This is a genomic window from Sutcliffiella deserti (genome assembly GCF_020037475.1).
GTDB classification, from domain to species: domain Bacteria; phylum Bacillota; class Bacilli; order Bacillales; family Bacillaceae_I; genus Sutcliffiella_A; species Sutcliffiella_A deserti.
Genome location: NZ_JAIQDB010000009.1, coordinates 57,672 through 115,342 on the forward strand (window position 1 = coordinate 57,672; position 57,671 = coordinate 115,342).

A 57,671-nucleotide genomic window follows, 5' to 3' on the forward strand; every position below is an offset into this window, starting at 1 on the left:
AATGCCATCATAATATCGGAGCCTAGGTCGTTTTGAATTTGCATGGCTTTTTCCGGTGATAAAAAAAGCTTGTCCCCATTTATATGGTTACGAAAATGGACGCCTTCCTCTTCTATTTTCCGGAATTCACTTAAACTGAAAACTTGAAATCCACCGGAATCTGTTAAAATGGCTCGATCCCAGTTCATAAATTTATGAAGTCCGCCAGCTTCTTTCACAATTTCATTTCCCGGGCGTAACCAGAGATGGTAGGTGTTACTTAGTAGTATGCCTGCACCCATTTCTTTAATTTCTTCCGGTGACATCGTTTTAACCGTAGCCATCGTCCCAACCGGCATAAATACCGGTGTCTCAAAGGAACCGTGTGGCGTATGGACTTTACCTAGTCGTGCACCTGTTTGCTTACAAGTTTTAATTAGTTCATATCTGATTGCTGTCATTGGATTCTCCTTAGTACTCTTATAAAATCAGCATCGCATCTCCAAAGCTGAAGAAACGATACCTTTCCTTTACTGCTTCCTCGTATGCCTTCATTACATGCTCGCGTCCTGCAAGTGCACTAATTAGCATGATTAAAGTCGATTTTGGTAAATGGAAGTTTGTGATCATGCCATCAATTGCTTTGAATGTGTGGCCGGGATAGATGAAGATATCGGTCCATCCACTCGCTTCTTTAAATTCACCATAATCTCTTGCAATGGTTTCCAAAGTTCTGGTGGAAGTAGTCCCGACTGTTATAATTCTACCACCTTGTGCGCGAACTTCATTCAGCAAGCGCGCAGTTCCTTCGGTTACTTGATAAAACTCCGCATGCATATCGTGCTCTTCTATTGTTTCCACACTTACTGGCCTAAATGTACCAAGACCTACATGCAGGGTAATAAAGGCGGTATGTACACCTCGATTTTGCAGTTCATTCAACAATTCTTCTGTAAAATGAAGACCTGCAGTTGGCGCTGCAGCAGAACCTGTCTCTCTGGCAAAAACGGTTTGATATCTGCCTTGATCCTCCAATTGTTCCTTAATATATGGTGGAAGGGGCATCTGACCCAGGGATTCCAGTACTTCCAAGAAAATACCTTCATAGAAGAATTCCAATTGTCTACCTCCATGGTCACCTTCCCCCACACATTTTGCTGTGAGCCTGCCATCACCAAAAGAAAGAACTGTTCCTGCTTTTACTCTTTTAGCAGGCTTAATTAACGTTTCCCATGTGTCCCCTTCAACTTGCTTTAAAAGGAGCACCTCAATCTTGCCGCCTGTTTCAGCTTTTACACCAAACAACCTTGCAGGTAATACTCTTGTATCATTCAGAACAAGACAATCTCCTTCTTTTACATATTCCAAGATGGAGCGAAACGATTCTTCGTTTGAAATAGCTCCTGTTTCTTTGTTTAACACCATTAAACGTGAAGCTTCCCGTTGCTCTAGTGGAGTTTGTGCTATTAGTTCCTCGGGTAAATGGAAATCAAATAATTCTATTTTCATACTTTCACCTTTTCTTCTTGGCTGTGTTAAACGCCGCTGTTGATTTCCGCAAAAGGCTACGCGTTCCACGGGGCGGTGCTGGAGCCTCCTCGGCAAGCCTGCGGGGTCTCCAGTCTACCGCGGCCGGACGTGGAGTCTCCGCCTTTTGCTCCAATCATCGCTAGATTAGCGTTATTATCAACACTCAACTTAAACAGAGCCTTCTTCTTAATAAACAATTTAATTAACGAAATCGACCAATAAAATAAAAAACAAGACTAAGAACGATACTAATAATAATGGAGGTGACAATGGGAAAAAAGAAGGTAAAGTTCCCTTTTTTCACCACAATATCTCCAGGTATCTTTCCGATAACCTGCCATAAAAACCCTACCAAAAGTAGGACGGCACCGACAACCATCAGCATTTTTGGAAGTTCCATTATTCGTTTGGCACCTCCAAATTAAAGTGACGATACACTAGATCTGTCACAACCCTGCCTCTAGGTGTTCTTTGCAAAAATCCAATCTGAAGCAAGTATGGTTCATACACATCCTCAATCGTATGGGATTCCTCCCCTATTGTAGCTGCGATAGTATCAACGCCTACGGGACCTCCACGGAATTTTTCGATAATCCCCATTAAGAGCTTGTGATCGATATGATCCAGGCCTAGGCGGTCTACCTGCAAGCGATCTAATGCCTCTTTTGCCAAGGAGGCATTTATCGTCGTTTTTCCTAGAACTTGGGCAAAATCACGAACACGCCTTAGGAGGCGATTGGCAATACGGGGAGTTCCTCTTGATCGTCTACTAAGTTCCGTTGCGGCATCTTCTTCTAACCCTATATCAATAATCTGTGCTGTTCGCAAACAAATTTCCGTTAACTGCTCTTCATTGTAGTATTCCAGGCGGCTTAACACACCAAAGCGATCACGAAGCGGTGCGGTAAGGAGACCAACTCTTGTCGTAGCACCTACAAGTGTGAATGGTGGAAGTTCAAGGCGAACCGATCTTGAGCTTGGACCTTTTCCGATGACAATATCTAAACAATAATCCTCCATTGCCGGGTACAGCACCTCTTCAATGGATCGATGCAGACGGTGAATCTCATCGATAAATAATACATCCCCTGGTTCCAGTGACGACAAGATAGCCGCAAGGTCACCAGGGCGTTCAATGGCAGGACCCGCTGTCGTTCGAAGCTGCACACCCATTTCATTGGCGATAATCGCAGCCAGGGTGGTTTTACCTAGTCCAGGAGGTCCATAAAGAAGTACATGATCCAAGGTTTCTTGTCTCATCTTCGCCGCTTTTATGAACACTTCGAGATTTTCTTTTACTTTATCTTGGCCGATATATTGCTGTAAGGTTTGAGGCCGGAGACTGAACTCCAAAGATTGATCTTCAGTTGTAGCATCTTGTGACACCATGCGTTCATCCATCATTTGCTTTCACCCCTTTATTTTAGGAGTAGCTGTAACGCTCTCTTGACATATTGATCTGTTGAAAGGTCTTCTTTTTGAAGCGCAGGCAATATTTTCTTAATTTCTCTTTCACCGTAACCCAGAACCTGTAACGCCTCCATTGCTTCTTCCAGCTCCGTATTGCCTTTAAGGGAAACAGAAGTTTCCTCTCCAGGCTGGAAAAGGTCGGGAAAGGCACTTGGTACAAAATCATTTAGTTTTCCTTTAAGATCAAGGATAATTTGCCTTGCTGTCTTTTTCCCAACTCCCGGGAACTTAACAAGAAATTTCTCGTCTTCGTTTTCAATCGCATGAACTACTTGTGCAGGTTGACCAGATGCAAGGATGGCAAGCGCTCCCTTAGGTCCGATTCCTGTCACGTTCAGCAGCTTCATAAAAAGGTTCTTATCTTCTCTTGTTTTAAAACCATAAAGAGCCAAAATATCCTCTCGTACATGCTGATATGTATATACTGTTATTTCTTTATCACTGTCTACTGAGTAGATGAAAGGGTTAGGTGTGTGTATCTGATAACCGATTCCCATCACTTCCACTACTACAAATTCTGGCGATACATAATTAACGTACCCTTTAATAAAATCAATCAATGTTCCGAAACTCCTTTATAAATCGTCTACACTCTATTTTACCATAAAGTATGGACAAGGAACATTTGTTCAGTCTCTAATAACTTTCATTAAAACAACCAAAGAAAAAGATAGCATATTATATAAGAATTGTTAAGAAGACTTTTGGATAACTTGAAAAACAGACTAGCAAATTTGCCAGCCTGTTTATTGTTTTTGGGAAGAATAAGGCTTAAATGTTTCTAACACCTGTTCATACTCGTCTTTTGATACTACTTTTATTCCACCCTTTAATTGCTCATGTTGGTGACTTTCTAGTTTGCCAACATCAATTTGGAAAAAGGATTGTATTATCTTTGATGCTTCTTGCGGTTTTCCTTCATAGATTGTCAGTACACCGTCATTGGAAAGTCCAAAATAACCATTTGTCTTTAATAAAGGTGAAATATCATCAATTTGTTGTTGGAATACTACCTGTTCTTCATCTAAGTCTATTACTTGCCATTCCTCGTATTCCGCCCAGAAATCTTCCATAGCCCAAACAGTTTCTTCGAGTACCTCTTCGCTCACTTCTCCATCCAGGTAAATGCGTTCAAGCACTACTCTTAATGTTAGTGGCCCACTTACTTCATAGGCATCCATAATTTCTTCCATTACATTTTCACTTTCACCAGCAGAGCTTTTGTATGCGGAAAATGTGTAGAGTATTCCACAGACTGTAATAAATGCAGTAAAAATGAACCAAAATCGTTTTGGAATGATGGGTTTCATTTTGGAAAAGCCCCCTCACATTCTATAAATTTTCAAACCATACGCTTTTAAGCAAGTCTTGTCTTTTTTAGTTTGACCATATTAGGGAGATTTAACCTTTTCTTTTTGAAAAAATTGGTCGTTACGAAAAAACGGGCTACCCCCCAGTGCTTTTGAGATCGATGATTTATAAATATTGGTGTTTCAAACCTCTTTCTGGTACATCATCTTGCTTCCCTCCTTGCTTTTGATGTACCTGTTTTTTGGTTTCAGGTACATCATCCTGTCTCCTCCTTGCTTTTCATGTCCTTACTTCGCTCTTTCTGACACATCATTCTGTTTAACATTCTTTTTCATGTATCTGTACCACTCTTCCAACAACTTAAAAAAGAGACAGACTACTGTCTGCCTCCTTAAACGTTGGGTGTTGGGTTTTAGCGTCCTGGTGTAAAGGTGTTCATGAGATTCCGGATATCCTCGTTAAGATCATCTACCGGACCACCGTCTCGAAGTTCATTGTCAAATTGCCGAACAGTATTGTAGGTTCCTTGATTAACGACCACTCTGCATTCTTTCCCATTAGTTAGAGGCTGAACTGCTCGGCGGACGTCGTTTGTTACCATTTGTTCTCGTCTATTATTACCAGGTTCAATCGCGATTAAGATGTCATTGCCATAGACTACTGCGCGCGCATCTTCCACACCATCTACCTGCTGCGCCCGTTCGGTTAGTCGTTCAGTTAGACGGCCTTGGTAGTTATTATAGAACGAAGGCTTTGCAGTTCCTATATCATTTAGATGTCTATGGTAATTTATATCGCTGCGTCTATAATTAAAACCTCGCTCATACTCATTTGTTTCTGTTCGGTTCTCCCTTGTTGACAACGGGTTATTACGAGTAGTTTGCTTTTTATTACGCTCACCATTGATAACGCTCCGGTCTAGAATTTCATTCACTGGACCGTCGTTATCAGTTACTCGGAATGTGTTCCCTCTTTCCTTATTCGTGCGATGGTTACGGTTATTGTTTACATTTGGATTATCCTCGCTTGTGTAATATCCAATAGGTGTTGTTTCTTCATAATACCTATTATCCTCAGCACTATTACCTGTACCACACCCTGTTAGTCCACAAAGTAATAGGGAAGCTGACGTAATGGCTACTACAGATTTTCTCAAAGCAAAAACCCCCTAACCAGTCGTTTGTGAGTATACTAATACTCTTCCTTAGCTTGACTAGTTAGAGGCAATTTTATTTTGGGAGTTCCATCCACCTGAGACGGAGGAATTTGGAGGAATGAGAGGCTGATTTTTACATACTTACACATTATCCTTTCGATAATAACCTAAAAAACGAAGAAAAGACGATTCCTAATGAAATCGTCTCCAATAAAGCCATTTTTAACTTTCATCATCATTCTCTGGTCCTTCAAAGTCAGAGCCGTTGTTACGAAGCTCTTCTTCATAGGAAGTGTTTGAACCATAGCCATATCCTTGTGGACCAAAATACCCTGGAGCTCCCATAGGATACCCTTGTTGAGGAAAGCCGTAGCCTGGATATGGTGTTTGTGGATACCCGTAAGGAACTTGCCCTCTATATCCCATGTGTTGGTTGGATTCATCCATTGCTCCTGCTACACTCTCCTGTCCCGGCGCTGGACCTTGTGGGTAACCACCCATCGGACCAAAGCCTGCTCCTGGAGCAACTGGAGAAACTGGATAGCATGGATATCCTCCCATTGGACCCATTGGCATTCCTTGCATTGGATACCCTTGCATTCCCGGCATCATTCCTTGACCCTGCATTGGATATCCTTGCATTCCTGGCATCATTCCTTGCCCTTGCATTGGGTATCCTTGCATTCCCGACATCATTCCTTGACCTTGCATTTCCGGATATCCTTGCATTTCAGGCATTTCATACTGGCCACCCATTTGGTCTTGTACGCCTGCCACTGCAGTTGGATCTTGCTGCTGACCCATATACGGCATTTGTCCCATCTGCTGCAGTTGTTGCATTTGGTTTACATCCCAATCATCTGTATCCTCCATCATTCCAGGCATCATTCCTTGACCCTGTTGCATCCCCGGCATCATACCATGTTCCATCCCTTGCATACCTTGCATCATTCCTGGATGCATTCCTTGCATGCCTTGCACCATTCCTGGATGCATTCCTTGCATGCCTTGCATCATTCCCGGATGCATCCCTTGCATGTCATGCATCATTCCTGGATGCATCCCTTGTTGCACTCCCTGAACACCTTGTGGATGAAAAGGAATACCTGAACCAGGCATAACCGGCGAGGATGGAACACAATAATCCGGTTGATAAGGCATTTGAGGTGTTGGGGCTTGTGCTGGCATTTCTACACCCTTCACTTCCGACTCTGGACTTTTCGGGCTTTTGGCGCTTTCGACTTTTGGAGCCGTTGGCGTTTTTGGCATTTTTGGCATTTCTGGCATTTTCGGCATTTGATTAATTGGTACATTTAAAGTGTAATAATTATTTACATCAATTTCTGGAAAATACGGCTTTAACTGTGGCATTTTCGGAACATATGGTGCTTTTGGTGCTTCGTTAATTTGCTCTTCCTTTACTACTGGCTTTTTTGGCATTTCCTTATAAGGATGCTGTGCCTTTGGAGCCTCTTTCTTCACTCCCATAACCTTAGGAGCTTCCTTTGTTACTCCCATAACCTTGGGTGCTTCTTTTGTAGCTCCCATAACTTGATTTTCTTTTTTAACTGGTACACCTGCCATTGGCACTTTTATTTTCATTCCGGGCATTATCATGTCTGGATTGCTTAGTTGTGAATTTGATTGTTTTAATTGATCAAAATTCACGTTATATTTCTGTGCAATCTTCCACAATGTATCCCCTTTTTGTACGATATGGATTTTCAAGGGTTTTCCCTCCTTAGCAAAGTCTTTACAGTCTATGTCTCGAGTGGGCATTTTGCCACTATTATTCTTCACATCAACTTATGCGTCAGAAGGAATTTTTATGATAAAAAAGATGGACATCCAAAGATTATCTTCAGATGTCCATGTGTTGCTTATGCATTTGCAAGCATCTTATCCAAGGCGTAAATTGCGTTCTCGGCCACCTTTTGTTCTACCGTGATTCTATTGATGACTTTTCCTTCTTCAATACTTTCTAGCGCCCATAATAGATGAGGTAAATCAATTCGATTCATCGTCAGGCAGGGACACATATTGGGATTTAAGGATACAATCTCTTTGTCCTTGTGCTGCTGGATGATTCTGTTTACAAGGTTCATTTCTGTTCCAATTGCCCATTTACTACCGGCTGGGGCTTTTTCTATAACATCAATAATATATTTGGTGCTTCCTGCTTGGTCACTAAGCTCAACTACTTCTCTTGTGCATTCAGGATGTACAATAATATTCATGTCAGGCTTTGTTTTTCTGATATCTTTAATATTTTCCACCGTGAATTTTTCGTGAACTGAACAATGACCTTTCCATAAAATGACCTTCACGTTTGCCGGATCACCTGTAAATTCCAGTTCATCAGTGATTGGATTCCAGACTGCCATTTCTTCTAGCGGGATGCCAAGATCATAGGCTGTATTTCTGCCTAAGTGTTGATCCGGTAAAAATAATATTCTTTCTTTTTCAGTAAAAGCCCACTCTACCATTTTATGTGCATTAGAGGATGTGACAGTCGCACCACCACGTTCTCCACAAAATGCTTTAATTGCTGCAGTGGAATTTACATAAGTTAAAGGGAGCATCGTATCACCAAACACTTCTTGCAGCTTCACCCAGGCACGCTCCGTTTGATGAATATCTGCCATATCTGCCATAGAACAGCCTGCACGCATATCAGGCAGCACAACCACTTGATTTTCATTTGTAAGTATATCCGCTGTTTCAGCCATAAAATGTACGCCACAAAATACGATATAGGAAGCAGTGGTTGTACCTGCAGCTTGTGCCAGCTGAAGAGAATCGCCTGTTGCATCAGCAAATTCGATAACCTCATCCTTTTGGTAATGATGCCCTGGAATAAAAAGATCTGCTCCAAGCTTGTTTTTTATTTCTAAAACACGCTTTCTCATTTCATCCTTCGACATTTCCCTGTAGCGAGAGGGAAGAACGGTATTATCATTTTTTACTAGATCTAAAATATTCATCGTGCATCTCTCCTTTTATCCTTTGTTTCCTACATTAAAGCTTATATCTAACGAACGAACAGAATGGGTCAGAAACCCTAAAGATATAAAATGAACTCCTGTGTCACGATAGGTGGCTATGTTTTCTAAGGTAATCCCACCTGATGCTTCTGTTATAATCCGCTCCGGTACAAGGGGAATAAACTCTTTAATTTCTTCTGGGGTGCGATTATCAAACATGATAATATCGGCACCGGCCTCAACCGCTTCTATTACTTGCTCTTTTGTCTCCGTCTCCACTTCAACTTTCACCATATGTCCAATTTTTTGGCGTGTTCTTTTCACAGCCTCTGAGATAGAACCGGCAAACTCAATATGATTATCCTTAATCATGACTCCATCATAAAGTCCAAAGCGGTGATTAAAGCCCCCACCACAGGTAACAGCATATTTTTCGAGCATTCTAAGTCCCGGTGTCGTTTTTCGCGTATCACAGATTTTTGTCGTATCACTATCAAGGGTCTCAACCGCTTGTGCCGTTAAAGTAGCTATCCCACTTAATCGCTGCAACAGGTTGAGAATTACTCGTTCTCCACTCAAGAGAACGCCCATTTTCCCTTCTACTGTCGCTAAGACTTCCCCTTTTTCGACTTTTTCTCCATCCTTTTTCAAGAGTGTTAGTTTTGTAGCTGGATCTAACAGTCGGTAAGCCTCCTGCAATATAGCTATCCCTACAAACACACCATTTTCTTTTGCTATAAATTCCCCTCTGCCTAAGTGATCTTCTCCAAACAGTGCATCAGAAGTAAGATCTCTTTCACCAAAATCTTCTTTAAAAAAATGACGAAGCATATCCTGAAGCTTAAATATATTCAACGGTTTTCTCTCCTTTACACTTAGCATCCGCAACAAACAAAGCATTCGTTAACACAGACTTACACGAAATGTTCTGCTTTTTTTGATGCATAATTCTTTTTTGCTTCCAATTCTCGTTCAAATATGGGAAGTCCAAACGAAAATGAGCTCCTCTGCTTTCTTCTCGATTAAGAGCAGAACTTGCAATAAGGTAGCTGACTTGCAGCATATAAATTAATTCGATTTTTTCAAGCGGGAGTGATGACTCTATTTCATCGAGAGATTCCCAATAGGTTTGATAAGTTTTTAACCATGAGATTAGCTTTAAGAGACCATTTTTATTGCGAACAATTCCTGCATATTTCATCATCTTCTTCTGCAGCTCTTCTTTAGCTGGCAAGATAATCGTTTCTCTTTTTAAGGAAGAAAGTTTTTCTCTATAATCTGTTGGCATCCACTGAATAGTTGATTCTTTATTTAGTAAATGCTCTGCTAATTTTTTTGAAAAGACAATTGCCTCTAACAGTGAATTACTTGCAAGTCTATTGGCTCCATGAACCCCATTGCATGCCACTTCCCCCACTGCATAAAGGCCTTCAATGGAGGTTTCTCCGTTCTCATTCGTTTCAATGCCGCCCATGAAGAAGTGAGCACCCGGTACTACCGGTAACAGCTTGTTTGCAAGATTGATTCCGTGCGAACTGCACATTTGCGTAATAGTCGGAAACCGAGCTTCAAAATTCCGAACATGTTCGATATTCAAAAAAACTTCTCTTCCTTGGTCCAATTCATTAAAAATTACGCGCGAAACAATATCTCTAGGTGCTAAATCATTTAATGGGTGGACACCGGACATAATGCTTTTGCCTTCATTATTCATTAAGTAGGCACCTTCACCTCTGACCGCTTCGGAAATTAAGCCGACTGCCTTATCCCCAACTCGAAGCATGGTTGGATGGAACTGCATAAATTCCAAATCTGTTAAAGTTGCACCTACTCTATATGCAAGAGCCAATGCCATGCCTGTTACACTGTTATTGTTGGAGGTGTAAGAATACAGCCCTCCAGCCCCTCCCGTAGCAAAAACAACATGGGTAGCCCGGTATGTTCTCCTCTGTCCTAAAGTATTTAGTGTTTTCACACCATAACAACGTTCAGAATCGACTAGGAGGTTGACCACTGTTTCGTGTTCCAAAATCGTGACAGATTCCTTTAATTGAGAATGCAGCCATTTCATTATTTTTTTGCCAGTCTGATCTCCACCTGCATGTAAAATTCGACGCATGGAATGGGCGCCTTCCATACCGAGTGAGAGATTACCAGAAGGGTCTTCATCAAACTTCATTCCATTATCTATTATTTCTTGAAGCATGGCTGGCCCCTGTTTGGTTAACAGTTGAACAGAATATTTGTTATTATGATCACAACCTGCAATTAACGTATCCATATAATGCTGGTTCCAACTATCCGTCTTAGCAATTGCACCAGCCACTCCTCCTTGAGCAAGAAAGGAGTTATTTTCATGTTTCCCTGACTTTGTGAAAACCATCACATTCATATGCTTACTTAAATAATTAGCTGTTAATAAAGCAGACATACCGCTTCCAACAACTATCACATCATACTGAGTATGGGACACAAAAATCCCCCCTGTATACATAAGTGTCTTGACACCTATATTTACATAAATTTAAACTAATGACAAGAAATATTTTTACAAGTCAAATAGACTGTGGAAACTAGAATACCAGATTCCGTTTGTTTGCCTAATTTGAAAGGAGTACATCGATGATTTATTTAGACTATGCTGCAACCACTCCCATTCGCACAGAAGCGCTGGAAGTGTATCAACAAGTATCACAGCACTATTATGGAAATAGTAGCAGCTTACATGACGTTGGTACATCCTCCCAGCAGTTGCTTGAAACGTGCCGTGCTGAACTGGCTAAATTGATACATGGCAAAAAGGAAGGAATCTATTTTACGAGCGGAGGTAGTGAATCTAACTATTTAGCAATTCGCTCTCTTCTAAAAGGCAACGAAAAAAAAGGAAAGCATATTATTACAACCAAAACAGAGCATAGTTCCATTTATCAGCTTTGTATTGCATTAGAAAAGGAAGGATACAATGTCACTTTTCTTGATGTCGACCATAACGGAATTATTTCCATTCAGCAATTAGTGGAGAATATTTCGAGTGATACCTGTCTAGTTTCCATTCATCATGCGAACTCGGAAACAGGAATAATTCAGCCTCTTGAGGCAATCGGAAAGATCTTGCATGAAAAGAAAATTCTCTTTCATAGTGATTGTGTCCAAACTTTTGGTAAACTACCTATAGACGTGGAAAAGCTGCACTTATCCAGCTTATCCATTTCGGCCCATAAAATATATGGTCCAAAGGGAGTAGGAGCTTTGTATATTAATCCAGCCGTCTCTTGGCAGTCTCTCTATCCAGGTACAAGCCATGAACGAGGCTTGCGACCTGGTACGGTAAATGTACCCGGAATCGCCTCTTTCGTTACCGCTGCACAACTACTTGAGAAATCAAGAGAAACCAATAAAGAAAAAGATAGAAAGCTTCGACAATATTTTATTGAACAGGTAAAAAAGCGCTGGCTTCCCATTGTGATAGAGGCAGAAAATGCTTCATGCTTGCCGACTATACTCGGGCTTCGCATAGTCGGAATGGAAGGGCAGCATGTGATGTTGGAATGCAACCGTAAACAGATCGCCATCTCCACCGGCAGTGCTTGTCAAGTTGGTTCTCAAGCCCCTTCTAGAACGATGATTGCTACAGGAAAATCCTCGGATGAAGCAAGAGAATTCATACGATTATCCTTTGGCAAGGATACTACAATGGAACATATTGACGCCGTGGTAGATGCGATAGGAGACATTTTAGAAGAAATGAATGGGTAAAAAAGGAGCGATAACGATGAGTCAAGAGAAAAAGATTCTTGGAGCAGAAAGAAGAGATCTCCTTTTACACTGGCTGCAGTCAGAAAATAAACCTCTCACTGGCGGCGAGCTTGCTAACCGGACAAATGTGAGCAGACAAGTGATTGTACAGGACATTTCATTATTAAAAGCTAAAAACGAGCCGATCCTTGCAACAAGTCAAGGTTATGTTTATTTAAAACCTCAAGGAGAGCAAATTAAGAAAGAACGCATCATTGTATCTTATCATGCACCACACCAGACGAAAGAGGAGCTCTATATCCTTGTGGACCACGGCGTAACCGTTAAGGATGTCAAAATTGAACACCCCGTTTACGGAGATCTGAATGCATCCGTAATGGTAAGCACCAGAAAAGAAGTGGACGATTTCATCAAAAAAATACAACAAACCAAAGCATCCTACCTATCCCAGCTAACAGACGGAACCCACCTCCACACCATAGAAGCAGACACAGAAGAAAAACTCGACACCGCCTGCACCGCACTAAAACAAGCTGGGATGTTAATAGATTAAAAAAAGGGGCCTGGCCCCTTTTTACATTTATTAGAAAAGAGGGTCTGGCACCTTTTTACTTATCTTTACAAAAGGGGTCTGGCCCTTTTTTACTTATTTTAACAAAAGTGGTCTGGCACCTTTTTACATATTTTAGTAGAAGGGGCCAGACCCCTCCTTACTCATTTTAACAAATAACTCGTGTAGCTTCCTAAGGTTTTGACGGAGCAGCCGAGGGCTTCGATTTCTTTGATTGCGCCTGGGAGGAGTATGTCGTCGTTGGGTTGGTTGATGTCAATAATGAAAAAGTAGTTACCCAGACCCGTTTTCATTGGGCGCGATTCGATTTTAGAAAGGTTCAATTTTCGCCAGGCAAAGGCAGACAGAACCTGATGCAGTGCACCAGATTGGTCTGATGGCAGCATTACCATTATTGTTGTCTTTTCATTCACCACTTTAAGGTTGTTGGATTCTTTAAGATTAGCCATCTCTTCCGCTCGATGGAGCACGATGAATTTTGTGTGATTGTTCTCGTAATCATGAATATTTTCCGCTAGGACTGATAGGTTGTACTCTTTTGCCGCTAAACTATTGGCGATACATGCCGTTCCTTTAGAAAGCCTGTGCTCTGAAATTAATTTAGCTGCTGCTGCAGTGGAAGAAGTTGTTTCGTATACTGCATTAGGATACACTTTATGGAGAAATTTATGGCACTGTGCGATGGCGTGAGAATGAGAATAGATTACTTCAATCGCCTCTGCTTTTCTCAGTTGCTCTGGGTGCACAAGTAAATGTTGACTTATTGGTACAATTAACTCCGCTACAATAGGAAGTGGGCATTCGTGAACTAAATAATCTAACGTTACATTAACCGAGCCCTCAATCGCATTTTCCAAAGGAACAACCGCATAGTCCACTTGTCCGCTGGAAACCGCATCCATACAAGCTGGAATGGTAGCATATGCCTTTTTCATGCTATGCGGGAACAAACTAGTTACTGCTAAATCTGTAAAAGTTGCTTTTGGTCCTAAATATCCCACTATTTGATTCACTAGTTCCTCTCCCCTAACTGTTCCTATAGAAAAGCCGGTACCTCTTTAGGCACCGGTTCCCAATATCTCTACTTTATCTACAAATTCTAATCGCTTTAACATGGAAAGTAAAGCATGAATATCCCCTTTTAAACCTGACATATCAAGGGATAGTGTGACATTTGCTTTACCTTGCAAAGGGATCGTCTGGTGTATAGTAAGAACGTTACATCCTGCAGAAGCGACGGTTGCAAGCAACTCAGATAAGGCTCCTGTTTGGTCTTCTAAGTGAAAAAATAATGAGATAATCTGTTCTTTCACCATAGTATGAAAAGGAAAGACAGTATCCCGGTATTTATAAAAAGCACTTCGGCTTAAATCCACTTGCTGCACAGCCTGGGCAATGGAATCTGCTTTTCCCCTTGCGAGCATTTCCTTTACATCTAGCGCCTTTTTCATCGCTTCTGGCAGTACATCCTCACGCACTAAAAAGAACTTTTCCTCTCGCATGTAACCTCTCTCCTTGTTCTCACCGATTTTTCCTATGTAACAATAGTACATAGTATTTTTACGGATTGTTACCATTCTACTTCTGCAAAAACCACAAAGTATGTAAAATCATTTAAAGAAAAGAGGGGAATAGTTCTCCCCTCTTTCAGTCTTCCTGCCTATTCAACAAATTCAAACTCATATTCCTGTAGACGAACAAGGTCGCCATCTTTGGCACCCCGCTGTCTTAAGGCCTCATCTACACCCATTCCACGAAGTTGGCGAGCAAAACGTTTAATTGACTCTTCATGGTTGAAGTTGGTCATAACGAATAGCTTTTCAATATCTTCTCCTGAAAGGACAAAGGCACCATCTGGATCTCTAGTAACTGTAAAGCCTCTATCTTCTTTTTCATGCTTGTATACGACACGCTGTTCAATTGCTTCTTCCTCATATAATGGGAATTCTGGCGCATGCTCCAGCTCATCAGCGATAGCGTATAACAGGTCTCGAGTTCCTTTACGAGTTAGTGCAGAAATCGCGAACACTTTTATATCATCGCCGAGTTGCTCTTTAAACATCGCAAGATTCTCTTCCGAATCAGGCATATCCATTTTATTTGCAACAACAAGCTGCGGACGCTCTGTTAAACGAAGATTATATTCCTTTAGTTCCTCGTTAATCGTCACATAATCATCGTACGGGTTGCGCCCTTCTAAACCACCCATATCGATTACATGAACGATAACTCTTGTACGCTCAATATGTCGCAGAAATTGATGACCAAGCCCAACTCCTTGATGAGCACCTTCTATTAACCCAGGAAGATCCGCCATAACAAAGCTACGTCCATCTTCCGTTTCTACCACACCCAGATTTGGAACAATGGTTGTAAAGTGGTACTCCGCTATTTTAGGTCTAGCCGCAGATACCACAGAAAGAATGGTGGACTTCCCTACACTAGGAAAACCTACTAACCCTACATCCGCTAATACTTTTAATTCTAAAACTACATAGCGCTCTTGACCCGGCTCCCCATTTTCCGAAACCTCTGGAGCTGGATTCCTTGGTGTAGCGAACCTTGAGTTACCGCGGCCCCCTCTACCACCCTTAGCGACTGCATATTGCTGTCCATGCTGTGTAAGATCTGCAAGAACCTCTTTTGTATCATCATCCATCACAACCGTACCTGGTGGCACTTTAACAATCATGCTCTCGGAATTTCTACCATGCTGATTTTTTGACATTCCATGTTCTCCACGAGGGGCTTTAAAATGACGCTTATAACGGAAGTCCATAAGCGTACGTAATCCTTCTTCTACTTCAAGGATTACATCCGCACCTTTTCCGCCATCTCCACCAGCCGGCCCGCCATTAGGAACATATTTTTCACGACGGAAAGCTACCATTCCATTTCCACCGTCTCCAGCTTTCACATATATCTTGACCTGATCGACAAACATTGCTTTCACTCCGATCTCTAGATGCAAAATCTACTTAAGAATTGCACCCTGACTCTATTATTAACGCTCTTATCGTAAAGATTGCTGCTAAAAGAAAACCCGTAAATCAATAATATAAAGTCACGACAACGGGTTAAAGTAACAAACACAGAAGCAACAATCCTTGCAAAACGGCGATTTATTAAAACTTAGGTTGGTTGTACAAATTTAACTTTATTCTTAGCATTAATCAGCAGAAAAAATAAATTGAATTTCCCAGCTGTTAGAAGTAACATCGCTACTTGCGAGCACCAACGGAAGATGTTCTTCTTCTAGAAGTTTAGACACTTTATCTTTCTCTTCTATTATTCCACTTAATTCAAAAAAGAAACGGACTTCCTTGTCCTCAATTTGCATACTTAAAAACAAATGATTTTCGGCCTTTCTATTTACCATGGTGCTAAATAATGTAAACAAAGAGGAAATCCATTCATATAAATGTTGGTCATATCTGGATAAATCCAGTAAACGTTCTCCGATCACTTCATATTCAAAAGAGAATACTCTTGGTTCCCAATGAAAAGTAATAAGAAATTCTGCAAGCAAAGGTGCCTGCAAATTAGTTAAATTGGACTCATGATTCGCTTCCAACACAATTTCATCTATCAAATTATTTACCCGGTCCCAGCGCTCCAAAGAAATATTGCCTTTAATCAACTGCAGTCGATTTAACCAATCATGCCTTGAATGCCGTAAAACCTCTAACGCGCCTCTTTTTTTCATCATTTTTGAACTCCTAATAAAAATTCCATTTCCTTCTTATATGTATAAGATTATAACATATTTTCCCTTTGAGGGTCAGACCCCGACAGGAATTTATCAAAAGATGTCGAATATTATATAGTTTGGCCATTGTTGTAAATGATGAGTGAGGGATGGGTATGTTCATTAAAGCTAATAAAAAAACTCTAACCTAAAGGCAGGCTAGAGTTTTTTCTGATATTATGCTTCTTGAGCAACAGGATATACGCTAACTTGTTTGCGGTCACGGCCTAAACGCTCGAAACGAACGATTCCCTCAACCTTCGCGAATAACGTATCGTCTCCTCCACGTCCAACGTTTGCTCCAGGGTAAATTTTAGTACCGCGTTGACGGTATAAAATTGAACCACCAGAAACTAGTTGACCGTCTGCACGCTTAGCGCCTAGACGCTTTGATTGTGAGTCACGACCGTTTTTAGTACTACCTACTCCCTTTTTGGAAGCAAAGAACTGAAGATCTAATCTTAACATTTGTATTCCACCTCCTACTTAGAAATGGTTATATAATTTCCATAATCACGTTCAATCGTCTCTAAAGATACGACCATACCTTCCAGCAACAATTGGATTTTTTCTTTTGTTGATTCCTCCAGATCTGAGGGAATCGAACAGCGAAGAAAACCATCTTCCCCCTGCTCAATATCAGGTGTAACAGATAAAAGCGCTATAATGGCATTTACTGTACCAAATGATACAGCTGAAACACCAGCACACACGATATCTGCGCCCTTCTTGGCAAAGTTAGCATGTCCGGAAATGGCAAACGATTCGATTAACTGTTGATCGTTTCGTTTTAAAGTAACTTTAATCATCCAATCACCTTATTATGCGTTGATTGCATCAACAGTAACTTTAGTGTAAGGTTGACGATGACCTTGTTTTTTACGGTAGTTTTTCTTAGCTTTGTATTTGAATACAGTAAGCTTTTTCGCACGGCCTTGTTTTTCAACTTTCGCCGTAACAGAAGCACCTTCTACTAGTGGGCTACCAACTTTAACGTCGTCGCCACCAACGAAAAGAACTTTGTCAAATGTAACAGTGTCACCTTCAACAGCATCTAACTTTTCGATGTAGATTACTTGACCAGCTTCTACCTTAATTTGTTTTCCACCTGTTTCAATAATTGCGTACATACTCTTGCACCTCCTCAATAGACTCAGACTCGCCAGTGTCAGGTATATGTAACGAAAACGCCCATATTTGATAGGAACCTGGACTGTGCGGTTGTAGCACGGGTGCTACAAACTAACAAAGAACATCTTAGCATAGTTGAAAGCCTTCTGTCAATAAGGTTCTCGCGTTTTTAACTTTGCTTCTGCTTCTAATTTCGAACCAGCAAAGAGGATCGAATACCCTGGCTTTCCAGTTGCTTGGACAAAAAAGAGTTCGACCCCAGACCTCTCCGATAAATCAGGCAGGAACATTACCCTCTCCCTCACATCCGCTGTTATCTCCACTACAACTGCCTCAATGTCCGAACGTTTGAATTCAAGAAGTTCTCTTTCCAGCCTATAGGCAATTGTTTCACTAGAAAAGACCGTTCCCTTCCCAAGGCAATGATCACAATTTTGTAAAAGAAATCTAGTTAAAGGTTCGCGAATTTTCTTTCGAGTCAACTGAAGCAAATGAAGCTCTGTAAAGCCAAGCACACGGACCACCGAACGATCCTTTTTCACTTCCGCTTTTACCTCTTTTAAAACCTGTTCTTGTTCTTCCGTACTCTCCATATCAATAAAGTCTACAATGATGATTCCACCGATTTCACGCAGCCTAAGCTGTCTGGCAACTTCCTTTGCCGCTTCCATATTCGTTTTCAGCACCGTTTCACGAAAACCAGTTTTCCCTACAAACTTTCCAGTATTAACATCGATAACTGTCATCGCTTCTGTATGTTCAATAATGATATATCCTCCACTTTGGAGCCATACAATTCGCTTTAACGCCTTTTCTAACTCCTGTTCAATGCCTCTTCTTGCAAATATGCCTTCTTTTCCATCGTAAAAACGAACTGGATATTCCTGTTTCTTCAGAATCTGGTAGGTCGATGCATCATCAACTTCCATCAACTTTATCTCTGCTTTTGGAATTTCCCTAAGCAACCTTGACAAGAAATGATCCTCCTGATGAAGTAGTGCGGGAGCTGTAAGGGCAGCGTTTTTTTCTTGAACCTCCAAATATTGACGTTGAAGTTCCATTAACTCTTCTTCCACCACTTTTACCTGTACATGTTCACTTGCTGTTCTTAAAATGACTCCCTCTTCCTCTGTACACCAGCTATAAAGGTGATCACGCCATAGAGTTCGTTTTTCTTCTGACATCTTTTTGGAAATAGCTTTAAACTTCCCAAAAGGCTGATAAACAATATGTAGACCGGGAAATTCAATAAGACCGGTTAACTTCGGTCCTTTTGCACCTTCCCCCTCTTTTACCACTTGAACAAGGATCGCTTCTCCTTGATGAACAAAATGGCTAATACCCTGTTTTTCTTTCTCTTTTTTAGACAAAGGAGATTGCTGGTACGAACACAAATAGTCGCGGTGAAGATAGCCTGGTTGCTTTTGACCGAAATCTACAAATGCAGCTTGCATCCCAGGTAGCACCTTCACTACACGACCTTTATAAATATTTCCTTCTATATGGTGAGTAGTTGGCCGTTCAATCAACAGCTCCACTACTTTATCGTTTTCTTTCACTGCAACTCGTTTTTCTGTTGCCCGCATGTTCATAATAAACTCTGTCAATTGGAGTAGCCTCGACTTTCCATTTTTAGTATGAATACAGGATATCTCCAATATCAATTGTCGTCAACTTCTCCTTAAAATAAGCATGCAATAATTCATTTTCATCTAAAGGAGATTGCTTTTTATCCCCTTTCATGATGATAATATTATGCTTACTATCCCGCTTGAATCGTTGCAAGACATGATGTATCTTTTCCTTTTCATCTACAACTATGGGCGTAATATTCGAAAAAGAAGAGGATTTGCCATAATACCTTTCCAATAAAAAGCGCATGAACACAAAATGCCGCTGCTTCCATTCTGTATAAAGAGAGTAAAATAGGAAGATAGAGATAATCCACATATTCAAATGGAGAGGATCGATCCACAAATAAACGAGAAAAAATAAAGACAAAAAGAAAAAAGAGCACTGTAACATACGCTCATGCGATGTAGCATAAGGAGTAAATTTACTAAACAAGATACTCATCAGCCTTCCGCCATCCAATGGCCAGATAGGAAGCAGGTTCACAAGGAAAATCATCAGGTTGAAAGTGAAAAAAAGCTCCCACGTAGCCAGGGAAAAGACGGACATTTTATAAAGAAGAAAGCCAGCACCTGTAAGCCACACATGCTGCAAGGGACCAGCAAGCGTCACCACCAATTCTTCTTTTAGCGGACGATTTCCATGCTCCTCCATTTCAGCAACCCCTCCAAAAGGAAGAATCAGTATCTGTTTAATCCGCCACGAATAGAAAGTAGCTGCTATACTATGCCCCAGTTCATGGACAAGTACAATGACAAAAAGGATTAAAAGCTCCCAAAAGTCAGCGGTTAAAATGGCAAGTCCAATCATAATCCAGAAGATTGGGTGTATATGGATTTTTTGAAGTAGCCTAAACCACTTATTATTCAAATGAGATCACCTGCATAGGGTCAATAAATTCATTTCCCTTTTTAATGGCAAAATAGAACAATCCTTTGGAGCCATCTTCAAGTGTCGTTGTTCTGCCTATTTCTTTCCCTGTCGCGATGAAGTCATACAGTTTAACGTCTACCTCCCCAAGCTGTCCGTACCATGTTTCCGTTTCATCTGCATGTTGAATGATCACCGTTTTTCCAGTCTCCGGCTTATTGCCAACAAACATCACCCACCCTTCGTTCATCGCTTCTACCTTAGAGTGTGCCAACGTTTCGACCATCACACCTTGCCCGTTGCTTTCAAAGCTCTCAAACACCACACCTGAAGCCGGCATAGCATACTCTGCATTCATACGCTCCTGCTCCTTATCATCCGGTAAAGGAAGCAGTGCCAATGACTTACCGAACTGATCTTCATACCAAGTAGAAAATGCCGCAAATTGAAAACTTTGCCCCATTGTATTGGAAACGAACTCCCTCGGCTTCTCTAATGCTGCTGATTGACTTTGAAACATAATTCCAACTACCAGCACCAAAATAGCAGAGGCCAAAATTTTAAACAAGAACAACTCTTTATTAAATAAAGGGTGCTCTTTGTTCCCGTCAGGTCCACTCTCATAAGATGAGTAGCCAGAGTTTCCGTACTTTTCCTCATCTTTCATCACATATGAGGACACTTGTTTATGTTTCGTCAGCTGCGTTTGTCTAGCCCGCTTGCGCTTTGCCGCTCTTCTTCTAATTTCATCCAACCGATCGTTCATACAAACACCCTTCCCCCTAACATGTTTGTACCATTTTATGACTTGTCCTTTAAGGTTATGACGATCAGTCCATGAATGAGCAAATTTAATAGAGGATTATGAACGTTAAAGAAATAAAAATTACCTTAATATCAAAAAAACACTTACCTTGTTACGGATAAGTGGCCATAAATATAAGAGGATTTTAATGAGGGTGTCTATACTTTTTGTAGATGAGTATCTTTGAAATTAGTCTGATACTTTAATCCGTAACCTAAAGTTCGATCCATACCAATATGTGCTACCCAAGTGATACTTAATGCCAGCAGTAAATTGTATTCGATAATCATACTAAAAATGATTAAAAGTATTGGTAGTATATATGAGTGAAAAATATTATAAATGCTTGATCCAACTTTATTATTAACTACATAGCCAAGCATTGACAGATCTGGTACGAATAAAAATAGGAAAAACACCCACCAACTTACTCCTACTTGATTATAGAAGTAAAGTGAAGCAATAAACACAACCAACCCTTCAATATGTAATAACTGTTTGTTCAATATTTAGTCCTCCTACCTTTTTTACATCTTTGTCATTTCTCCATGTGTGGTATTTTTAACTATCTTTTTTCTATTTTGCGTAATCGGATATTTTTTGAGTTTAACATTATGCGCTTCCTCCCTTTTACATCTAATATTTTATACGGTGTTAGTTTAGAAAAGTTACCTTTAGTAAACTGATCACAGTGTTAATACACGGCTACACAAATTCACCTACATTCGATAGGATGGACCCAGCGATTGCTGCACCTTTTACGATAATCAAAAGCTATTCACATAGCATTCAACTAAACGCCGCAAAACCTTAGAGTTTTTTCAATCGTGGTTGAAGTGATTAACAAGACAAGGCGGATTACAAATCCAACCAATAACATTCTATTTCTAAAGTCTTATAAACTATAAGTTTATTTAAATTGTTTTGCGAGAAGAGCGCCCTAATTATTTCTGGAGAGAACTACAATTATATAAGCAGGTTTTGTTAAGTTGAATTATGTTTTTTTCTTGTTTTTGAAATAAGACCAGCAATTACAAAAAAGCCAAGTCCTATAATCTTCATAATTATATGTCCTGTATTACCCTTGCCATAATAGGTTAATGATAATAAAAAAGCGCCAAATAAAATCAAAAGTACAGCAAAAAACCATCTCAAACAATAAAAACCTCCCAAATTATCCGTGAAGTAACTTGCAATAAAATTAAACTTACTTTTATTATTTTCAGAGAGCCACTTGCCCACTCTATACCTGATAACTGATAATCAAGTTCCCTAAATTCATCCAAAGCTATTTTCCTTTTTGAAAATTAGGCTCTGTTAAAGTTGTATGTTGATAAAGCTATTGCTATTCTAGCGATAATTGGAGCAAAAGGCGGAGACTCCAACGGGAAATAGTGGTAGGCTGGAGACCCCGCAGGCGCAGCCGAGGAGGCTATATCACCGCCCCGTGGAACGCGTAGCCTTTTGTAGAAATCAACAGCGGCATTTAACACAGCCAAAACTTAAAATAGAAATTATTACTATGTTCAACTTAAGCGCCAATGTCTTAGCTCTACGGTTTTATTTACTTGCCTATAATCTCCATTTCATTTAATGGCCAATACACCATATTAGTTGTTCCCACTATGTTATCAATGGGAATTGCACCTATATGTCTACTGTCCTCACTATATCTCCTATTGTCTCCCAAGACGAATATATGTCCCTCTGGAACAGTTTCACTCTTTACAGGAGTATCGAATAATGTAAATGATTCAGTTAAGGGCGCATCTATTAGAGTAGCTTTATGATTATCAAGGTAGGGTTCATCGTATGATATACCATTTATATATAAAGTATCATTCTTATATTCAATATGGTCACCAGGTAACCCGATTACTCTCTTTATATAGTCCTTCTTATCAGGAGCATGAAACACAACAATATCAAATCTTTGCGGCTCGCCAATTTTCACGACTATCATTCGTTCTTTATCTTGAAGAGTCGAATTCATTGACGCCCCATCAACAATGATAGGTGAAAGTAAAAATGTTCTTACAATAAACGCTAATACAATAGCTATTAAGAAAGCCTTCCCCCATCCCCATATTTCCTCTTGTTTAATGATCATTTCTTTCATCCTCTCTAAAAGTGAAAGTGACAATACCTATCTTCAAATTGCCCAATTCTTCAGTAAGTTGCTGCTATCTTGTACAGAAACTGCGCAATAGTGAAGGGTATAAAAAGTGTTAGGGTATTAAACTGTGTTTGCAATGAACTCTAGCTCGGCTACAACTTCATCGAGCGGCTTTCTGGTATCAATCTCTGCAGTAGCCCCAGCACGTAGTAGAGGTTCGACAGTGGAGACATATTGCCTTATTTGTTCGCGTTCGCTGTCAGTCTTACCATAGGTGTTTGTCTCACGGGAGGAAACACGTTCAAGGATAACGTCAAGTGGCGCACTAAGCAACACGACTGCATCGAACCGAGGATAGAACTTCCCCTGATTTGAAACGCACCCCGAGACAAATAAAGCACCTTCAGCATGTTCAGTAAGGAGCTTGTCTATCCGATTCTCATTCCACACCCACTCTGAACCATCCCCATTTGGGAGTTCCAATTCCTCATTCCAACCGCCGTAGTCTGTATCCACCACCCTATAACCTCTGCGCGCAAGTTTCATCAGAGCTGTTGATTTACCTGTACCCGACATCCCCGTTACCAGAACGATTACCTTCTTTGTGTGCTCTTCTATTAATTGTAAGCCTGGAGTGTTTCTCATTCTTTTACTCCTTTTAGTCATATCATTCAAATCAGTTAAAATAATTCTAATAATTTATTTAGTTCTCATAGTTTACTAAAGAAATTTCCCTAAAAGAAAAGCGCCCACTCTGACTTACTCATAATATAGTGATTACATAGTTCACTTTTTAAAGTCAATTGACTCAGGTAACTAAATCCACATTCAAGAAAATTACTTATATATAACTTAAAAATTCAAGAAAGGGTATCTAATATCCTTTTTCCTAAAAATATTGCCCTCTTCATATTGCATTTTTTATATAATTCCTCCTGCTTTTATTACCAATAACTTCACAATCTATTTGCACGATTTTATTTAAATCTTCCAGCTGTGCTATAACTACATCATTCATTACATATCCACCTGTTTTATTGCCGTGGCTATTTAACAAATGAGCATTTATTATGTAATTCTCCTTTTTACCACTGAATTATTACCTAAAACTGTAGTCATGCGGATTAGTGGGCATAAAAGAGATAATTTTATAAATCAGAGAGAACTAGATAACAACTTAAACACTTACATCGAATGTCTTTTCTTTTCTAATTAATTCGATTTTTGGACATCAGATTCTCTTTTATTTCTTAAAATTATCTCAAGTTCTTTCTTCGTATCTGGATGGAGTACCATCTTGTCTGTAATATCCAAATTAGAATTTTTAACCTTTTTTCCCCATCTTCTCGAAAAAGAACGCCAATCACAGACCATTTCCATGAGATATTTTCTAGGCATAGGCAAAGAGTGCTTAGTATTTGCATTAACAACCCAATACTCCCAATGGTGCTTATTTTTATGTTGATGGTGAAGCCAAGCATATTGCCATTTTAATTCATCACCATCATTTTTATCTCCAGTGTAAAAAAATTTCTTTGCATAAGGAAAAAACTCTTTGGGAGAAAACTTTGACCAATCATGAATAATTCCTTGTATATATAATCCTTCATTCCAACACTCAACAAGAACGTTCAGTTTATGGTTAAGGATATACAGGAAATATCGCCAACACGCCTTTATCATATAATATTCCTCTTCCTATTCGATAATTGTGAGATTCATATTCTCTGTTGGTTTATTTCAAAATAAAAAAACAACCAAAGTAACAGCCTGCTCAACAACTCTTGCACTCGAATAGTTGAAATGGTTGAATTTTATTGGAGATGTAACTTAAGCTAGATATTGTTAACTAATATAACTCCACAATAAGAATCTAGGCGCTTTTAGCATGCTAACAATACAATTGCCCCTAGGGGTAAAGTTAAGGCTACTATTGAGGAATATGCTACCTGGCCATAATTAGCGGAAAAATAAGCTTCCGTGTGTTGTATCCATTGTACCCCCTTTTTTTCTATATTTTGTTTAAGAGTAACATTATTTGTCGTTACTGCCTCCTCTTAATTTAAAGAAAACTGCCCTATTGTTATACTAATTACAACTAAGTCTTTATTTAATTGAGATTCAAATCGTAGTGCTAAATCATCTCAAAATTAAATAGAAACATTTAATTTTACAAAAAATAAAGCAGGACTAATCCATTTGCGAATTATCCTGCTATTTTCAATGCTATTTGTAGTTTTCCATCACTAAACGGAACCCCTTATTCATAAAACCTATTACTTTTTATATTCCTGACCATTTATTTTAATACTGCCATTCCCTTTCCTTGATGGCTGTCTTACGAACACCCCATCACCTTGGATATCAATCTTCCCATTTCCTTTTACTGTGACATTATTTTGGAACTGGGCGCTACCTTCAATATTCAAATATCCACTTGGAGAACCTGTAATATCAATTTTGCCTCCAAACACTATAGACCCATATACTTCCACTTTAGCTTGTCCTGATAATTTAAGATCTTCTGGTATAACAAAAGCACCTCTAAGGATACAATGATCCTTTCCTGACATTTTAATCGTTCCATTTTTAGTATAAGCCTTTAAGCAATTCAGTCCTTCAGAAGGTTCTGCAGGTTCTACTGGTCCTGGGTCGGATGGTTCTTCCTCAGAAGGAGGTGGTTGATTTTCGATCTCATCTCCTATTTGCTTAAATTTTAAATAATATTCTTCTTTTTCTTCTAAAATTGAGCCGTTAACGATAGCCCTGCTTACATATTCTATAATTATATTCTCCCCATCTTGATAAATAGATTCGTAGCCGACTTGGAACTGCTGATTGCCTTTTTCTGAGGATAAAGTAATCGGTTTCGAGTCATTTATAGGGGTCAGAGTATTTTTTATTTCGTCTAGAGTATAGTTTGTTTCTAAACCTATCTCAGCTATTTCCTCCGAGACCTGATTACGGAAAAAATTCTTCCCCATGTCCGTTAAGTTCTCTAATTGAACTTGTTCCTCCGTCTTATCATTCTGCAAGGAACTGCTCAGCACATTATTCATAAGCGGCGGGGTGATAAAACCAATTACCACGATAATTAGTAGCACCGCAAGTAAAGTGTATCCACTTTCATTTTTCATTACCTTCATTTTAGTCCCTCCGCCTACTCTATTTTTCTCATATCATCGTAAATTAAGATATTGATAGGTTTCATAAATCATTCTTTCGCCATCACGTTCCCCGAATTTTTGAAATATTTTTATTTGAGTCCGGTATAAAGATAATTTTTTCTCTTCTTCCGTTTGGCATATGGTAACATAGGAGTAGTAAGACTTGTTATTGATTATGTAAATTAACCGATCTGGGTCATTGGGGTCACTTTTTAATTCCTCTTCGTCTGCAATAGCATTACCTATAGATAATGGATTGTTTTCACAGGAATAAGTGTTAGTTGATTCACTTAATAGTTCTATTATACTACTTTTTTCTACATTATACAGAATTCTTTCTGCAATATTAACTCCAATTAAATTATCTTCTTCTCTTACAGAAAAAAACATTGCTTGAGAGAAAAAGCTTAAAAATGATAAAATAATAACACTTAGTATGACGATGGATACTAGAACCTCTAACAAAGAAAATCCTCTGTCATCACTTACTTTGCAATTTTCCACTGTATTCACCCTACAATTCTGCTAATATATTTTATTTAAAGTTGGTGATGGTTTTATGATTAGGCATATTAATAATCAACGGGGATTTACACTTTTGGAGCTTCTAGCAACAATAGTAATAGGATCCATTGTTCTAGGAGTCATTTCAACTGTCATGATTACGACGTTTAAACAGAGTGATCATGTACAAAATCATACTGCTCTTACACAAGAGGCTAATATAATTATTACCAAAATGCGACAGATACATCAAGAAAATTCTTACACTCTTTGTTATGGAGAGGATAAAAAACTGCATCTAGACTCATCTGAGTCCGCTAGTATTGCACAATCATCCTATATTTTTGAAGATGTAATAATTGATAATCTTGATGGTCGTAAAATAAATTCAATAGGTCAATGCATCGATAAAGTAGACCCTTATTCTCCGCTTTTAATACAATTCAATCTTATAGACGGAAAAGAAAATAATCTTAATATGAATACGGTCATCCAAAGATTAAAACCACTAAGTCAACTAACTCCTCCACCAGTGGAAGAACCTTCCGAAGATGATTTTGAGGACATTATTGATGATGATCCGAGCAAATATGAGGACTTAACTGATGGTTGTATCTTTCAAGGTAATAAGAAAGCAAGAAATCATACAACCTTTGCACCAACCTGGGGAACAAATTGTCCAGAAACGATTATACAGAACGGCAGCTTATTATTGATGAATGGTGCCGGCATCTTTTCGGATGTACATGTTGATTATAACCTATATAATAAGGGAATGACGACCCTATTAAATAATGGTACGCTTACTGTTTTAGAGAATACCAGATTCGATAAGGATGTTACCTTACAATCCTCTACCTCTTTCTCAACAGGAAATATTCTTTATTCTTTAGGTAACTTTACGATGCAAACATCCTCCCAAGCGGACATTGGGGGAAGTGCCAAGTTTGATAAGGCATTAGCGTTACAATCTAATGCTAACTTATCGGTGGATAGGAACCTTTTTGTATTAGGTCCTTTTCGAATGGATAGTCTTTCGGATGGAGCTGTTGAAGGTAATACGACGATAAGTGGATTAGAGATGTTTTCTCAATCGAATTTTGATATAAAAGGCGATTTAATTAGTGACAAGGCAGTGACATTAGAGAATAACACTACCCTCCATATTGGAAAAGTCGCAAACATTACTGGTGATCTTCACCTAAAAGGTAATAGTGAAATGCTTGTTGGTGGTGACTTTATTTTAAATGGTCCCCTCTACATTCAGCAAGGAACCATCCTAAATATTAAAGGGAACGCAAAGTTTACATCTTCTATCAAGTTTGACGGAAATAACAAAGGAAAAATTTGTGTGGAAGGGTCTGTAACCTTCGATATTCCACTAGAGTCCGGAAAGCTTGTAACTGATATATCATCCTGTGAAAGACAGCCTGAAGGAACCATTTATGTTCTAAATAAAAATTAAAAGTAAAAGCTGCATTCTAAGTATTGCTGAATGCAGCTTTTTTTCACTATTTCATAAAAATTGGTCCAATCTCTTCTATTCGATTTGTCCATATCCAACCGGAAAACTTCTCCGGAATACGCTCTAGATCTTCAACCTTATCAAAACCTTCCGACCAGCCTCCATCTCCTGCTACAACAATCACTCTAGTATCCGCCTTTTTCATCCGTTCATGAAATTTTCCCGACCAGCCCCATAACCATTTCCCGATTTTTTCAGGAATATGCAGTTGACCATTGGCACATGATTCTGGAACATATCCAGTCCATCCGATAGCAAAGTATGGAATCAGACAACTTTTCATCGTAGCTTTTGACATAACGCGAAGCTCAGGCAGTTCCTCTTTTAAGGCAGCTATTGAAAGGTCCCCTCCATAAACGCTAAGTTTTGACATATTACCTACTGTATAATCCGTTAAGTACTCTGCTAGTAATATTCCTTCCTCCGGGTCGTCACTTTTTATATGAATCAATAACTCTTTATCAGGAAACTGCTGTAGCACTTCCCCTAATGTAGGCATGAGGCCTTTTCCTTTTCCCCGCAAAGGATAGGTCACACCATTATCAGAGGTATAACCGTACCCAACATCTAATGCCTTCAAGTCCTCCATTGAATGCTCTCTTGTTTCCCCATTTCCCTCTGTCCGACATTCCAACGTCCAGTCATGAAACACGGCAAATTCACCATCTGTTGTTGGATGAATATCCAGTTCCACCACATCCGCACCTGACTCAAATGCCGCCATCATGGAGGGGATTGTATTTTCGATATACGAATGCACAGGTTCATCAATTCTCTCTGCTGTACATGTATCACTTTGAATGTTTTCCATGGAAAAGGTCTGATGTACTCCACGATGCGCAAGCAAGGACGGAGAATCCAATTCCTCTTTTGAAAACAAAGACGTATTAGTTAGAAAGAATATCAAAAATAAAAAGAATAGAGCCATCCATATTTTTTTAATCACACTTTTTCTATTTTTCATCTAAAAGACCCTTCTTTTTAAAATGCTATTTTCGCATTGATTGTTGCTTTTGCGTAATTTAGTACCACTTGTTACAATCTTTGCTGTCGTGCTCTTTTCCTTTTGTATTAAGAAATTACTCTTTATTTTGAGTGAATCGGACAGTAAAAAATCCAATTGCCGATTTTTTACGGGCTTATAGCTACAATCTTTAAGAAAAGAGCCTTAAAAAAAATATACCGCCCTTTATATAAAAGGCGGCATTTACATTTACCGTACACCAAAAAATTTCTTAATCTTAAAAATCATGNTATAGCTACAATCTTTAAGAAAAGAGCCTTAAAAAAAATATACCGCCCTTTATATAAAAGGCGGCATTTACATTTACCGTACACCAAAAAATTTCTTAATCTTAAAAATCATGCTTTTATTCTCGTCTTCCAACGATTGTAATGGCACAGATTCACCGAGGATACGGCGGGAGATATTACGGTAGGCGATAGATGCCTTACTCGTAGGGTCCATAACAATCGGCTCTCCACTGTTAGAGGCGCGAATAACACTATCATCATCTGCCACTATCCCGATAATGTCGATTGCTAGAATAGAAACGATTTCATCCACGTCAAGCATTTCCCCATTTTTCACCATATGGTTACGAATACGGTTGACTACCAATCTAGGTGGCTCGATATCTTCTTTTTCCAAAAGGCCGATAATTCTGTCTGCGTCTCGGACAGAAGATATTTCAGGTGTCGTTACAACAATAGCTCTATCTGCACCTGCAATGGCATTTTGAAAGCCTTGCTCAATACCTGCCGGACAATCAATAATAATATAATCATAGTCCTGCTTTAATTCAGTTATAAGCTTTTTCATTTGTTCTGGCTTTACAGCTGTTTTATCACTTGTTTGTGCAGCTGGAAGGAGCTTTAAGCATTCAAAGCGTTTATCATTAATTAAGGCTTGATGTGTTTTGCAACGTCCTTCAATAACGTCAACTAGATCATATATGATGCGGTTTTCAAGTCCCATCACAACATCCAGATTTCTGAGTCCTATATCTGTATCTACTAAACATACACGTTTACCTGCTAAGGCAAGAGCGGTCCCTATATTTGCAGAAGTTGTCGTTTTGCCGACTCCACCTTTACCAGACGTAATTACGATAGCCTCTCCCACTTCTTACATTCTCCTTTCAAGCCTTGTTAACATCGGTCTTAATTGTGAAAGCAATTGTAAGCGATCTATAACAATTCGCTCTTGATCATCTATATAGGCGCATTCCATTTCATTGCTTCCTTCAGTTTGCTCACTAAAATCCGGTGAACGATTAAGCGTTTCATTGATCGATAGCAAGGTTGGTTTCAGCAGACTAGCAGCAATAACCGATTGATTGTTTCCTGCCAAGCCTGCATAAGCATTCCCTCTTAATGCACCGAGAATAAAGATATTTCCCCCGGCTTTTACCGTGCCACCAGGATTCACATCTCCGATTAAAAGAAGATCTCCATTAACTTCAAGGACTTGTCCCGAGCGAATCATTTTTGCTACTGGGACAATTTCATTTTCTTCTTTCCATTGTATGGCCTGTTCTTTTGTCATCACATTACTTTCAATTTCTTCGACAATAAAATTCTTTTTACTGCGAATAACATTGCGTAATTTTTCTTGTTGTTTATTCGTTAAATAACGATTCCCCACCTTTAATCGTACACCTAATAAAGGTGAATCATCAGGATTACTATTCGACGTTAATTTCGTTTCTATTTCAGCTAATAGCTCTTTAAACGAGCATGTATCATCGAGATGCAGAGTTAGGCCCTCTTTCGTGCCCTTAATGGTTACATACTGTTGTTTTTGTCTATTCACGACGTTCACCTCAACAAGTATATAATTCGACATAGGCCTTCTATTTCCTTTTTCCTATGACTATAAATATTAAAAAAAATTACTAGAGTTATATGTATAAAAAAGCTGAGTATATAAAACAGCTTTTTTACAAATCATCCTTTTGTTCGATCGCTAATTGCTCCATGAACAACCTTAACGGATAAATAAAGATTATCGCAATAATACCATTATAACCTAGTGTAGGTAACAAACGAGAGGATAAAAACTCTTGTTGCATCATATTGGTTGAACCAATTAGAAAATGTATACCATAAACAAGGTATTCAACAATGGCAATCGCCAGAAGAATCATAAAATAAGCGATAAAAATGTTTGCCTGCAGTACTTTCATTATCTTGGAAACAAAGTAAGCGGCTATCGGATATGCAAATAGATAAACACCTAATATATCCGTATAGACAACATCATAAAGGAAGCCAAAGAACATCCCGAATATCATCCCAATATACGGTCCAGTATAAATCGCACACAAGATCACAGTAATCAGAACATACCTTGGAACAATAATCCACTCATCATGAATGCTTCCAATATTAAAAATATCAATGCTAATACTTTCCAAAACAAACAAGCAAAGAATTAGGGCTGGTAAGACGTATTTTCTCACTCAGAATCCCCCTCTTCACTTGCTTCTTCCTCAGGTACATTTTCTTCGGATATTAACGTGCGTTTTACGATCATAACCTGGCTTATATTATAGAAGCTTGCAGCAGGCTTAACATAGGCCATTTGCGTTAGGCCATATTCATCCGGAACAACTTCCATCACTTCACCGATAATAAGACCTTCGGGAAATACCCCACCAAGGCCAGAGGATAATACTGTTTGCCCTTCTTGCACCTCTGCCTGATGCGGGATCCGTTTTAACAATAGCGCCCCTTGCTCGTCGTCATATCCTTCTATTAGACCAAAGATGCTTTCCTCTCCTTGGATATAAGCAGATATTCTGTTTTTGGGATCTAGAGAACTCAGCAACTGCACCGTAGAGGTAAAAGGATTGGCATGTTTTACTTTTCCTATTAATCCACCTGCTGTTACCACTGCCATGTCTTTTTCAACACCATCTTGTTTGCCTTTATTAACAATAATCTGCTCGCGCCATTGATCTGGATTTCTTCCGATTACGGTTGCAGTTTGCGGCTCATAATCTCTTAAGGAGTCGAGCTCACCAATCACTTCTCGAATTTCTTCATTTTCTTGCTCAAGCTTGTAAACTTTTGTTTCCAATTTAGCATATTCTTCTAGTCTAGCACGTAAAAGTTTATTCTCTTCGTAAGTATTTTTTAAGTGGTCTACATTCTCAAAAAAGCCACCAACAAAGTGAGCCGGTCGATAAAAGATGGATTGTACAAAGCCTGTAGAGTCTTTTATAAACTGTTCAGGCCATGTTAATTCATCCCGTTCTTTTAAAGAGAAGCCAATCAATGCCACTAGAAAAATTAAGCTCACCAACAAAATAATTAACCTTTTATTGAGGAAAAATTGTGGCATGACTTAACACCTACTTTTTAGCGATAATCTCTTGATTTCTTTTTAAATTCATCGATATAATCTAAAGCTTTCCCAGTTCCGATGGCAACACAATCCAACGGGTTTTCGGCAATAATTACCGGCATTTTTGTTTCTTCGCTAATCACTTTATCAAGGTTGCGCAATAACGCGCCTCCACCAGTCAGCACAATTCCACGGTCCATAATATCCGAAGCCAGCTCAGGTGGTGTACGCTCTAAAGTGGCTTTAACTGCATCAACAATTGCAGTAACCGTGTCCTTTAATGCTTCTCCAACTTCTTTAGCAGAAATTTCCACTGTCTTAGGAAGGCCAGTTAATAAATCGCGTCCGCGAATATCCATTGGTTCGATTCCCTCAGGATCTCCTGCTGAACCAACTTCAAGCTTTAATGCTTCTGCTGTTCTTTCCCCAATCATCAGATTATAATGCTTACGGATGTATGCAATAATGGCATCATCCATTTCATCACCAGCTACACGAATAGATTGGCTCGTTACGATTCCTCCAAGAGAAATAATAGCAACCTCCGTTGTTCCGCCTCCTATATCCACAACCATCGATCCCGTTGGCTCCCATACAGGTAAATTCGCTCCAATTGCTGCTGCAAAAGGCTCCTCAATTGGGTAGGCATCTCGTGCACCTGCTTGGCGTGTCGCATCAATTACAGCTCTTTCTTCTACAGCTGTAATACCAGAAGGAACACATACCATCACATAAGGCTTTCTCGAAAATGCATTTTTATTACGCAAAGCTTGTTTAATGTAGTATTTCATCATTACCGCGGTTGTTTCATAGTCAGCAATTACGCCATCCTTCATCGGACGTAATGCAACTACATTTCCCGGGGTACGACCAATCATATTTTTCGCATCGTTACCTACAGCAACAATTTGCTTTGTATCTGTTTGAAGTGCTACAACCGATGGTTCACGCACTACAATACCTTTTCCTTTAATAAAAACTAGTGTATTGGCTGTTCCCAAGTCAATACCAAGATCTCTCGTTCCAAACATATTTGTGTATCTCCCTTTCTGAACCTATTACTTGGTGTAAAAATGATAAAAGCGGACAGCAAAATGTCCTCTGATTATTTCAACAACATGTGTATTTAGTAGTTTTAAAATGAGCAGTATTTCTGGGGTTGTCCCTTCTCAACTCATGAATAATATTATAGCGTAGGATAAAGAAAAAGCATAGTACTTACATATAGCCTTTTTCTTTTAAGCTAATGAATTTCTGGTCACCAATTATTAAATGATCCAAAAGTTCTATGCCGATCAGCTTGCCGCATTCATTCAATCTCTTTGTCACTTCAATGTCTTCCCGGCTTGGAGATGGATCTCCACTTGGGTGGTTATGAAGGCAAATAAAAGAGGCAGCTGAGCGACGAAAGGCTTCTTTGAAAACCTCGCGGGGATGCACAATCGAAGCATTTAAACTTCCAATAAATACCGTCTGCTGATGGAGCACTTGATTTTTTGTATTAAGGTAAAGGCAAACAAAATGCTCTTGTGATAAAAAACGCATATCTTCCATTACATAATTAGCTGCATCCTCAGGGGATCGGATTACATAGCGATCTTCGTACTGCAATCGATGAATACGACGCCCAAGCTCTACAGCCGCTAATAGTTGTACAGCTTTTACTGAACCTATACCCTTTATATTGGTTAATTCTTCAACTGAAGCATCCTTAAATAGCCGCAAGCCTTCAAAGGACGTTAAAAGCTTGTTGGCTAGTTGGAGAACAGACTCTTCCTTAGTTCCGGTTCGCAGTATAATTGCCAGAAGCTCGTGATTAGACAAGCTTTGGGGGCCATCCTGAATGAGCCTTTCCCTTGGACGCTGATCTTCCGGGTAATCTTTAATCATTAACGTGGTTGTCGGTGTTCCCACTTTTTTTCCTCCTTTACTAAGTAAGCCTTCTGACTGAACCTAGTTGGAGGACATTTTTCCGCACTAAAAAAAGCTTTTTAGTTCACGAACCGTTCTAGACAAAGGAAGTCCTACCACGGAAAAATAATCACCTTTAATTTCCTTTACAAAGAGTGCACCCACTTCTTGAATACCATAAGAACCGGCCTTATCCATCGGTTCACCTGATTGGATATAATAGTCGATTTCTTCGTCAGTCAGACTCCAAAAAGTAACGGCTGTTTTTTCATAAAAAGTTACTTGTCGGTTATCGCTTATAATGGCCACTCCACTTATTACATCATGAGTATTTCCACTTAGCATCCGGAGCATGTGCTTTGCTTCTTCTGTATTTTCAGGTTTCCCAAGTACATGACCATCATAAACAACAATAGTATCCGCACCAATAACAACAGCATCTTTACAAGATTTAGCAACATCTTGTGCTTTTTGAAGAGCAAGGTTCATTGCAATTTCTTCCGGGACTTGTAGAGGGTCGAAGGTTTCTTCTACAGAACTTACCTTCACTTCAAAGGAGAGTTTTACTTGATGGAGAAGTTCCTTTCTTCTGGGGGATCCTGAGGCTAAAATAAGAGGTTTCATGTTTTATCACCTTTTCCAAATAGTTTTTCAAATAAGAGAGATACAATTCTATCGTATCACAAAAACTCTTCCCAAAACAATAAAACCAAAACCATATTTCTCAACCCAAAAAGCCTCCAAAATTCCATTTTGAAGGCTTTTTGAGATTTGGGGTCTGGCCCCTTTTGGTTAAAAAAGGAAGCTCGTTGCTTCTAAAAGTTTTTGCTGGGCGTCCCAGAGTTGCTGATTATCTTTGGTGGTTTGGTATTGTTGAAGGTTTTGGTAGGCACCTGTAAGATATTCTTTCCATTGTGTTGGTCCTTCGGTTAATTTCCCAGCCTCTACATCGGCTATTTTGGTATACTGATTATCTATCTTTTCCTGCAGGGCAGGATCCATTTCTTTTCCTTGCAATAAAAGTGATGAAGCTATCAGGAGTTCTTTGTAAAGCGCTTGTCCTTCTTGAAGAATGAGAACGTCATCTGTTGTTAGGGAGGTGAAGGTTTTTTCCGGGATCGTAAAATCCTTTGCATAGGTTTCTAGTCCTTTTTCAGTTGCCATTCCACCTAATGTTTTCATGCCTTCTACACTTTGACCAATTCCGACAAACACATATATCGGATCATTGTTAACAGCAGCTGCGGAGAATCCTTTGCTTTGAAACTGTTGAATTGTCGCAGTGGCTGCATCACTAGTAGTAAAGGCTCCACCTTGTAGCACAGCAATCGCTTGGGAAGCTAAGGTTACACTCTGCTCGCCAGTCGCTTTAGTTGTTTCATTCGTCCCTGTACCTGTTCCTTCTGTTACCGGGGCTGCTGCAGGCTGCGATGGATTAAGTGAACCATCCGACATATTCATTATTCCTAATATCAAGAATCCGAGACATGTTCCAATTCCGACAGCCATCAAGATCGATACTATTAGTTGCTTTGAAAAGGACGGTGATGCTATTTTCTTCCTGCCTAAAGGGGTAGGACGGTTTTTTTTCCCTTTTCCACCTTTAATTGTTCGAAGGTCTTCTATATAGCTTTTACTTTTTGTCTTTTCCTCTTTTTTGTGTGATTGTTTATTTTCTAGAACTGGTTCTTTGGGTAACACCCATTCAAATTCTTCATCTTCGTGTTTTTCTGCACTGGCCGCCAACTCGTCTACAATAATGATCGGTAAGTCTTCTTCTTCTGGAAAATCGTTACGTTCAGTTATTGTCGGGTTAGGGGTGAATGTTTCTTCGTACATATTTCCAACAGGCTTTCTATCCCCCTCATTAAAGCTTTTTTCTTTTCCATTAATCTTTATTTTCACTTGGTGCTTGTCCATCGTTACCACCTCCATTTACCTTTAGCAAGATCTTCCTCGATTAGTTTTGTTTTATCCTATCATAGGGCATAAAAAAAAGAACAAGACTTTTGTCGTCTTGTTCTAATAGTTTTCCGACACAATAATCAACAGTCAGTATGTTTCGACTGTTTCCTCGGAAATAATTTATTCATTGTCGATAAATGGGTTTGTCTTATTACTTGGCTCAGGAACTGAAATAGGAGGCAAATCCTCTATTAGATCCGTAAGCTCTGGATGGTAAAATGCCGATAGTTGTACAGAATAGTTAAGCGGATCAAAATTTTGTGTGACAGACGTAAGCTCGGGCTGACCGGTAAAAGCCACCGACTCTATTTGTATGACACGTGTCAAACTTTCCAAACTTTCTAAAAATAATGTCAGGTCTTCATAGTCATTAGATTGTACTGACAAATTGACTGTTACCCTTTTTAAACCTTCTGGCAAGTAGGCATCTTGCTGCTCTTGTTCTTGTTCTTCCATTTCTTCATCTGTTAAAGTCGTGTTCGATTCTATATATTCATCCAACGTGGTAGAGGGAGTAAAATCAGCGTCACCAAAGGTCATATTAATTATTTGGCTATTAGACAAAACTTCCGCTTTTTCCAACTCAAGAATCAGCTGTTCAATATAAGCTGTAACTGGAATCTTCCGCTGCAGTTCCATTGTGTTCACTAGATTAGCAGATTCTGATGCGAGCTGCTGATCTAACACTTGAATCAGCTGTTCCTCAATATTAATTTCCTGCCGTTTTTGGTCGATTTTCGCTTGCTGTGGTGCATAGCTTAAATAATAAAATAGGACAATCCCCACAACAAGTACGGTGACAACGGAGGCGAAGATGACATAATGTTTTCTTTCCAATTCAATATTCATCAGTCTTCCCCTCCATCTTCATCGTCGAGATCCGTTTCTGTATCCGTTAGATCCTCATCTTCGGTTTCTGGAACAATTTCTTCCTCGGCCTTTATTGCTTGACGGTCAAACGTGAGGTCGTACTGGGCAACATAGCGAGGAAGTGTATCGCTGTCCAAGTCCTCCGTAATAGAATTGGTATCAATACTAGATAAGTTTACCGTTTGAAAATAGTCTGCATTATTTAAATGATATAAATAATAAGCAGCATCTCGGGATTCATCAAATTGAACCGTCAAATTCATCGCACCAGTCTCCGAATAGCTGAAGCTTTGCACAAACCCCCGTGATGGAAGAAGCCGGACAAGTTCCTGCATCACAGGCACCATCTCGACAGGATATTCATCTGCCCATGCAACCGTACTTTCCAAACGTTGTGCAGAACTAGAGCTCTGAGGGCGGTTAAATGATTCTTCTTTCGCACTACGCAGCGCCTGAACTGTCTGCAGCTCCTGTTCCACTCTATCAACATCTTTATTGATAAGAGAGGAGAATACTAAAAGAAGAACAACAACAAGTAGAGCAAAAAAGATGCATATCCCATAAACAAGAGGGGTAGTAATGTTACGGGCCTGTTTTCTTGGTAATAGGTTAATATCTACTAACGTTTTCACTGGTTACACCTCTTTTAAAGCTAACCCGAGTGTAAAATAATATTTAGGGTCAACCACCTCTTGATCTTGTGTATAAACTGCTGATTCATATGTATCAACTTTAACGGTCATACGCTCGCTTAACTTAGAAAGCACTAAAGGCAGGTTCGGATGATCACCATAGAGAAGAATGCGGTTCAATTCTTCATTGCCTTCGTTAAGTGAGAATTGGAAAAAGTTCATGATTCTTTCGATTTCTTTAATAAAATCTTCTAAAAATAAATTAAATTGAACAATATCTCCCACCCAATCTAATTGAGTGTTTGCTTCAGATACTTCCCAATTTTTAATGTCTTGAGGCAACGCAATTGTTCTTACAAATACAGGAACATGCCCCATAAAAATACTCAGCGTGATACAGCTGACATCAAATTGAATGATGAGAAGATGATCCTTTTCATTACGTTGACCAAGTTCATAATAAAGTCTGTATAAGCACAAAGAAGAAACATCAGCAGCAGCCGGCTTTAGTTTCCTTTCCTCAAAAACGGTGGAAAGCTCGTTCACCGTTTCTTCAGGTGAAGCAAACAAAACCAGTTCTGTTTTATCGGAACGATTCAATACATTCACATCGAAAACAGGATCCTCAAACGGCAGGTGAATGGTGGAACCAAGCTCCAAATACAGATGACCAATTATTTCATCATCCATAATATTGGAGGGGATAGAAATCTTCCTTGTCACAACAAATTGATCGGGTACCACAAAACGAATATGCTTCCGCTTTAAACCCCATTCTTGCACACATTCATCAAAAATGAGACCAAAAATATTCTTATCGACGATTTTCCCATCACGAACAATATTTGGTGGTAAATACCGTTCCTTAGTCCGCTTAACTACTATAGGATCCAAGCTCTTTAACTCTACCATTCTAATAACATGATCTCGCAACGTAATATTTATAAAATTATTATGTTTTGGTTGTAAAAACGAAAATTCCATCCAGAAGAACTCCTTTAAAATTTACTAGAAAAGTAGAGAAAAGTACCAGGTTAATATTCTTTCCCCAGTAAAGTAGCTAATAAGTGCTGCTGCTGCAATGGAGGGCCCGAATGGAAACGGAACACCCTTTTTAATTTTCCCAAATAGCATTCCCACAATGGCTACAAGCATTCCAATGAGAGAAGCAAGGAAAAAAGTAAGAATAACCTGCTCCCACCCTAGCACAAATCCTAATACCGCAAAAAGCTTAATATCCCCGCCACCCATGCCGCCTTTGGATACTAGCGCGACAAGAAATGGTATGGCAAAGCCTACAGCTAATCCTATTAAGTGATCAGGAATAGACTGGTAAGGTATAAAGATTCTCTCCAAAATAAATAACACGAAAAAGAACAATAAAATCTTGTTTGGAATAAGCATATAATGAATATCAGTAATAACAATGATGATTAACATCGAGATGAGGGTCCAAGCAATTACCAGTTCATAAGTCCATCCCATAAGCAATGGCGCAAGGACAAAAAGAACTGCGGTTAAAAGCTCAAATAATGGATAAATAGGAGACACGGCCTGTTGACAATACCGACATCTCCCCTTGGAAAATACATATGAAAGGACGGGAATCAAATCAATTCCCGTCAATGTGGTCTTGCAGCTTGTACAATGTGACCTCGGAGCCACAATTGACATGCCCTTTGGAACTCTAAGGCCTACTACGTTGTAGAAGGAGCCTAGGAGGAGGGCGAAAGTAAAAGTTAACAAACTTTCAATGTAGTATAGAATAATCATATTATTATGGAGTAGTATTATTTACTTTCCCACGCTCTAAGAGGTTAACATCTACAGAATTTCCATTTGTTTCTTGAACCCCTCTATTATCACTGTCATTAACCAATTTCACTGATTTCACTACCCCGTTCTCAACTTTTACAAATGAAGTATTGGTATCAGGAAGTGTAGTATTAATGATAGTCTCTTCTCCTCTTATATAAGAGTCTGTATCACCATCTGGATCTTTCATAGTATCAATAAACTTCTCTTTTTCTAAATATCCAAGCGGAAGAAAAAACACTCCATCTTTTTGCAGATTTGCATTTGTGGTTACCGCTAATTTTGCCGAACTCACCATCTGCTGAGCATTCGCAACATGTGCATCCTTCTTACTATTATCTATCAATCCACCAATACTAGGCACAGCAATCGCAGCAATAATCCCTAAAATAACGACAACAGCAAGTAATTCAATCAAAGTCAAACCTTTTTCATTTTTGACCAGGTTCTTTATTCTTTTTAACATTCGTAATCTTCCTCCCATAATGGAAATTTGTTGGAACTATTTAATACTCTAATTCTATTATACTATTTGACACAATACAATATTATTCTACAGCAATCTATGCCTGAATATGATTAAAAATATCGAACATTGGCACTAGAATAGCTGTGACTATAGTCCCGACTATCGTTGCAAGTAAAACAATCATAATCGGTTCGATGAGACTCTTCAATCTGTCCGTAGCATTGTCTACTTCTTTTTCATAGAACTCTGCTATCTTGTCGAGCATCGCATCTAGTGATCCGGTGCTTTCCCCGATAGAGATCATCTGTGTGACAAGCGGCGGAAAGGCCCAATGATTTTTCATCGGGGTTGTTAGTGACTCCCCTCTTTCCAGTGAATCTCTGGATTCTTGCAGAACTCTAGCAATAACTTCATTCTCGGCTATCTTTTCTACAATTGCTATGGCCTGCAGAATTGGAACAGAACTCGAAAGAAGGGAACTTAACGTTCTTGTTAGTCTTGCAATTGATGCCTTTTGAAGCAGCTTCCCAAAAATGGGCATCCTTAACAAGAAAAAATCAAGATAATATTTTGATTGCTTTTGCTTTCTTAAAGCAAAAATACCAACAATAAACAAGACAATTAAGGAAATAAACAACCACCAATAAGCTTGCATCCACTCACTTGAGCCTAGTACAAAACGTGTTATTAACGGAAGTTGGGCGCCAAAGTCAGAGAACATTGCAACAAAGGTTGGCACAACCCCTACTAATAAGAAAATGATAACAGCAATCGCAATAACGCCAAGCACCAAAGGATAAGTCAAGGCGGAGATAATCTTCTGTTTTGTCTCATGTTGTTTTTCATACTGTGTGGCGAGCCGGTCCAGTGTGTCATCAATAGCTCCACTGGCTTCTCCTGCCTTCATCATGTTCACAAACATATTGGAAAAGATCTTAGGATACTTTGCAGTCGCAGTGGAAAGAGCGTTTCCTTGCCTGAGGTCCTCTTCTACATCTAAGAGCGAGCGTTGAAGTGCCTTGCTTTCTGTCTGATGTGCGAGAACATTTGTTGCTTCTACTACCGGCACACCTGCTCTTATCAGGGTAGAAAACTGTCGTAAGAATACGACAAAGTCATGAAGCTTTACCGGATTTCCAATTGCAATATCTTTGGTAAAGATTGATTCCGGAACTTCATCCATTTGCAGGACTCGGATTCCTTCTTCCTTTAGCTTAATAAAAGCTTCTCTTCTAGAAGAGCTAATAACGGAGCCATCTCTTTTTCCACTTTTATCTCGTCCGACATATTTAAACTTAGGCATGATAATTCACCGACTCCTGTAAAAAGCTCTCCGCTGAGACTTTGGAAATTTGACCTGATTGAATAAGTTCTCTTATACTCATCTCCAACGTATGCATTCCTTGGGCTTTTCCTGTTTGCATGACATTTTGAATTTGATGGATTTTCTCATTTCTTATCAGATTTCCTACAGCCGAATTGTTGATTAAAATTTCCGTAGCGACTTTCCGTGACTGTTTATCGATTGAAGGAAACAGTCGTTGAGAAATAATGGACACAAGCACTGATGCAAGCTGAATACGGATTTGAGGCTGCTGCGGGCCAGGAAACACATCGATGATCCGGTCAATCGTGGAAGGGGCACTTGTTGTATGCAAGGTTCCTAAAACAAGATGACCGGTTTCGGCTGCCGTAATGGCTGTTTGAATTGTCTCCAAATCCCGCATTTCACCTACAAGAATCACGTCCGGATCTTGCCTTAATGAAGCACGTAATCCATTGGCGAATGACTTTGTATCAAAGCCCACTTCACGCTGGTCAATCATACAAAGATTATGCTTATGTAGGTACTCTATGGGATCCTCAAGCGTAATAATGTGTTTTTTAGTTGTTCTGTTCATATAGTCCACCATGCTCGCGAGTGTAGTGGATTTTCCACTCCCTGTCGGACCAGTCACCAAAATGAGTCCTTGTTGCTTTTCCACGAGCCTTTGAAGGATGGAAGGCAACTCTAACGTTTCCAGAGTTGGAATGCTTGTCGGGATAATTCGAATAGCAAGTGCAACAGAGGATCGTTGTTTGTACGCATTCACCCTGAATCTTGAGGTGCCAGGCAAACTATAAGAAAAGTCCAGTTCCCCTTTTTCCTCAAAAGAGGACCACATAAATTCGGGAATCATTTGTTTGGCAATGCCGAATGTATCCTCCGGTAACAGAATAGATTCTCCATATCGTTTTAACTCACCATTAATCCGGAAAACTGGAGCCACTCCAACGGATAGATGAATATCAGACGCTTTATACTCAAACGCTGCATGCAGCCACTCTTGCAGTTTCTCTATCACAGTTCCACCTACTCTTGTAAGGCAACACGCAAAATTTCTTCTGTTGTTGTTAGCCCTTGTTTTACCTTCATTAAACCATCATCAATTAAGAATACCGTGTCCGCTTTATAGGCAAGTTCCCTGATTTTAGAGACGGATTGGTTATTCATGATTACTTTTCTCATCTCGTCATTCAAGACCAATAATTCATGGATCGCAAGACGGCCTTTATATCCTGTCATATTACAAGTACCGCAGCCTTTTCCCCTTGATACCTTCTCAATGGTTAAACCTCTCTTCGCGAAAATTTCCTTTTCACGCTCCGTCGGCTCGTCCTGTTTCACGCAGTCTCTACAAACTTTACGAACTAAGCGTTGGGCAAGTACTCCATTAACAGATGAACCAACAAGAAACGGTTCTACTTGCATGTCGATTAGTCTTGTTATCGTGCTAATGGAATCATTAGTATGAAGGGTACTTAATACTAGATGTCCGGTTAGAGATGCTCTGATTGCGACTTCTGCTGTTTCTTTGTCTCGGATCTCCCCTACCATGATTATATTAGGGTCTTGTCGCAGAATAGCCCGAAGTCCTTTTGCAAAAGACATCCCTACATTCGTATTAACTTGAATCTGATTGATGCCTTCTAGCTGATACTCAACAGGATCCTCGACCGTAATAATATTAACTTCTTCACTGTTAAGATGATTTAATCCTGCATAAAGGGTGGACGACTTACCTGACCCAGTAGGACCAGTAATAAGGATAATTCCAGTTGGTTTTGTGATCAGATCAATAAATCTTTCATAATTTTTTGCATTAAAACCTAATTGAGTTAAGTCGTTTAATGCGCTACTCATATCCAATATCCGCATAACAACTTTTTCCCCATATACCGTTGGAAGTGTTGATACACGCACATCAACAGGATGATAGTCAATATTGGTTTTAATACGTCCGTCCTGAGGAATTCGATGCTCGGTTATGTCTAAGTTACCTAGTATCTTAATCCGGGCAATTAAAACATTCTGTGTATGCTTTGGCATGGTTCTTTCTGTTTTTAACACCCCATCCACACGGTACCTAACAACAACCTTGGTTTCCTGTGGATCGATATGCACATCACTTGCCCGCTGTTGAACTGCATTCTGAAGGATTTGATTCACAAGACGTACAACTGGAGAATCGTCTTGGGTAATTCTTTCGTCCTCTTTGTTCAACTTGGTATCAGGCTCTGCAATGTCCATAAACTCATCAATGGCATCAGATACTTCATAATATTTATTGATAGAACGCAGAATATCGTCTTTCGTGGCGATGACCGGTTCGATCTCAAATCCTGTGGACAGTCGAAGATCATCAATTGCAAAATAATCCATCGGATCTGCCATTGCCACATATAACTTCCCGTACTCTTTCTTTAAAGGTATAAGAAGGTTTCGTTTTGCAAAGTCCTTGGCAATAACGTGCATCAATTTTTCGTCAAATGGATAACGATATAAGCTGACATGAGGAATACCTAGCTGAAACTCCAGTACCTCTATCAGTTGCTGCTCCGTTATTAGTCCTTTTTGCAGCAACGCATCACCGATTTTCTGGCCTTTAGACTTTTCCTTTAAAGTTAATTGCAGCTGTTCACTTGTAATAATTTCTGCATCTACTAAAAGATCGCCAAGGCGTTTTCTTGTTTCAATCATTGCTGTCACCTTTTCCCTTGCTTTTTTGTCTATTTTCCACCAGGGTTGGCTGGATTTTTTCCAGACTCATTATCATCATTTTCAGATTTATCGTTATCGTTATTGTTATTATTACCTGTCGTTCCTCCAGTATTTGATCCTGTAGAATTACCGTTGCTGTTATCTGTACTGTTTCCCGACGTTGTACCTGTATTAGTTCCCGTGTTCGTTCCTGAATTATTCCCGGTGTTTGTACCTGTGTTCGTTCCAGTATTCGTTCCTGTGTTGTCACCAGTAGTGTTCCCACTGTTCGTGCCAGGAGCTGTTACAGAAGGTGTAGTCGGGCTAGTTGCAACAGGTTTAGTTAAACTGTGCACTTCTACTTGCTGAATAGGAGCATAAAAGTCTTGAGCTATCACAGTGGTTTCCAATATTACTCCATCGCTGTCTGAAGCCTGTCTGACAATTACTGCATATTCCCCTGCTTTTCCGCGTTCTTTTACTTGCTTTTGATTTTGTTGAACGTGTGGTGAATATTGAACAACTGTTTTTGGTTGATATTTTTCCATTCTTTCCTCAACAATCTCATAGCTCAAAGCAAGAGGTTGACCGGTAATTGTAGCAGTTAGTTGGCTATTAACCATCTCTATCTCAATTGTAAGAACATGGTTATTAGGGTTCGCTAGTTGCAGGTCCATTGTGCCGTTTCGGAAAGCCGCTTCGTAACCTGCATCCGCCCAGGTTGGTAACTCTTTCGAAATATGTCTCTCAAGTATCGTCACGTTCGTTGGAAGAGACAACTGATAAAGAGCTGTAGCTAATACGCTGCTACTTTCATCGCTAAGGGTATGTCCTGCTTCTTGCAAAAAAGCATCTAAGGAAAAAGCAGTATTAGGCTCCAAAACTATGGTCGAAATACCTTCCAATTCCTCAACCAGACTTTTGTCTACCCTCAGCATTACTTCATGCAGCACTTCTTCAGTAGTACTATCTGATAAAATATAATCCGTTACGGAGAAACTTGTATCGCCGCCTTTTAATGTAGATGCAACATCGGTAATGTCACTTTTTAGTTTCTCTAAATCGATTTCGGAATTTATCTGGGTACTACCTGTTAGATTTTCGAGGTTTTTTAAGAAAACAGAATCCGGCAATGTGACCAGTAGCCTGTTTCCACTCCCATCTACCGCTTGATCCACAGATCCTTCGATATTAAAGGCAAAATCATCTTTATCAATAAGTGAAATATCTCCGGTCCATTCTAAGTAAATGCTTCCTTCATTTTTCCAGGATTCAACAGCTTGATGAAGATCTTCAATCGCTTGAGCTTTTGATTTATTTTCCACTAATTCTGTTCCTATTTGGGTTTCATTCTGAAATTTACTTGTAGCTATTTTTTCATCTATTACGGTTGGACCATATTGTCCAGCTAAAAATACAAGTAAAGTACCAGCTAGCATTACGGCAAATAGCTTAAGTCCTTGCATCCTTTTCCCCCCATATTTTACGTATTATTACCTTAGGTCATCTGAAAGTTTTTCTAGTTTCTTCCCTTTTCCGCTATAGTCATTTGATTTTACAAGTGTATCATCCTGATATATGTCTAAATTTGTCTCTTTTTTGGATGTGGTTACCTTCTCAATGTTTCGGTACATAAAGGCTCGCTTATGAAGAATAATCGTAGATAGTAAGAGGAGCAGAATGATAAGTAGTATAGAATGCCATGGAGTAAACAGATTATATATAGAAAAACCTATGAAACTTACAACAAGGGTTATTAGTGCAATGACCATTTTCCCTTTTATGCTAAAACCAAAGGAAAACTTAACTAATACCGCTAAAAATATTAAGAAAAATAGAAATCCAACAATATATGTATACAAAGCTCCACCACTTTCTTGATTTTTCCGTAATTTGTAGAAGTAAGTAAGATATTGTTATTGTATAATAAACCCTGCTATTTTGAAATAGAAGAATCGTAGAATAAAAACTTTACACCCTATTACTTCCTCAATCATTCTTGAGCAACATGAGACTTCCAGCTTCTAAAGTTTTTCCAAAGAAATAGTTTAGCAACATAAATTTATCCGAAACAATTGAACACCTTGAAACCAATGGTATTTCCCACTATGGCGTTGTCCTTACTGGCCCTTCGAAAGAACTACTGGCGCTTAAAGACGAAGAGTGGGTTGGTTTGATTGATGTTGATGTGGTTGAACTATGGAACTGGGTGGAATATTAAACGTTGAACAAAAAAAGTAGGAGTCCCCTTTATGGTGACTTCCTACTTTTAATTTGTATTTATAAAACTTATCTCCATTAGTGTCGACACTTCTCTAAAACCTAATTTCTTATAGAGCTTCTGTGCTGGATTGCCTTCATATACATTTAGTTGCACTGTAAAGATCTGTCTATATTTAAAATGCGCCAGTGCATAGTTCATTAATTCCATTCCATATCCGTGCTTTCTGTGAGCAGGAAGCACATAAAGTTCTAAAATCACGCCAACCGGCTGATAGTTCAGCGGGTTAATTGTTTCCCCTAAAAGGATCCATCCTCTAAGTACTCCATGGTGAACTAAAACTAGATAGTAACTATGTCCTGAAAAATAGGACTCTTTTTCAGGAATATTGTCTGTTTGTTTTATATAGCCTAAACTTGCTTCCTCTTGGACTTTCTTGGCATAACTCCGAATGAAGACCATTTCATTTGCATTAGCTAATCTAATAAACATGAAGAACCTCCCCTGCATTCCATGTAAAAGGTACATTCATGAAAACTATATTCTTACTACTCGTTATTAAGAATCTATTTCAAAAAAATAAAAGGGGCAGGGGAATCCTGCTCCTTTTGAGTGAGTGACTAAGTTATGACGTCTTCTTATACTCGGCCACTTTGTTTCTACCCGCTTGCTTCGCGCCAACATACATTGCCCGATCAGCATGTCGTATCAGATCTAACGTATCCTCGGCATCATCTGGTGCTGTAGCAAATCCGATGCTTGCCGTAACTCTAACAAGCTGGGCAGATGGTGAATTTCGTATATGTTGCTTTAAAGTAAAGGATCGGTTTGCTAGGTTTACTCTTATCTTTTCTGCAAGCTCGAAGCATCTGTTTCTGTCCATGTCCGGTAACAGAATTACAAACTCTTCCCCGCCATATCTTGCAACTGTTCCGCTATCCCCAACAATCACTGTTAGGCGGTCCGCTACTTGTTTCAGTATTTCGTTCCCGCTTTGATGACCATAAACATCATTTACCTTTTTAAAATGATCCAAATCGAGTAAAATCAGCGACAGGTTATCAAGATCACCAGTGTTTAACCTAGCATATTCCTGCTCTAGTACACTTTCAAAATATCTGTAATTATATAGCTTTGTTAAGCCACACCGCTCACTTCTGCGCTTTGTTTCCTCGTAATGACGGGCTTTTTCCATGGCAACACCAAAATAAGATGCAAGGATATCCATAATCATTAGCTGCGACTTATCATAAGCTCTTTTTGTTGAACTTGCCAGAAGCACCAATCCTTCAATCTTTTGATTTCGAGATACTGGCACACAGATAACGCTTTGAATGGATGGATGAAGGTGAGTAGAAGAAAGATGGCTCCATTCTTTTCTAGTAAGATAACAAATACTTTTTCTACTTTGCAAAATATAGCCTAATAGATCTTCATCCTCTACAAGTATTTCAGTGTTGATCTTAATATGATCATGTTTATCCATAACACGAAGTATTTTCAAGCCGGTTTCTTTGTGCACATCTATAATAGCAGCGTAGTCTACCGGAAACAACGTCGAGACTTTATCTAAAAATACATCCAGAACACTCTTGGAATCCAATCGTTCCGTTAATTGATGACCAATACCTGCTGCTTGCTGCAAAAAGCCATTTACCTTTTGACTTGTATGATAAAGTTGCAGGATCAGCGTCAGTATTACAAAAGGCAAGCCCACATAGAAAATCGCAACAATTCCCAGCTGTTCATATAGCACATAAAGTATAAGGCCGACTGGAAGGACAATCAGACTTGTTACTCCATCCCACTTGAAATCAGTCGTAACAAAACTTCTCTCTTTTTTTAATAGAACAGAATGTATAAAGTAGAGAGAAACCTGATTAAGTGTAAAATAAACCAGTTCATGTCCGATGATTGGTATGGCTAAATTGGTTTGTAATAACTCGATATTTCCATGCGTTCCACCGAGCATATAGAACACAAATCCGCTTATTAAGGAAATAGAAGAGAACATTAAAAGATTAATAGGAATCCTGATCAAATTCTGCTTGTTTAGTCTGATATAGAGCATAAGAGCTACTACCGAAATAATGGTAATCATCATTTCTGCAAATAAACCAAATGAAAGAAATACTGCAAGTGATACGCCCTGTGTCAAAAATATTGGAACTTCGCCTACAACTATTGGGATAAGGGAAAGTATGATAATAAGAATGGCGAAACCTAAAAGATGAAGGAACGGCAATTCCTCAAGTCCAACAGGAGAAAGCTGATACCCTAACCATAGAACAAGTGGAAATAGCAAAAAGAAGCTAGTCCAAATTATTTTTGTCATACGACCACCTACTGCTTGAGCTACCATACTTACCCCTCCCCTCTAACATAATTTTCAATCAATTAAAGCAATAAGGTAATTTTATCAAATTTTCTAACATTTGTCACAACAAATATAGGTTATTTTTCCCTTAGTCCTTTTCCCTGTTTTCTATGAAAATAGTCCTAATTTCTGAAATGAAATATAAAGAACCAGTGATAATCAGTATTTCCTCTTCTTTTAAAGTAGGCACAATGGACTTTATTGCTTCTTTCCATGACTCATAATATCGCTTTTTCTTATGGCTGCTTTTTACATAAAGCTCTTCTGCTTTTGCCGCCCTTGGGAATTCAAACGAGGTAAAAGTGATAGAAGTGGCAACTGTATCCAACATGCTGATCATTTCCTCTAAAGGTTTATCCGAAAGTGCACTAAAAAGTACATGCACCTTTTGATTAGAATGGCGAAGCTCTATCGTTTCTACAAGCTTTAAGATTCCTTCTTTGTTATGTGCACCATCAACAATTATGTCGGGACTTTGCGAAACTTTTTCCATCCGGCCTGCCCAGAAGGCCTTTTCTAACCCTTGTCTTATGGAGTTTTCTTCTATAAAAAAAGAATAATAGCTTTTCACATAAAGGCAAGCCATTACCGCCAATGCAGCGTTATCAACTTGGTGACGACCTTTCATTGAAACATCCAGGTTCTCTAGTTTTCCAATAGGGGCCGTCATCGAAAATCGTTCACCATGCTTTGTTGGCTCATATTCTGTAATACTAATTTCCTTTGGCAGCCTGTATAACTTAGCTTTCTTTTCTTTTGCAACCATAGAAATTACTTGAAGCGCATCTTCTTGTGTGGCAGCAGTAAGGACTGGCACACCCTGCTTAATAATTCCAGCCTTTTCAAAAGCTATCTTAGAGATGGTGTCTCCTAAGATTGCCTGATGATCATGGCCAATGTTCGTGATGATGGAAACTAACGGATGGATAATATTCGTCGAATCAAAGCGCCCTCCAAGACCCGTTTCATAGACCGCAATGTCCACAGGTTCCATGGAATAAAAATAATAAAAGCTCATGGCAGTGATGACTTCAAATTCTGTTGGACTGCCAAGGTCATGCTGTTCTAGTTCTTCTGCCAAAGGCTTAATTAGATTTACCAGCTTCACCATATCTTCATTAGAAAACGGTACACCATTGATACTAATTCGTTCATTAAAACTTTCAATATAAGGAGAGGTAAACGTACCAACTCGGTAGCCTGACTCTTCTAGGATGTTCCGGATAAAGGTTACGGTAGAACCTTTCCCATTTGTTCCTGCTACATGGATGGTTTTGATTTTACGGTGTGGGTTGTTGAGTCTCTCCATCATCCATTCCATTCGCTTCACACCAGGCTTAATACCAAAACGGAGCCGGGAATGAATCCAGTTTAAAGCTTCTTCGTATGTATTGATCATTAATAGACTTCCCTTCATTTTTATAAAGGAAAGACGAACCCACATTGGATTCGTCCTACTTCCTTATCCCTTAAGCTCTTCCATACGAGCTTGAACTGCTTCGCGTTTTTCTACATAGTCTTTTTCTTTTGCTTTTTCTTCCTCTATAACATGATCAGGTGCTTTTGCGATAAAGCCTTGATTCGAAAGTTTCTTCTGCACACGTTCTACTTCTTTATCAAGTTTGCTTAATTCTTTTTGTAAGCGTGCCATTTCTTCTTCAAGATTGATCAAACCTTCTAGAGGTAGTATTAATTCAGCTCCCGTAACAACAGCTGTCATCGCCTTCTCATCCAAGGACACATTTGTACCGATCATAAGTTCACTTGGGTTACAGAAGCGTTCTAAATAAGAACGATTGTGCTCTAATTTAGTAGCAATTTCTTCTGTTTTAGCTTTAACCAGTAATTTAACTTTCTTGCTCATTGGTGTGTTCACCTCTGCGCGTACATTTCGTACGCTGCGAATGATGTCCACTAGTAAACGCATATCAGCTGCTGCTTCTTTGTCTGTTAGATTTTCACGTACTTCAGGCCAGTTTGCAACAGTAATTGATTCGCCTTCATGTGGAAGCTGCTGCCAAATTTCCTCGGTAATGAAAGGCATAAATGGGTGTAAAAGACGCATCGTATTATCTAAAACATATGCAAGGATAGAACGAGTTGTTTTCTTTGCAGCTTCATTTTCCCCGTTTAACGGAAGCTTTGCCATTTCAATATACCAGTCACAAAAATCATCCCAGATGAAGTTATAAAGAGAACGACCTACTTCACCGAACTCGTATTTCTCGGCAAGCTTAGTTACAGTTTCTATTGTTTCGTTTAAGCGAGTCAAAATCCATTTGTCCGCAACGGATTTTTCTCCGCTTAGGTCGATATCTTCAAATTTCATATCACCCATGTTCATCATGGCAAAGCGGGAAGCGTTCCAAATTTTATTGGCAAAATTCCAGGTTGCTTCCACTTTTTCATAGCTAAAACGCAAGTCCTGCCCTGGTGAACTTCCAGTTGATAAGAAGTAACGCAATGAGTCTGCACCGTATTTTTCGATAACATCCATTGGATCCACACCATTGCCGAGAGATTTACTCATCTTGCGTCCTTGCTCATCACGAACAAGTCCGTGAATAAGAACATCTTTAAATGGTCGCTCTCCTGTGAACTCCAGCCCCTGGAAGATCATGCGAGATACCCAGAAGAAGATAATATCATAACCGGTTACAAGAGCATCTGTCGGATAAAAGCGTTGATAGTCAGGTGATTCTGTTTCAGGCCAGCCCATTGTGGAGAATGGCCATAATGCAGAGCTAAACCAGGTATCAAGAACATCGTTATCCTGCTCCCAATTCTCGAGATCAGCAGGCGGTTCATGATCAACATGCACTTCACCTGTTTCTTTATGGTACCAGGCAGGAATGCGATGTCCCCACCATAATTGACGGGAAATACACCAGTCACGGATATTTTCCATCCAACGCATATACGTTCCTTCAAAGCGATTTGGTACAAAGTTTACCTTGTCTTCTTTTGATTGAAGGTCTATTGCCTGATCTGCCAATGGTTGCATTTTAACAAACCATTGTGTGGAAAGGTAAGGCTCTACTACTGCCCCACTTCTTTCACTATGACCTACAGAATGCATATGCTCTTCAATTTTGAAAAGAACACCACTTTCCTGAAGATCTTTTACAAGTTGCTTACGACACTCAAATCGGTCCATGCCTTTGTAAATCCCGGCTTTATCGTTCATGCTGCCATCTTCGTTCATGACAAGGATACGCTCCAAGTTGTGACGATTTCCGATTTCAAAGTCATTCGGGTCATGAGCAGGTGTAATCTTAACTGCACCAGAACCGAAATCCATATCAACATAATCGTCCGCAACAATTGGAATTTCGCGTCCTGTAATCGGAAGTGTAACATTTTTGCCAATCAAATGCTTATAGCGCTCATCTTCAGGGTGTACTGCTACTGCAGTATCGCCAAGCATCGTTTCCGGACGAGTGGTTGCGATCTCAATATAGCCTGTGCCGTCTGTTAAAGGGTATTTCATATGATAGAAGGCACCCTGAACATCCTGGTGAATTACCTCAATATCAGAAAGAGCAGTTTTTGTAGCCGGGTCCCAGTTGATAATATATTCTCCGCGATAGATGAGTCCTTTTTTGTAAAGTGTGACAAAAACTTCACGAACTGCTTTGGAGAGACCTTCATCTAAAGTAAAGCGTTCACGGCTATAGTCCAGACCAAGTCCGAGCTTTGACCATTGCTGACGGATATGTGCTGCATACTCGTCCTTCCATTTCCATGTTTCTTCCACAAATTTCTCGCGCCCAAGGTCATAACGAGAGACACCTTGAAACTTTAATTTTTCTTCTACTTTTGCTTGAGTTGCAATTCCGGCATGATCCATCCCTGGAAGCCAAAGAACATCAAACCCTTGCATGCGCTTCATACGTGTAATGATATCCTGTAAGGTTGTATCCCAAGCATGACCTAAATGCAAACGTCCTGTTACATTTGGTGGTGGAATTACGATTGTATATGGCGTTTTATTCTGGTCATTTGTTGCCTCAAAAAAGCGACCATCCAACCAATATTGATAGCGGTTTTTTTCGATTGTCTGTGGATCATATTTAGTTGGAAGATTTACTTCATTCATTTCCATCGGTGTTCCTCCTTAAGATTGGTTTATATTTTTTAGGTGTGTAAAACAAGCAAAACAACAAAAAACTCCCTTCATCCAAATAAAAGGACGAAAGGAGTTAAGTTTCGCGGTACCACCTTTTTTCACAAAGAATAGATAGACTATCCCTTGTACTCTCAAAAAATTTTTAACGGCTCTTCACCGGTTTCAACTACTAAAAGAATCGTTCATTGAAACTACTCCAGGGCGACCTTCCAACTTGACCTTCCTAAGAAACCTTTCAGCAGATGGTTTCTCTCTCTAAAGGAGCCAAACATTGTACTCTTCCCTATCACTGTATTTATATATAATTTCATTATCCTTCTATGTTACAAAATAAAACCTCTAATCGTCAATAAGCTTCTCCAATTTTTTATTAAGATATTCCTCAAAATAATTAATTGTGCATATTTGGGCACTTTTTTCACTAAGGTTCATAAAGTATAAGTATAGCCATTGATACGCAGTTGCAACTTAAGGAGGTACATCGATGCGAAAATATAACCCTTATTCCTTACCGCCATGGCTTAGACAGGTCCGGGGTGTTTGTGCGCAATTTATAATTCCAATTTGTATTTTTCAAGGAATCCGCACCATTTTCTTACCGACCACCTTTGATGTTTTAATACTAGCAATTTGTATCGTCGTTGCCATTAGCTTTCATTATGAATGGATATAATTACACTTAGACGGTTAGATTCAGCATCTAACTGTCTATTTTTTGTACTCAGCACATTTGATGTAGCAAATTATTCTAACACTCGCCATAATACAGTATAAAGATAAGATTTTATTACCATTGACAAATAAAAAGGAGCATCCGATGCTATCATTTAAGCAAAAAACAAAAGCACCTGCCTATACGGCAATTATGCAATTCCCATCCAAAAGCGAGGTAGTACCCTTGCAAGAGAAAGATCTATCCTATCGTTTGTACTATATGGGTTTTACAAAAGAACATTTAAAGGCACTTCAAGAAGCAAAGCCTGTTGTTTTTGAAATATTGGATGAAGTGTTACAGAAGGTTCTAGAGCATTTATATAAACAACCGCCTCTTAAAAGGGTGGCAACCGACAACTCTAGCAAAGAGAGACTAGAAAAAGTATTTCGCCATTATTTTCAAAGTTTGTTAAGTGGCGAACTAGATGAGACATTCTTTATGATGCGAAAAAGAATTGGACAAACTCATAACGGTGTTCATTTACCTGTCACATGGTTTTTAGCAACTTATTCTGCAATGCAGACGCTATTGCTTCCTAAAGTTGTCGAATGGTTCCAAGATAAACCTTCTCAACTTGTAACCACTTTAACAGCATTAACACATATTATTAACCTTGATTCTCAGCTTGTTGTAGAAGAGTACATTCACGTCAGGATCGATCTATTGGAGCAGGCAAATGAAGAAAATCGAAATCTACATACTGAACTAACGAAAATGAGTGAAGAAGTAGCCTCTACCGTTCATGAAACCGAAGATACGATTCAGAATGTAACAATTAAGGCAGAAGCTGTTTTAAAAGAAACCGATTTAACGCAACGAAGCAGCAAAAACCTGCTTGGTCTTACCAAAGAAAACGAAGTGCAAATGGAAAAGATGGTAGATAATTTCGATGAGGTTATGCATGAAGTAAAGCAATCCTTAGAAGAAATGGAAAGCCTTAAGTCTATCTCAGAAGAAATTGTTACAATGACACAAGGTATTGATAATATTGCAGACCAAACAAACTTACTTGCTCTGAATGCTTCTATAGAAGCCGCTCGCGCAGGAGAGGAAGGAAGAGGCTTTGCTGTGGTAGCGAGCGAGGTTAGAAAGCTTGCGGAAAGCTCAAAGGATTTAAGCAGTAAAATAAAAGTTCTCATAAACAAAAGCGAAAATCAAATATCCAATGTGACAGCTCATATGGATCTTATGCATAGAGTTACCTCGCAATCCCAGCAGAACATTCGCCAGGTTACAGGCGGCCTTCTAACAGTCAAAATGGAAATGGATAATTATGTGGAACGCTTTAATAAAAATAAAGAGGACTTAGATTCTATTGTGCTTGCTTTTAAAGAAATAAATACTACCACAACAAATTTGTCGACATTAACTACTACTCTATTGAAAAAAGCTGCGGTGGAAAAGTAGAAGTAGAGGACTTTGTATAACACCGCTGTTGATCTCCGCAAAAGGTTATGCTTTCTGCGGGGCAACCTTAACTTTTTAATAACCTAAAAGGCCACACACCTTTATCCGGTGCTGGCCTCTTTATTTTTGTTTTGTTCTTCTATTTGATTAATTCTACCAGCCACATATTCAATATTCTTTGCCTGCCAATAGCTACTTTGCACCCTTTTTACCAACTCTCTCTCTGATACTTTACTGCGAGTAGGATCTGCTGGCTGTTGAAATTGTTCAAGAGTTTTCATAAATGTTGTAGGATGAGATAAATAACTTAAAGTAAGGTCTTTTTCGTATCCCTGCAGGCTAAATTCTTTCTGGTACTCATAAAACCAATCAATGCAGTCGTCGCAATAAAGTGGATAGGTCTTTAAATAGCGTTGGTAGAAGGAAATAATATCATTTGTTGGCGGTCCTTGCTTTGCTCTTTCCCAGCTTATAAAATACCCTCTTCCTTCTGTATCTTTCACAAAGTGATGAAACGAGATCCTGCCATGTGTCATAGCTACACGATGCTGTTTTGTTTCTTTTATTGCTTCCTGCCAGCTTTCAAGCTTTTGGAAGGAGAACTTTTGCGCCATCGATATTTCATGAGCGTACGTACACACCTGCAGTTCAAAAGGCGACATATAAATTTTCTTTTCTGCCGCATCGACGAACTTCTCCAGATTTTCTTGTTCTTTCGTCCACTGACCAGAGACCCTTTCATAGTAGCTCGTTATCTCTTCTTCCTCGTATTCTTTTTCAGCGACAGTCATACTATGAAGCTTCGCAAGCTCTTTGAACATTAGGCTATCTTTAAAATCTAGTTCACGCTCTTCCTGATCCTCAATCCACGGCATCAAATAATAGGCGTGGTTTACTTCTTCTATAAAATAAAACCCCTGCTTTGTTTGATAGATTGGAACAATCATTTTGACTCCCCGCTTATAAAGCGAATGGATGTTCATGAATAATGGATATGCATGTTCTTTTCTGATCCTTTTTAATGCAAATGCACCCTTATTCGTGACTATTCTCCATACGCCTCCGTGCTTCTCCACATATTCTGCACTTATTCCGTATTGACTTAATATACCCGCTAAATTTATCTCTTGTGTGATCATTTTCATTACTCACTTTCCTTTAGAATTATCGGTAGGAAACGAGCGACCTAATTTTAAAAAGGCTTTTCTGGGGTAGTAGGCTGTAAAAAATCTAATTGCCGAGTTCACCGATCTGACAGCACCAATTTTTCAAGAAAAGAGCTTCCTAAACAGAAGCGAGAGAGGTCTCCCTCCCTCACATATGTTTTATTTTGAAATCCTTGTTATAGTTTAGAAACTGCTTTGACAGGGATGTATAATAACTGTCCTTCATGTACATTATCCTCGGTAGACAAGCGATTTGTCCGTATTAGTTGTTGAATCGTCACATCATACCTTTCGGCAATATGATCAATTGACTCTCCTTCTTGGACAATACATATTTTAAGCCTTGTAAATTCTTCCCCTTCTTCTTCAGCAAAGATTTTCGTTAAGGAAAGTGAGTTCTCGTCTGAGCTCTCTTGCATTACTTCCGCCTGTTCTTCAACTCTCGGCTCCTCTTGCTTGGTTTTTCTCTTCTCAAAAAACGATGCAATGTTATGTGGCTTATCCTCTGTCTCTGAATTTGATTTATTGTTAGACTGAAAAGCATATGTTGGTGTAAAGGAATCTTCTGTTGTTACGGTTTCTGTATAATCGTGCGGTGTATGAGATGTTGGTTCTACATCATCAAGTACCGCATTTTTTCTTGCTTCCACTTCAAATGGCTCATACTCACCATGATTGTTATAATCATACTCGACATTCTGATCTATCTCGTGTTGATTAAGAATTTCTTCTTCCTCATCTTCTTCATCGGTTGCATAATATGGAACATGTTCTTCTTCACGGTTATTATATTCTTCTGAATTTCGAAACATCGGTTCCCATTCGGGTTCGTTTGTTACATTGAATGCTGGTACAAATTCTTCTTCTCTTTGCTCGTCACTATTCTCAACTTCTTCTTCATACTGAAATTCTGCTACTTCTTGCTCGTCCTGAGCATCAGCTATGTCTACCTGGTTTTGTGCTTCTGCTACTTCTTCTCTATCCTCTTCTGCGTCTACCACCGGTACACTTTGTTGGTGACCGTAAATACCTGAAATCGATAGTTCCGCATCTAATTGTAAGCAGCCTCGAGCTGGTACGCTGTAGTCAAACGATTCAATCGCCACATAAATGTCATCTAAACTTTGAATCCGGTTCTTTGGAATAGTGATATCAACAGGAAAGCGGTGCTTTAAGGCACATAAGCCCTCTTCTCTTTCTTCCACTTCCTGCACCATTCTTGCTTGAGTAAAAGGACGATATTCCTCCTCTTCCTCGTCTACCTCGTTCTTATGATATTCTCCGGATAATAATAAAGCTCCCCTGATGGAAACATATTGATCCTGCTCGTAAATTTGAATTTCTGGATCTAACGCTATGGAGATTAA

The 57,671-nt window shown here is 39.3% G+C and carries 59 protein-coding genes and 2 other annotated features (2 of these 61 cut by a window edge); of the genes, 6 read left to right on the plus strand and 53 right to left on the minus strand.

Annotated features, from left to right (window positions below; all coding sequences use genetic code 11):
- From tgt to nadB, 11 genes are all read right to left on the minus strand, one after another.
- Positions 1 to 440 carry the beginning of a tRNA guanosine(34) transglycosylase Tgt gene (gene tgt / locus K9B36_RS13970; RefSeq protein ID WP_223702880.1) on the minus strand. Its footprint begins 700 nt before the window's first position, so the window shows 440 of its 1,140 coding nt (coding positions 1-440); its start codon is at positions 438 to 440; its stop codon lies beyond the left edge, outside the window.
- A gap of 19 nt (positions 441 to 459) precedes the next feature.
- Positions 460 to 1,488 (minus strand): tRNA preQ1(34) S-adenosylmethionine ribosyltransferase-isomerase QueA, encoded by a 1,029-nt coding sequence (gene queA / locus K9B36_RS13975; protein WP_223702881.1) that lies wholly within the window; start codon positions 1,486 to 1,488, stop codon positions 460 to 462.
- Positions 1,489 to 1,711: 223 nt separating this feature from the next.
- Positions 1,712 to 1,912, minus strand: coding sequence for a DUF2905 domain-containing protein (locus tag K9B36_RS13980; RefSeq protein WP_223702949.1), 201 nt, complete (start codon positions 1,910 to 1,912; stop codon positions 1,712 to 1,714).
- Complete coding sequence (gene ruvB, locus K9B36_RS13985; protein WP_223702951.1) at positions 1,909 to 2,910, minus strand: Holliday junction branch migration DNA helicase RuvB; 1,002 nt, start codon at positions 2,908 to 2,910, stop codon at positions 1,909 to 1,911. The genes K9B36_RS13980 and ruvB overlap by 4 nt, the downstream gene beginning before the upstream one ends.
- 17 nt (positions 2,911 to 2,927) lie before the next feature.
- Positions 2,928 to 3,539: a Holliday junction branch migration protein RuvA gene (gene ruvA / locus K9B36_RS13990; RefSeq protein WP_223702882.1), complete on the minus strand. Its 612-nt coding sequence runs from the start codon at positions 3,537 to 3,539 to the stop codon at positions 2,928 to 2,930.
- Between the two features lie 186 nt (positions 3,540 to 3,725).
- Positions 3,726 to 4,289, minus strand: a complete 564-nt coding sequence (locus K9B36_RS13995) for an intercompartmental signaling factor BofC (RefSeq protein WP_223702884.1) — start codon at positions 4,287 to 4,289, stop codon at positions 3,726 to 3,728.
- A gap of 413 nt (positions 4,290 to 4,702) precedes the next feature.
- On the minus strand, positions 4,703 to 5,446 hold the full coding sequence (locus K9B36_RS14000; RefSeq protein WP_223702885.1) for a YhcN/YlaJ family sporulation lipoprotein: 744 nt from the start codon (positions 5,444 to 5,446) through the stop codon (positions 4,703 to 4,705).
- A gap of 222 nt (positions 5,447 to 5,668) precedes the next feature.
- Positions 5,669 to 7,174: a SafA/ExsA family spore coat assembly protein gene (gene safA / locus K9B36_RS14005; RefSeq protein ID WP_223702887.1), complete on the minus strand. Its 1,506-nt coding sequence runs from the start codon at positions 7,172 to 7,174 to the stop codon at positions 5,669 to 5,671.
- 152 nt (positions 7,175 to 7,326) lie between these two features.
- A complete protein-coding gene (nadA, locus tag K9B36_RS14010; protein WP_223702889.1) occupies positions 7,327 to 8,430 on the minus strand; it encodes a quinolinate synthase NadA in 1,104 nt (367 codons plus the stop codon).
- A gap of 15 nt (positions 8,431 to 8,445) precedes the next feature.
- Positions 8,446 to 9,285: a carboxylating nicotinate-nucleotide diphosphorylase gene (gene nadC, locus K9B36_RS14015; RefSeq protein WP_223702891.1), complete on the minus strand. Its 840-nt coding sequence runs from the start codon at positions 9,283 to 9,285 to the stop codon at positions 8,446 to 8,448.
- Entirely contained in the window at positions 9,272 to 10,903 is a 1,632-nt protein-coding gene (gene nadB, locus K9B36_RS14020) for an L-aspartate oxidase (protein WP_223702893.1), read from the minus strand. The genes nadC and nadB overlap by 14 nt, the downstream gene beginning before the upstream one ends.
- Before the next feature lie 149 nt (positions 10,904 to 11,052).
- On the opposite strand from nadB, the gene K9B36_RS14025 reads away from it, so the two are divergent.
- Together K9B36_RS14025 and K9B36_RS14030 are read left to right on the plus strand one after the other, a co-directional pair.
- Complete coding sequence (locus K9B36_RS14025; protein WP_223702895.1) at positions 11,053 to 12,186, plus strand: IscS subfamily cysteine desulfurase; 1,134 nt, start codon at positions 11,053 to 11,055, stop codon at positions 12,184 to 12,186.
- Positions 12,187 to 12,196: 10 nt separating this feature from the next.
- Positions 12,197 to 12,739, plus strand: a complete 543-nt coding sequence (locus K9B36_RS14030) for a transcription repressor NadR (protein ID WP_223702952.1) — start codon at positions 12,197 to 12,199, stop codon at positions 12,737 to 12,739.
- 161 nt (positions 12,740 to 12,900) lie between these two features.
- Here the strand turns inward: K9B36_RS14030 and pheA are convergent, their stop codons facing one another.
- The 17 genes from pheA to K9B36_RS14115 form a co-directional block, all read right to left on the minus strand.
- A complete protein-coding gene (pheA, locus tag K9B36_RS14035) occupies positions 12,901 to 13,770 on the minus strand; it encodes a prephenate dehydratase (RefSeq protein ID WP_223702897.1) in 870 nt (289 codons plus the stop codon).
- Positions 13,771 to 13,815: 45 nt separating this feature from the next.
- Positions 13,816 to 14,259 (minus strand): ACT domain-containing protein, encoded by a 444-nt coding sequence (locus tag K9B36_RS14040; protein ID WP_223702899.1) that lies wholly within the window; start codon positions 14,257 to 14,259, stop codon positions 13,816 to 13,818.
- Between the two features lie 158 nt (positions 14,260 to 14,417).
- The gene (obgE, locus tag K9B36_RS14045; RefSeq protein ID WP_223702901.1) at positions 14,418 to 15,701 is read right to left on the minus strand and encodes a GTPase ObgE; all 1,284 of its coding nucleotides are present in this window, start codon (positions 15,699 to 15,701) and stop codon (positions 14,418 to 14,420) included.
- Between the two features lie 225 nt (positions 15,702 to 15,926).
- Complete coding sequence (locus tag K9B36_RS14050; RefSeq protein WP_223702903.1) at positions 15,927 to 16,466, minus strand: Spo0B C-terminal domain-containing protein; 540 nt, start codon at positions 16,464 to 16,466, stop codon at positions 15,927 to 15,929.
- A gap of 216 nt (positions 16,467 to 16,682) precedes the next feature.
- Positions 16,683 to 16,973, minus strand: coding sequence for a 50S ribosomal protein L27 (gene rpmA, locus K9B36_RS14055; protein WP_223702904.1), 291 nt, complete (start codon positions 16,971 to 16,973; stop codon positions 16,683 to 16,685).
- Positions 16,974 to 16,987: 14 nt separating this feature from the next.
- Positions 16,988 to 17,314: a ribosomal-processing cysteine protease Prp gene (locus K9B36_RS14060; RefSeq protein WP_223702905.1), complete on the minus strand. Its 327-nt coding sequence runs from the start codon at positions 17,312 to 17,314 to the stop codon at positions 16,988 to 16,990.
- Positions 17,315 to 17,326: 12 nt separating this feature from the next.
- Positions 17,327 to 17,635, minus strand: coding sequence for a 50S ribosomal protein L21 (rplU, locus tag K9B36_RS14065; RefSeq protein ID WP_223702906.1), 309 nt, complete (start codon positions 17,633 to 17,635; stop codon positions 17,327 to 17,329).
- Between the two features lie 15 nt (positions 17,636 to 17,650).
- Positions 17,651 to 17,738, minus strand: a sequence feature (ribosomal protein L21 leader region).
- 47 nt (positions 17,739 to 17,785) lie between these two features.
- Complete coding sequence (locus K9B36_RS14070) at positions 17,786 to 19,243, minus strand: Rne/Rng family ribonuclease (RefSeq protein WP_223702907.1); 1,458 nt, start codon at positions 19,241 to 19,243, stop codon at positions 17,786 to 17,788.
- Between the two features lie 25 nt (positions 19,244 to 19,268).
- Positions 19,269 to 20,138 (minus strand): M50 family metallopeptidase, encoded by an 870-nt coding sequence (locus tag K9B36_RS14075; RefSeq protein ID WP_317889879.1) that lies wholly within the window; start codon positions 20,136 to 20,138, stop codon positions 19,269 to 19,271.
- Entirely contained in the window at positions 20,131 to 20,904 is a 774-nt protein-coding gene (locus tag K9B36_RS14080) for a M23 family metallopeptidase (protein ID WP_223702908.1), read from the minus strand. The genes K9B36_RS14075 and K9B36_RS14080 overlap by 8 nt, the downstream gene beginning before the upstream one ends.
- A gap of 197 nt (positions 20,905 to 21,101) precedes the next feature.
- On the minus strand, positions 21,102 to 21,449 hold the full coding sequence (locus tag K9B36_RS14085) for a DUF4260 domain-containing protein (RefSeq protein ID WP_223702909.1): 348 nt from the start codon (positions 21,447 to 21,449) through the stop codon (positions 21,102 to 21,104).
- A gap of 478 nt (positions 21,450 to 21,927) precedes the next feature.
- The gene (locus K9B36_RS14090; protein WP_223702910.1) at positions 21,928 to 22,098 is read right to left on the minus strand and encodes a hypothetical protein; all 171 of its coding nucleotides are present in this window, start codon (positions 22,096 to 22,098) and stop codon (positions 21,928 to 21,930) included.
- 409 nt (positions 22,099 to 22,507) lie between these two features.
- A complete protein-coding gene (gene lepB / locus K9B36_RS14095; RefSeq protein WP_223702911.1) occupies positions 22,508 to 23,053 on the minus strand; it encodes a signal peptidase I in 546 nt (181 codons plus the stop codon).
- Between the two features lie 126 nt (positions 23,054 to 23,179).
- Positions 23,180 to 23,704: an AAA family ATPase gene (locus K9B36_RS14100; protein WP_223702912.1), complete on the minus strand. Its 525-nt coding sequence runs from the start codon at positions 23,702 to 23,704 to the stop codon at positions 23,180 to 23,182.
- A gap of 567 nt (positions 23,705 to 24,271) precedes the next feature.
- Positions 24,272 to 24,742 (minus strand): DUF5662 family protein, encoded by a 471-nt coding sequence (locus K9B36_RS14105; RefSeq protein WP_223702913.1) that lies wholly within the window; start codon positions 24,740 to 24,742, stop codon positions 24,272 to 24,274.
- 593 nt (positions 24,743 to 25,335) lie between these two features.
- Positions 25,336 to 26,205, minus strand: coding sequence for a type II secretion system protein (locus K9B36_RS14110; protein ID WP_223702914.1), 870 nt, complete (start codon positions 26,203 to 26,205; stop codon positions 25,336 to 25,338).
- 33 nt (positions 26,206 to 26,238) lie between these two features.
- The gene (locus tag K9B36_RS14115; RefSeq protein ID WP_223702915.1) at positions 26,239 to 26,739 is read right to left on the minus strand and encodes a type IV pilus modification PilV family protein; all 501 of its coding nucleotides are present in this window, start codon (positions 26,737 to 26,739) and stop codon (positions 26,239 to 26,241) included.
- Between the two features lie 46 nt (positions 26,740 to 26,785).
- Here K9B36_RS14115 and K9B36_RS14120 point away from each other — a divergent pair, with 46 nt between their 5' ends.
- A complete protein-coding gene (locus tag K9B36_RS14120; protein WP_223702916.1) occupies positions 26,786 to 28,195 on the plus strand; it encodes a PulJ/GspJ family protein in 1,410 nt (469 codons plus the stop codon).
- Positions 28,196 to 28,241: 46 nt separating this feature from the next.
- On the opposite strand, the gene K9B36_RS14125 is transcribed toward K9B36_RS14120, so the two are convergent.
- From K9B36_RS14125 to K9B36_RS14215, 19 genes are all read right to left on the minus strand, one after another.
- Positions 28,242 to 29,219, minus strand: coding sequence for a glycerophosphodiester phosphodiesterase family protein (locus K9B36_RS14125; RefSeq protein ID WP_223702918.1), 978 nt, complete (start codon positions 29,217 to 29,219; stop codon positions 28,242 to 28,244).
- A gap of 363 nt (positions 29,220 to 29,582) precedes the next feature.
- Positions 29,583 to 30,380: a septum site-determining protein MinD gene (minD, locus tag K9B36_RS14130; RefSeq protein ID WP_223702920.1), complete on the minus strand. Its 798-nt coding sequence runs from the start codon at positions 30,378 to 30,380 to the stop codon at positions 29,583 to 29,585.
- A 3-nt stretch (positions 30,381 to 30,383) separates the two neighbouring features.
- Positions 30,384 to 31,103 carry a septum site-determining protein MinC gene (gene minC / locus K9B36_RS14135; RefSeq protein WP_263399384.1) on the minus strand — a complete coding sequence of 240 codons (720 nt, stop codon included), beginning with the start codon at positions 31,101 to 31,103 and terminating at the stop codon, positions 30,384 to 30,386.
- 94 nt (positions 31,104 to 31,197) lie between these two features.
- Entirely contained in the window at positions 31,198 to 31,719 is a 522-nt protein-coding gene (mreD, locus tag K9B36_RS14140) for a rod shape-determining protein MreD (protein WP_223702922.1), read from the minus strand.
- The gene (mreC, locus tag K9B36_RS14145) at positions 31,716 to 32,603 is read right to left on the minus strand and encodes a rod shape-determining protein MreC (protein WP_223702923.1); all 888 of its coding nucleotides are present in this window, start codon (positions 32,601 to 32,603) and stop codon (positions 31,716 to 31,718) included. Before mreC ends, mreD begins: the two co-directional genes overlap by 4 nt.
- 17 nt (positions 32,604 to 32,620) lie before the next feature.
- Complete coding sequence (locus K9B36_RS14150) at positions 32,621 to 33,637, minus strand: rod shape-determining protein (protein ID WP_223702924.1); 1,017 nt, start codon at positions 33,635 to 33,637, stop codon at positions 32,621 to 32,623.
- Between the two features lie 187 nt (positions 33,638 to 33,824).
- The gene (gene radC / locus K9B36_RS14155) at positions 33,825 to 34,496 is read right to left on the minus strand and encodes a RadC family protein (protein WP_223702955.1); all 672 of its coding nucleotides are present in this window, start codon (positions 34,494 to 34,496) and stop codon (positions 33,825 to 33,827) included.
- An 87-nt stretch (positions 34,497 to 34,583) separates the two neighbouring features.
- Positions 34,584 to 35,141 carry a Maf family protein gene (locus tag K9B36_RS14160; RefSeq protein ID WP_223702925.1) on the minus strand — a complete coding sequence of 186 codons (558 nt, stop codon included), beginning with the start codon at positions 35,139 to 35,141 and terminating at the stop codon, positions 34,584 to 34,586.
- 168 nt (positions 35,142 to 35,309) lie between these two features.
- Positions 35,310 to 36,437, minus strand: a complete 1,128-nt coding sequence (locus K9B36_RS14165) for a hypothetical protein (protein WP_223702926.1) — start codon at positions 36,435 to 36,437, stop codon at positions 35,310 to 35,312.
- 165 nt (positions 36,438 to 36,602) lie between these two features.
- Positions 36,603 to 37,331, minus strand: a complete 729-nt coding sequence (locus tag K9B36_RS14170) for a pilus assembly protein PilO (protein ID WP_223702927.1) — start codon at positions 37,329 to 37,331, stop codon at positions 36,603 to 36,605.
- The gene (locus tag K9B36_RS14175; protein WP_223702928.1) at positions 37,331 to 37,984 is read right to left on the minus strand and encodes a PilN domain-containing protein; all 654 of its coding nucleotides are present in this window, start codon (positions 37,982 to 37,984) and stop codon (positions 37,331 to 37,333) included. The genes K9B36_RS14170 and K9B36_RS14175 overlap by 1 nt, the downstream gene beginning before the upstream one ends.
- A gap of 3 nt (positions 37,985 to 37,987) precedes the next feature.
- Positions 37,988 to 38,968: a type IV pilus biogenesis protein PilM gene (pilM, locus tag K9B36_RS14180; protein ID WP_223702930.1), complete on the minus strand. Its 981-nt coding sequence runs from the start codon at positions 38,966 to 38,968 to the stop codon at positions 37,988 to 37,990.
- A 24-nt stretch (positions 38,969 to 38,992) separates the two neighbouring features.
- Positions 38,993 to 39,757, minus strand: coding sequence for a prepilin peptidase (locus tag K9B36_RS14185; protein ID WP_223702932.1), 765 nt, complete (start codon positions 39,755 to 39,757; stop codon positions 38,993 to 38,995).
- Between the two features lie 4 nt (positions 39,758 to 39,761).
- On the minus strand, positions 39,762 to 40,265 hold the full coding sequence (locus K9B36_RS14190; protein WP_223702934.1) for a type II secretion system protein: 504 nt from the start codon (positions 40,263 to 40,265) through the stop codon (positions 39,762 to 39,764).
- A gap of 97 nt (positions 40,266 to 40,362) precedes the next feature.
- The gene (locus K9B36_RS14195; RefSeq protein ID WP_223702935.1) at positions 40,363 to 41,571 is read right to left on the minus strand and encodes a type II secretion system F family protein; all 1,209 of its coding nucleotides are present in this window, start codon (positions 41,569 to 41,571) and stop codon (positions 40,363 to 40,365) included.
- The gene (locus K9B36_RS14200) at positions 41,564 to 42,613 is read right to left on the minus strand and encodes a type IV pilus twitching motility protein PilT (protein ID WP_223702936.1); all 1,050 of its coding nucleotides are present in this window, start codon (positions 42,611 to 42,613) and stop codon (positions 41,564 to 41,566) included. Before K9B36_RS14200 ends, K9B36_RS14195 begins: the two co-directional genes overlap by 8 nt.
- 8 nt (positions 42,614 to 42,621) lie before the next feature.
- The gene (locus tag K9B36_RS14205) at positions 42,622 to 44,289 is read right to left on the minus strand and encodes a GspE/PulE family protein (RefSeq protein WP_223702937.1); all 1,668 of its coding nucleotides are present in this window, start codon (positions 44,287 to 44,289) and stop codon (positions 42,622 to 42,624) included.
- Positions 44,290 to 44,318: 29 nt separating this feature from the next.
- Positions 44,319 to 45,755, minus strand: a complete 1,437-nt coding sequence (locus tag K9B36_RS14210; protein WP_223702938.1) for a VanW family protein — start codon at positions 45,753 to 45,755, stop codon at positions 44,319 to 44,321.
- Between the two features lie 27 nt (positions 45,756 to 45,782).
- Positions 45,783 to 46,151, minus strand: a complete 369-nt coding sequence (locus K9B36_RS14215; protein WP_223702939.1) for a hypothetical protein — start codon at positions 46,149 to 46,151, stop codon at positions 45,783 to 45,785.
- Positions 46,152 to 46,363: 212 nt separating this feature from the next.
- On the opposite strand from K9B36_RS14215, the gene K9B36_RS17075 reads away from it, so the two are divergent.
- The gene (locus K9B36_RS17075) at positions 46,364 to 46,510 is read left to right on the plus strand and encodes an anti sigma factor C-terminal domain-containing protein (protein ID WP_223702956.1); all 147 of its coding nucleotides are present in this window, start codon (positions 46,364 to 46,366) and stop codon (positions 46,508 to 46,510) included.
- A 48-nt stretch (positions 46,511 to 46,558) separates the two neighbouring features.
- Here the strand turns inward: K9B36_RS17075 and K9B36_RS14225 are convergent, their stop codons facing one another.
- From K9B36_RS14225 to K9B36_RS14240, 4 genes are all read right to left on the minus strand, one after another.
- Positions 46,559 to 47,002, minus strand: a complete 444-nt coding sequence (locus K9B36_RS14225) for a GNAT family N-acetyltransferase (protein WP_223702940.1) — start codon at positions 47,000 to 47,002, stop codon at positions 46,559 to 46,561.
- A gap of 133 nt (positions 47,003 to 47,135) precedes the next feature.
- Complete coding sequence (locus tag K9B36_RS14230; protein WP_223702941.1) at positions 47,136 to 48,872, minus strand: sensor domain-containing diguanylate cyclase; 1,737 nt, start codon at positions 48,870 to 48,872, stop codon at positions 47,136 to 47,138.
- A gap of 103 nt (positions 48,873 to 48,975) precedes the next feature.
- Positions 48,976 to 50,286, minus strand: a complete 1,311-nt coding sequence (locus K9B36_RS14235) for a bifunctional folylpolyglutamate synthase/dihydrofolate synthase (protein WP_223702957.1) — start codon at positions 50,284 to 50,286, stop codon at positions 48,976 to 48,978.
- Between the two features lie 63 nt (positions 50,287 to 50,349).
- Positions 50,350 to 52,992, minus strand: coding sequence for a valine--tRNA ligase (locus tag K9B36_RS14240; RefSeq protein WP_223702942.1), 2,643 nt, complete (start codon positions 52,990 to 52,992; stop codon positions 50,350 to 50,352).
- A gap of 80 nt (positions 52,993 to 53,072) precedes the next feature.
- Positions 53,073 to 53,315, minus strand: a binding site (T-box leader).
- Between the two features lie 185 nt (positions 53,316 to 53,500).
- Here K9B36_RS14240 and K9B36_RS14245 point away from each other — a divergent pair.
- Complete coding sequence (locus K9B36_RS14245; protein WP_223702943.1) at positions 53,501 to 53,689, plus strand: hypothetical protein; 189 nt, start codon at positions 53,501 to 53,503, stop codon at positions 53,687 to 53,689.
- Positions 53,690 to 53,833: 144 nt separating this feature from the next.
- Complete coding sequence (locus K9B36_RS16995; protein WP_317889880.1) at positions 53,834 to 55,138, plus strand: globin-coupled sensor protein; 1,305 nt, start codon at positions 53,834 to 53,836, stop codon at positions 55,136 to 55,138.
- A gap of 101 nt (positions 55,139 to 55,239) precedes the next feature.
- Here K9B36_RS16995 and ysxE read toward each other — a convergent pair whose 3' ends face one another.
- Together ysxE and spoVID are read right to left on the minus strand one after the other, a co-directional pair.
- The gene (gene ysxE / locus K9B36_RS14260) at positions 55,240 to 56,283 is read right to left on the minus strand and encodes a spore coat protein YsxE (protein ID WP_223702944.1); all 1,044 of its coding nucleotides are present in this window, start codon (positions 56,281 to 56,283) and stop codon (positions 55,240 to 55,242) included.
- A gap of 197 nt (positions 56,284 to 56,480) precedes the next feature.
- Positions 56,481 to 57,671, minus strand: the 3' portion of a protein-coding gene (spoVID, locus tag K9B36_RS14265; protein WP_223702945.1) for a stage VI sporulation protein D. The gene runs 81 nt beyond the window's last position; 1,191 of the gene's 1,272 nt are visible here — the last part of the coding sequence; its start codon lies off the right edge, out of view — the gene reads right to left on this strand; its stop codon occupies positions 56,481 to 56,483.

Excerpts from the sequence above, each read along its gene's own strand:
- queA (WP_223702881.1), bottom strand. The coding sequence starts at position 1,488 with ATGAAAATAGAATTATTTGATTTCCATTTACCCGAGGAACTAATAGCA.
- ruvB (WP_223702951.1), bottom strand. The coding sequence starts at position 2,910 with ATGGATGAACGCATGGTGTCACAAGATGCTACAACTGAAGATCAATCT.
- K9B36_RS13995 (WP_223702884.1), bottom strand. The coding sequence starts at position 4,289 with ATGAAACCCATCATTCCAAAACGATTTTGGTTCATTTTTACTGCATTT.
- nadA (WP_223702889.1), bottom strand. The coding sequence starts at position 8,430 with ATGAATATTTTAGATCTAGTAAAAAATGATAATACCGTTCTTCCCTCT.
- K9B36_RS14025 (WP_223702895.1), top strand. The coding sequence starts at position 11,053 with ATGATTTATTTAGACTATGCTGCAACCACTCCCATTCGCACAGAAGCG.
- K9B36_RS14040 (WP_223702899.1), bottom strand. The coding sequence starts at position 14,259 with ATGCGAGAGGAAAAGTTCTTTTTAGTGCGTGAGGATGTACTGCCAGAA.
- obgE (WP_223702901.1), bottom strand. The coding sequence starts at position 15,701 with ATGTTTGTCGATCAGGTCAAGATATATGTGAAAGCTGGAGACGGTGGA.
- K9B36_RS14050 (WP_223702903.1), bottom strand. The coding sequence starts at position 16,466 with ATGATGAAAAAAAGAGGCGCGTTAGAGGTTTTACGGCATTCAAGGCAT.
- rpmA (WP_223702904.1), bottom strand. The coding sequence starts at position 16,973 with ATGTTAAGATTAGATCTTCAGTTCTTTGCTTCCAAAAAGGGAGTAGGT.
- K9B36_RS14060 (WP_223702905.1), bottom strand. The coding sequence starts at position 17,314 with ATGATTAAAGTTACTTTAAAACGAAACGATCAACAGTTAATCGAATCG.
- rplU (WP_223702906.1), bottom strand. The coding sequence starts at position 17,635 with ATGTACGCAATTATTGAAACAGGTGGAAAACAAATTAAGGTAGAAGCT.
- K9B36_RS14080 (WP_223702908.1), bottom strand. The coding sequence starts at position 20,904 with ATGAACGATCGGTTGGATGAAATTAGAAGAAGAGCGGCAAAGCGCAAG.
- lepB (WP_223702911.1), bottom strand. The coding sequence starts at position 23,053 with ATGATCATTAAACAAGAGGAAATATGGGGATGGGGGAAGGCTTTCTTA.
- K9B36_RS14100 (WP_223702912.1), bottom strand. The coding sequence starts at position 23,704 with ATGAGAAACACTCCAGGCTTACAATTAATAGAAGAGCACACAAAGAAG.
- K9B36_RS14105 (WP_223702913.1), bottom strand. The coding sequence starts at position 24,742 with ATGATAAAGGCGTGTTGGCGATATTTCCTGTATATCCTTAACCATAAA.
- K9B36_RS14110 (WP_223702914.1), bottom strand. The coding sequence starts at position 26,205 with ATGAAGGTAATGAAAAATGAAAGTGGATACACTTTACTTGCGGTGCTA.
- K9B36_RS14120 (WP_223702916.1), top strand. The coding sequence starts at position 26,786 with ATGATTAGGCATATTAATAATCAACGGGGATTTACACTTTTGGAGCTT.
- K9B36_RS14125 (WP_223702918.1), bottom strand. The coding sequence starts at position 29,219 with ATGAAAAATAGAAAAAGTGTGATTAAAAAAATATGGATGGCTCTATTC.
- minC (WP_263399384.1), bottom strand. The coding sequence starts at position 31,103 with ATGTCGAATTATATACTTGTTGAGGTGAACGTCGTGAATAGACAAAAA.
- mreC (WP_223702923.1), bottom strand. The coding sequence starts at position 32,603 with ATGCCACAATTTTTCCTCAATAAAAGGTTAATTATTTTGTTGGTGAGC.
- K9B36_RS14150 (WP_223702924.1), bottom strand. The coding sequence starts at position 33,637 with ATGTTTGGAACGAGAGATCTTGGTATTGACTTGGGAACAGCCAATACA.
- radC (WP_223702955.1), bottom strand. The coding sequence starts at position 34,496 with ATGATTAAAGATTACCCGGAAGATCAGCGTCCAAGGGAAAGGCTCATT.
- K9B36_RS14160 (WP_223702925.1), bottom strand. The coding sequence starts at position 35,141 with ATGAAACCTCTTATTTTAGCCTCAGGATCCCCCAGAAGAAAGGAACTT.
- K9B36_RS14165 (WP_223702926.1), bottom strand. The coding sequence starts at position 36,437 with ATGGACAAGCACCAAGTGAAAATAAAGATTAATGGAAAAGAAAAAAGC.
- K9B36_RS14170 (WP_223702927.1), bottom strand. The coding sequence starts at position 37,331 with ATGAATATTGAATTGGAAAGAAAACATTATGTCATCTTCGCCTCCGTT.
- pilM (WP_223702930.1), bottom strand. The coding sequence starts at position 38,968 with ATGGAATTTTCGTTTTTACAACCAAAACATAATAATTTTATAAATATT.
- K9B36_RS14185 (WP_223702932.1), bottom strand. The coding sequence starts at position 39,757 with ATGATTATTCTATACTACATTGAAAGTTTGTTAACTTTTACTTTCGCC.
- K9B36_RS14190 (WP_223702934.1), bottom strand. The coding sequence starts at position 40,265 with ATGTTAAAAAGAATAAAGAACCTGGTCAAAAATGAAAAAGGTTTGACT.
- K9B36_RS14195 (WP_223702935.1), bottom strand. The coding sequence starts at position 41,571 with ATGCCTAAGTTTAAATATGTCGGACGAGATAAAAGTGGAAAAAGAGAT.
- K9B36_RS14205 (WP_223702937.1), bottom strand. The coding sequence starts at position 44,289 with ATGATTGAAACAAGAAAACGCCTTGGCGATCTTTTAGTAGATGCAGAA.
- K9B36_RS14210 (WP_223702938.1), bottom strand. The coding sequence starts at position 45,755 with ATGCAAGGACTTAAGCTATTTGCCGTAATGCTAGCTGGTACTTTACTT.
- K9B36_RS14225 (WP_223702940.1), bottom strand. The coding sequence starts at position 47,002 with ATGTTTATTAGATTAGCTAATGCAAATGAAATGGTCTTCATTCGGAGT.
- K9B36_RS14230 (WP_223702941.1), bottom strand. The coding sequence starts at position 48,872 with ATGGTAGCTCAAGCAGTAGGTGGTCGTATGACAAAAATAATTTGGACT.
- K9B36_RS14235 (WP_223702957.1), bottom strand. The coding sequence starts at position 50,286 with ATGATCAATACATACGAAGAAGCTTTAAACTGGATTCATTCCCGGCTC.
- K9B36_RS14240 (WP_223702942.1), bottom strand. The coding sequence starts at position 52,992 with ATGGAAATGAATGAAGTAAATCTTCCAACTAAATATGATCCACAGACA.
- K9B36_RS14245 (WP_223702943.1), top strand. The coding sequence starts at position 53,501 with ATGCGAAAATATAACCCTTATTCCTTACCGCCATGGCTTAGACAGGTC.
- K9B36_RS16995 (WP_317889880.1), top strand. The coding sequence starts at position 53,834 with ATGCTATCATTTAAGCAAAAAACAAAAGCACCTGCCTATACGGCAATT.
- ysxE (WP_223702944.1), bottom strand. The coding sequence starts at position 56,283 with ATGAAAATGATCACACAAGAGATAAATTTAGCGGGTATATTAAGTCAA.